73 protein-coding genes and 1 pseudogene (2 of these 74 running past the window's edge) are annotated in these 53,359 nt (G+C 59.1%); 57 read left to right on the top strand and 17 right to left on the bottom strand.

Features of this window, described 5'->3' with window-relative positions; translation table 11 throughout:
* From P9292_RS11085 to P9292_RS11030, 12 genes are all read right to left on the bottom strand, one after another.
* Positions 1 to 475, bottom strand: partial view of a hypothetical protein gene (locus tag P9292_RS11085; protein ID WP_309958866.1) — the 5' portion only. Its footprint begins 68 nt before the window's first position; only the first 475 of its 543 coding nucleotides appear in the window; its start codon is at positions 473 to 475; the stop codon falls past the left edge of the window.
* A gap of 16 nt (positions 476 to 491) precedes the next feature.
* The gene (locus tag P9292_RS11080) at positions 492 to 1,679 is read right to left on the bottom strand and encodes a hypothetical protein (protein ID WP_309958865.1); all 1,188 of its coding nucleotides are present in this window, start codon (positions 1,677 to 1,679) and stop codon (positions 492 to 494) included.
* Complete coding sequence (locus P9292_RS11075; protein ID WP_309958864.1) at positions 1,676 to 2,098, bottom strand: hypothetical protein; 423 nt, start codon at positions 2,096 to 2,098, stop codon at positions 1,676 to 1,678. Before P9292_RS11075 ends, P9292_RS11080 begins: the two co-directional genes overlap by 4 nt.
* Positions 2,091 to 2,903 carry a hypothetical protein gene (locus P9292_RS11070; protein ID WP_309958863.1) on the bottom strand — a complete coding sequence of 271 codons (813 nt, stop codon included), beginning with the start codon at positions 2,901 to 2,903 and terminating at the stop codon, positions 2,091 to 2,093. The genes P9292_RS11075 and P9292_RS11070 overlap by 8 nt, the downstream gene beginning before the upstream one ends.
* A complete protein-coding gene (locus P9292_RS11065) occupies positions 2,896 to 3,084 on the bottom strand; it encodes a hypothetical protein (protein WP_309958862.1) in 189 nt (62 codons plus the stop codon). Before P9292_RS11065 ends, P9292_RS11070 begins: the two co-directional genes overlap by 8 nt.
* Before the next feature lie 427 nt (positions 3,085 to 3,511).
* Positions 3,512 to 3,724 (bottom strand): hypothetical protein, encoded by a 213-nt coding sequence (locus P9292_RS11060; RefSeq protein WP_309958861.1) that lies wholly within the window; start codon positions 3,722 to 3,724, stop codon positions 3,512 to 3,514.
* 274 nt (positions 3,725 to 3,998) lie between these two features.
* Positions 3,999 to 4,223 carry a DUF4224 domain-containing protein gene (locus P9292_RS11055; protein WP_309958860.1) on the bottom strand — a complete coding sequence of 75 codons (225 nt, stop codon included), beginning with the start codon at positions 4,221 to 4,223 and terminating at the stop codon, positions 3,999 to 4,001.
* A 61-nt stretch (positions 4,224 to 4,284) separates the two neighbouring features.
* Positions 4,285 to 4,572, bottom strand: a complete 288-nt coding sequence (locus P9292_RS11050) for a hypothetical protein (RefSeq protein WP_309958859.1) — start codon at positions 4,570 to 4,572, stop codon at positions 4,285 to 4,287.
* Positions 4,569 to 5,333, bottom strand: coding sequence for a hypothetical protein (locus P9292_RS11045; RefSeq protein WP_309958858.1), 765 nt, complete (start codon positions 5,331 to 5,333; stop codon positions 4,569 to 4,571). The genes P9292_RS11050 and P9292_RS11045 overlap by 4 nt, the downstream gene beginning before the upstream one ends.
* 24 nt (positions 5,334 to 5,357) lie before the next feature.
* The gene (locus tag P9292_RS11040) at positions 5,358 to 5,654 is read right to left on the bottom strand and encodes a hypothetical protein (protein ID WP_309958857.1); all 297 of its coding nucleotides are present in this window, start codon (positions 5,652 to 5,654) and stop codon (positions 5,358 to 5,360) included.
* 100 nt (positions 5,655 to 5,754) lie between these two features.
* On the bottom strand, positions 5,755 to 6,600 hold the full coding sequence (locus P9292_RS11035; protein ID WP_309958856.1) for a hypothetical protein: 846 nt from the start codon (positions 6,598 to 6,600) through the stop codon (positions 5,755 to 5,757).
* A gap of 648 nt (positions 6,601 to 7,248) precedes the next feature.
* The gene (locus P9292_RS11030) at positions 7,249 to 7,983 is read right to left on the bottom strand and encodes a S24 family peptidase (RefSeq protein WP_309958855.1); all 735 of its coding nucleotides are present in this window, start codon (positions 7,981 to 7,983) and stop codon (positions 7,249 to 7,251) included.
* Between the two features lie 94 nt (positions 7,984 to 8,077).
* On the opposite strand from P9292_RS11030, the gene P9292_RS11025 reads away from it, so the two are divergent.
* Together P9292_RS11025 and P9292_RS11020 are read left to right on the top strand one after the other, a co-directional pair.
* Positions 8,078 to 8,335: a helix-turn-helix domain-containing protein gene (locus P9292_RS11025; protein ID WP_309958854.1), complete on the top strand. Its 258-nt coding sequence runs from the start codon at positions 8,078 to 8,080 to the stop codon at positions 8,333 to 8,335.
* 54 nt (positions 8,336 to 8,389) lie between these two features.
* Entirely contained in the window at positions 8,390 to 8,701 is a 312-nt protein-coding gene (locus tag P9292_RS11020; RefSeq protein ID WP_309958853.1) for a hypothetical protein, read from the top strand.
* Between the two features lie 292 nt (positions 8,702 to 8,993).
* Here P9292_RS11020 and P9292_RS43155 read toward each other — a convergent pair whose 3' ends face one another.
* Positions 8,994 to 9,224 carry a hypothetical protein gene (locus P9292_RS43155; RefSeq protein WP_409015156.1) on the bottom strand — a complete coding sequence of 77 codons (231 nt, stop codon included), beginning with the start codon at positions 9,222 to 9,224 and terminating at the stop codon, positions 8,994 to 8,996.
* Positions 9,225 to 9,331: 107 nt separating this feature from the next.
* Here P9292_RS43155 and P9292_RS11015 point away from each other — a divergent pair, with 107 nt between their 5' ends.
* Complete coding sequence (locus tag P9292_RS11015; RefSeq protein WP_309958852.1) at positions 9,332 to 9,592, top strand: hypothetical protein; 261 nt, start codon at positions 9,332 to 9,334, stop codon at positions 9,590 to 9,592.
* A 500-nt stretch (positions 9,593 to 10,092) separates the two neighbouring features.
* Positions 10,093 to 10,797: a phage antirepressor KilAC domain-containing protein gene (locus tag P9292_RS11010; RefSeq protein ID WP_309958851.1), complete on the top strand. Its 705-nt coding sequence runs from the start codon at positions 10,093 to 10,095 to the stop codon at positions 10,795 to 10,797.
* 13 nt (positions 10,798 to 10,810) lie between these two features.
* On the opposite strand, the gene P9292_RS11005 is transcribed toward P9292_RS11010, so the two are convergent.
* Both P9292_RS11005 and P9292_RS11000 read right to left on the bottom strand, forming a co-directional pair.
* Positions 10,811 to 11,101, bottom strand: coding sequence for a BrnA antitoxin family protein (locus P9292_RS11005; protein WP_309958850.1), 291 nt, complete (start codon positions 11,099 to 11,101; stop codon positions 10,811 to 10,813).
* A complete protein-coding gene (locus P9292_RS11000) occupies positions 11,061 to 11,333 on the bottom strand; it encodes a BrnT family toxin (RefSeq protein ID WP_309963970.1) in 273 nt (90 codons plus the stop codon). The genes P9292_RS11005 and P9292_RS11000 overlap by 41 nt, the downstream gene beginning before the upstream one ends.
* A 336-nt stretch (positions 11,334 to 11,669) precedes the next feature.
* Here P9292_RS11000 and P9292_RS10995 point away from each other — a divergent pair, with 336 nt between their 5' ends.
* The 51 genes from P9292_RS10995 (at position 11,670) to P9292_RS10745 (ending at position 50,555) form a co-directional block, all read left to right on the top strand.
* On the top strand, positions 11,670 to 11,933 hold the full coding sequence (locus P9292_RS10995) for a hypothetical protein (protein ID WP_309958849.1): 264 nt from the start codon (positions 11,670 to 11,672) through the stop codon (positions 11,931 to 11,933).
* Positions 11,930 to 13,033 carry a hypothetical protein gene (locus tag P9292_RS10990; protein WP_309958848.1) on the top strand — a complete coding sequence of 368 codons (1,104 nt, stop codon included), beginning with the start codon at positions 11,930 to 11,932 and terminating at the stop codon, positions 13,031 to 13,033. The genes P9292_RS10995 and P9292_RS10990 overlap by 4 nt, the downstream gene beginning before the upstream one ends.
* Complete coding sequence (locus tag P9292_RS10985) at positions 13,030 to 13,260, top strand: hypothetical protein (protein ID WP_309854196.1); 231 nt, start codon at positions 13,030 to 13,032, stop codon at positions 13,258 to 13,260. The genes P9292_RS10990 and P9292_RS10985 overlap by 4 nt, the downstream gene beginning before the upstream one ends.
* On the top strand, positions 13,257 to 13,586 hold the full coding sequence (locus P9292_RS10980; RefSeq protein WP_309854193.1) for a hypothetical protein: 330 nt from the start codon (positions 13,257 to 13,259) through the stop codon (positions 13,584 to 13,586). The genes P9292_RS10985 and P9292_RS10980 overlap by 4 nt, the downstream gene beginning before the upstream one ends.
* Before the next feature lie 5 nt (positions 13,587 to 13,591).
* Complete coding sequence (locus P9292_RS10975; protein ID WP_309854190.1) at positions 13,592 to 13,957, top strand: hypothetical protein; 366 nt, start codon at positions 13,592 to 13,594, stop codon at positions 13,955 to 13,957.
* Positions 13,954 to 14,442 (top strand): hypothetical protein, encoded by a 489-nt coding sequence (locus tag P9292_RS10970; protein WP_309958847.1) that lies wholly within the window; start codon positions 13,954 to 13,956, stop codon positions 14,440 to 14,442. Before P9292_RS10975 ends, P9292_RS10970 begins: the two co-directional genes overlap by 4 nt.
* An 8-nt stretch (positions 14,443 to 14,450) precedes the next feature.
* Entirely contained in the window at positions 14,451 to 14,630 is a 180-nt protein-coding gene (locus P9292_RS10965) for a hypothetical protein (protein WP_309958846.1), read from the top strand.
* The gene (locus P9292_RS10960) at positions 14,627 to 15,793 is read left to right on the top strand and encodes a site-specific integrase (protein ID WP_309958845.1); all 1,167 of its coding nucleotides are present in this window, start codon (positions 14,627 to 14,629) and stop codon (positions 15,791 to 15,793) included. Before P9292_RS10965 ends, P9292_RS10960 begins: the two co-directional genes overlap by 4 nt.
* The gene (locus tag P9292_RS10955; RefSeq protein WP_309958844.1) at positions 15,790 to 16,020 is read left to right on the top strand and encodes a hypothetical protein; all 231 of its coding nucleotides are present in this window, start codon (positions 15,790 to 15,792) and stop codon (positions 16,018 to 16,020) included. The genes P9292_RS10960 and P9292_RS10955 overlap by 4 nt, the downstream gene beginning before the upstream one ends.
* Before the next feature lie 19 nt (positions 16,021 to 16,039).
* Positions 16,040 to 16,495 carry a hypothetical protein gene (locus P9292_RS10950; protein ID WP_309853338.1) on the top strand — a complete coding sequence of 152 codons (456 nt, stop codon included), beginning with the start codon at positions 16,040 to 16,042 and terminating at the stop codon, positions 16,493 to 16,495.
* 226 nt (positions 16,496 to 16,721) lie between these two features.
* On the top strand, positions 16,722 to 16,970 hold the full coding sequence (locus P9292_RS10945; RefSeq protein ID WP_309958773.1) for an HNH endonuclease signature motif containing protein: 249 nt from the start codon (positions 16,722 to 16,724) through the stop codon (positions 16,968 to 16,970).
* Positions 16,971 to 17,211: 241 nt separating this feature from the next.
* Positions 17,212 to 17,691: a terminase small subunit gene (locus P9292_RS10940; RefSeq protein WP_309958843.1), complete on the top strand. Its 480-nt coding sequence runs from the start codon at positions 17,212 to 17,214 to the stop codon at positions 17,689 to 17,691.
* Positions 17,688 to 17,990: a hypothetical protein gene (locus P9292_RS10935; protein ID WP_309958842.1), complete on the top strand. Its 303-nt coding sequence runs from the start codon at positions 17,688 to 17,690 to the stop codon at positions 17,988 to 17,990. Before P9292_RS10940 ends, P9292_RS10935 begins: the two co-directional genes overlap by 4 nt.
* 196 nt (positions 17,991 to 18,186) lie before the next feature.
* Entirely contained in the window at positions 18,187 to 19,374 is a 1,188-nt protein-coding gene (locus P9292_RS10930; protein WP_309958841.1) for a phage integrase central domain-containing protein, read from the top strand.
* A gap of 45 nt (positions 19,375 to 19,419) precedes the next feature.
* Entirely contained in the window at positions 19,420 to 19,641 is a 222-nt protein-coding gene (locus P9292_RS10925; protein WP_309851577.1) for an AlpA family transcriptional regulator, read from the top strand.
* 781 nt (positions 19,642 to 20,422) lie between these two features.
* On the top strand, positions 20,423 to 20,668 hold the full coding sequence (locus P9292_RS10920; RefSeq protein WP_309854387.1) for an AlpA family phage regulatory protein: 246 nt from the start codon (positions 20,423 to 20,425) through the stop codon (positions 20,666 to 20,668).
* Between the two features lie 10 nt (positions 20,669 to 20,678).
* Positions 20,679 to 20,930 (top strand): hypothetical protein, encoded by a 252-nt coding sequence (locus P9292_RS10915; protein WP_309854389.1) that lies wholly within the window; start codon positions 20,679 to 20,681, stop codon positions 20,928 to 20,930.
* Positions 20,923 to 21,351 (top strand): hypothetical protein, encoded by a 429-nt coding sequence (locus P9292_RS10910; protein ID WP_309854391.1) that lies wholly within the window; start codon positions 20,923 to 20,925, stop codon positions 21,349 to 21,351. Before P9292_RS10915 ends, P9292_RS10910 begins: the two co-directional genes overlap by 8 nt.
* On the top strand, positions 21,344 to 21,577 hold the full coding sequence (locus P9292_RS10905; protein ID WP_309854393.1) for a hypothetical protein: 234 nt from the start codon (positions 21,344 to 21,346) through the stop codon (positions 21,575 to 21,577). The genes P9292_RS10910 and P9292_RS10905 overlap by 8 nt, the downstream gene beginning before the upstream one ends.
* A complete protein-coding gene (locus tag P9292_RS10900; protein WP_309841010.1) occupies positions 21,574 to 21,804 on the top strand; it encodes a transcriptional coactivator p15/PC4 family protein in 231 nt (76 codons plus the stop codon). Before P9292_RS10905 ends, P9292_RS10900 begins: the two co-directional genes overlap by 4 nt.
* A 131-nt stretch (positions 21,805 to 21,935) precedes the next feature.
* The gene (locus P9292_RS10895) at positions 21,936 to 22,247 is read left to right on the top strand and encodes a hypothetical protein (RefSeq protein WP_309854398.1); all 312 of its coding nucleotides are present in this window, start codon (positions 21,936 to 21,938) and stop codon (positions 22,245 to 22,247) included.
* Positions 22,244 to 24,976, top strand: coding sequence for a DUF927 domain-containing protein (locus P9292_RS10890; protein WP_309958840.1), 2,733 nt, complete (start codon positions 22,244 to 22,246; stop codon positions 24,974 to 24,976). Before P9292_RS10895 ends, P9292_RS10890 begins: the two co-directional genes overlap by 4 nt.
* A 1,165-nt stretch (positions 24,977 to 26,141) precedes the next feature.
* Positions 26,142 to 26,759 (top strand): DUF3164 family protein, encoded by a 618-nt coding sequence (locus tag P9292_RS10885; RefSeq protein WP_309958839.1) that lies wholly within the window; start codon positions 26,142 to 26,144, stop codon positions 26,757 to 26,759.
* On the top strand, positions 26,756 to 27,040 hold the full coding sequence (locus P9292_RS10880) for an HNH endonuclease signature motif containing protein (protein WP_309958838.1): 285 nt from the start codon (positions 26,756 to 26,758) through the stop codon (positions 27,038 to 27,040). Before P9292_RS10885 ends, P9292_RS10880 begins: the two co-directional genes overlap by 4 nt.
* A 95-nt stretch (positions 27,041 to 27,135) precedes the next feature.
* Positions 27,136 to 27,573, top strand: coding sequence for a hypothetical protein (locus tag P9292_RS10875; RefSeq protein ID WP_309958837.1), 438 nt, complete (start codon positions 27,136 to 27,138; stop codon positions 27,571 to 27,573).
* Positions 27,570 to 29,084 (top strand): terminase TerL endonuclease subunit, encoded by a 1,515-nt coding sequence (locus P9292_RS10870; RefSeq protein WP_309854541.1) that lies wholly within the window; start codon positions 27,570 to 27,572, stop codon positions 29,082 to 29,084. The genes P9292_RS10875 and P9292_RS10870 overlap by 4 nt, the downstream gene beginning before the upstream one ends.
* Positions 29,085 to 29,152: 68 nt before the next feature.
* Entirely contained in the window at positions 29,153 to 31,024 is a 1,872-nt protein-coding gene (locus P9292_RS10865; RefSeq protein WP_309958836.1) for a phage major capsid protein, read from the top strand.
* Between the two features lie 75 nt (positions 31,025 to 31,099).
* Positions 31,100 to 32,371: a phage portal protein gene (locus P9292_RS10860; protein ID WP_309958835.1), complete on the top strand. Its 1,272-nt coding sequence runs from the start codon at positions 31,100 to 31,102 to the stop codon at positions 32,369 to 32,371.
* Complete coding sequence (locus P9292_RS10855; RefSeq protein ID WP_309958834.1) at positions 32,352 to 32,675, top strand: head-tail connector protein; 324 nt, start codon at positions 32,352 to 32,354, stop codon at positions 32,673 to 32,675. Before P9292_RS10860 ends, P9292_RS10855 begins: the two co-directional genes overlap by 20 nt.
* Positions 32,675 to 32,995 carry a phage head closure protein gene (locus tag P9292_RS10850; RefSeq protein ID WP_309958833.1) on the top strand — a complete coding sequence of 107 codons (321 nt, stop codon included), beginning with the start codon at positions 32,675 to 32,677 and terminating at the stop codon, positions 32,993 to 32,995. The genes P9292_RS10855 and P9292_RS10850 overlap by 1 nt, the downstream gene beginning before the upstream one ends.
* A gap of 97 nt (positions 32,996 to 33,092) precedes the next feature.
* Positions 33,093 to 33,560: a hypothetical protein gene (locus tag P9292_RS10845; RefSeq protein WP_309851536.1), complete on the top strand. Its 468-nt coding sequence runs from the start codon at positions 33,093 to 33,095 to the stop codon at positions 33,558 to 33,560.
* 429 nt (positions 33,561 to 33,989) lie between these two features.
* Positions 33,990 to 35,450 carry a terminase TerL endonuclease subunit gene (locus tag P9292_RS10840; RefSeq protein ID WP_309963968.1) on the top strand — a complete coding sequence of 487 codons (1,461 nt, stop codon included), beginning with the start codon at positions 33,990 to 33,992 and terminating at the stop codon, positions 35,448 to 35,450.
* Between the two features lie 155 nt (positions 35,451 to 35,605).
* Complete coding sequence (locus tag P9292_RS10835; protein WP_309958832.1) at positions 35,606 to 36,790, top strand: phage portal protein; 1,185 nt, start codon at positions 35,606 to 35,608, stop codon at positions 36,788 to 36,790.
* Entirely contained in the window at positions 36,768 to 37,619 is an 852-nt protein-coding gene (locus P9292_RS10830) for a head maturation protease, ClpP-related (RefSeq protein WP_309958831.1), read from the top strand. The genes P9292_RS10835 and P9292_RS10830 overlap by 23 nt, the downstream gene beginning before the upstream one ends.
* Before the next feature lies 1 nt (position 37,620).
* Complete coding sequence (locus tag P9292_RS10825) at positions 37,621 to 38,916, top strand: phage major capsid protein (RefSeq protein WP_309958830.1); 1,296 nt, start codon at positions 37,621 to 37,623, stop codon at positions 38,914 to 38,916.
* Positions 38,917 to 38,943: 27 nt separating this feature from the next.
* Complete coding sequence (locus P9292_RS10820) at positions 38,944 to 39,264, top strand: head-tail connector protein (protein WP_309958829.1); 321 nt, start codon at positions 38,944 to 38,946, stop codon at positions 39,262 to 39,264.
* A complete protein-coding gene (locus P9292_RS10815; protein WP_309958828.1) occupies positions 39,264 to 39,578 on the top strand; it encodes a phage head closure protein in 315 nt (104 codons plus the stop codon). The genes P9292_RS10820 and P9292_RS10815 overlap by 1 nt, the downstream gene beginning before the upstream one ends.
* Positions 39,568 to 39,921, top strand: coding sequence for a DUF3168 domain-containing protein (locus tag P9292_RS10810; protein ID WP_309958827.1), 354 nt, complete (start codon positions 39,568 to 39,570; stop codon positions 39,919 to 39,921). The genes P9292_RS10815 and P9292_RS10810 overlap by 11 nt, the downstream gene beginning before the upstream one ends.
* Positions 39,922 to 39,986: 65 nt before the next feature.
* Positions 39,987 to 40,517, top strand: coding sequence for a phage tail tube protein (locus tag P9292_RS10805; RefSeq protein ID WP_309958826.1), 531 nt, complete (start codon positions 39,987 to 39,989; stop codon positions 40,515 to 40,517).
* 56 nt (positions 40,518 to 40,573) lie between these two features.
* The gene (locus tag P9292_RS10800) at positions 40,574 to 40,909 is read left to right on the top strand and encodes a hypothetical protein (RefSeq protein WP_309958825.1); all 336 of its coding nucleotides are present in this window, start codon (positions 40,574 to 40,576) and stop codon (positions 40,907 to 40,909) included.
* A gap of 26 nt (positions 40,910 to 40,935) precedes the next feature.
* Complete coding sequence (locus P9292_RS10795) at positions 40,936 to 41,313, top strand: hypothetical protein (protein ID WP_309958824.1); 378 nt, start codon at positions 40,936 to 40,938, stop codon at positions 41,311 to 41,313.
* Positions 41,310 to 41,813, top strand: a complete 504-nt coding sequence (locus P9292_RS10790; protein WP_309958823.1) for an HK97-gp10 family putative phage morphogenesis protein — start codon at positions 41,310 to 41,312, stop codon at positions 41,811 to 41,813. The genes P9292_RS10795 and P9292_RS10790 overlap by 4 nt, the downstream gene beginning before the upstream one ends.
* Complete coding sequence (locus tag P9292_RS10785) at positions 41,803 to 44,562, top strand: phage tail length tape measure family protein (RefSeq protein ID WP_309958822.1); 2,760 nt, start codon at positions 41,803 to 41,805, stop codon at positions 44,560 to 44,562. The genes P9292_RS10790 and P9292_RS10785 overlap by 11 nt, the downstream gene beginning before the upstream one ends.
* Positions 44,559 to 44,918: a phage tail protein gene (locus P9292_RS10780; RefSeq protein WP_309958821.1), complete on the top strand. Its 360-nt coding sequence runs from the start codon at positions 44,559 to 44,561 to the stop codon at positions 44,916 to 44,918. Before P9292_RS10785 ends, P9292_RS10780 begins: the two co-directional genes overlap by 4 nt.
* Positions 44,915 to 45,613, top strand: a complete 699-nt coding sequence (locus P9292_RS10775; protein WP_309958820.1) for a phage minor tail protein L — start codon at positions 44,915 to 44,917, stop codon at positions 45,611 to 45,613. Before P9292_RS10780 ends, P9292_RS10775 begins: the two co-directional genes overlap by 4 nt.
* A gap of 3 nt (positions 45,614 to 45,616) precedes the next feature.
* A complete protein-coding gene (locus tag P9292_RS10770; protein WP_309851386.1) occupies positions 45,617 to 46,381 on the top strand; it encodes a C40 family peptidase in 765 nt (254 codons plus the stop codon).
* Entirely contained in the window at positions 46,369 to 48,267 is a 1,899-nt protein-coding gene (locus P9292_RS10765) for a hypothetical protein (protein ID WP_309958819.1), read from the top strand. The genes P9292_RS10770 and P9292_RS10765 overlap by 13 nt, the downstream gene beginning before the upstream one ends.
* The gene (locus tag P9292_RS10760; protein ID WP_309958818.1) at positions 48,224 to 48,754 is read left to right on the top strand and encodes a hypothetical protein; all 531 of its coding nucleotides are present in this window, start codon (positions 48,224 to 48,226) and stop codon (positions 48,752 to 48,754) included. Before P9292_RS10765 ends, P9292_RS10760 begins: the two co-directional genes overlap by 44 nt.
* 5 nt (positions 48,755 to 48,759) lie before the next feature.
* Positions 48,760 to 49,740: a pentapeptide repeat-containing protein gene (locus tag P9292_RS10755; protein WP_309958817.1), complete on the top strand. Its 981-nt coding sequence runs from the start codon at positions 48,760 to 48,762 to the stop codon at positions 49,738 to 49,740.
* 36 nt (positions 49,741 to 49,776) lie between these two features.
* Entirely contained in the window at positions 49,777 to 49,977 is a 201-nt protein-coding gene (locus P9292_RS10750) for a hypothetical protein (RefSeq protein WP_309849283.1), read from the top strand.
* Positions 49,978 to 50,048: 71 nt separating this feature from the next.
* Entirely contained in the window at positions 50,049 to 50,555 is a 507-nt protein-coding gene (locus P9292_RS10745; protein WP_309958816.1) for a glycoside hydrolase family protein, read from the top strand.
* Between the two features lie 15 nt (positions 50,556 to 50,570).
* On the opposite strand, the gene istB is transcribed toward P9292_RS10745, so the two are convergent.
* Together istB and istA are read right to left on the bottom strand one after the other, a co-directional pair.
* Positions 50,571 to 51,320 (bottom strand): IS21-like element IS408 family helper ATPase IstB, encoded by a 750-nt coding sequence (istB, locus tag P9292_RS10740; protein ID WP_309854625.1) that lies wholly within the window; start codon positions 51,318 to 51,320, stop codon positions 50,571 to 50,573.
* Between the two features lie 16 nt (positions 51,321 to 51,336).
* Positions 51,337 to 52,893, bottom strand: coding sequence for an IS21 family transposase (istA, locus tag P9292_RS10735; RefSeq protein WP_309936416.1), 1,557 nt, complete (start codon positions 52,891 to 52,893; stop codon positions 51,337 to 51,339).
* 265 nt (positions 52,894 to 53,158) lie between these two features.
* Between istA and P9292_RS10730 the strand changes: the two are divergent.
* Together P9292_RS10730 and P9292_RS10725 are read left to right on the top strand one after the other, a co-directional pair.
* A pseudogene (locus P9292_RS10730) lies at positions 53,159 to 53,239 on the top strand (lysozyme); the annotation flags it as partial.
* Positions 53,236 to 53,359: the 5' end (the start) of a lysis system i-spanin subunit Rz gene (locus tag P9292_RS10725; RefSeq protein WP_309958815.1), read on the top strand. It continues 449 nt past the right edge of the window; only the first 124 of its 573 coding nucleotides appear in the window; the start codon lies at positions 53,236 to 53,238; the stop codon falls past the right edge of the window. The pseudogene P9292_RS10730 and the gene P9292_RS10725, both read left to right, overlap by 4 nt.

Below are 53,359 nucleotides of genomic sequence, written 5' to 3'. Positions count from 1 at the left end.
CGGCGGTTTCTGCATGTTCGTGGCCGCGAGCACCATGCCCCAGCAGTTGCTGAGCGCTGTTTGGCAAAGTGCTTTGCTTTGCCGGGGCACACACGCATGAGACCGCTTTCAGGTCTATGCCCAAATGCTTGGCAAATTGCTCGTAGACGAAGCCCGGATCAAGACCCACCAGTTCGGCGTAGAGGGGCATGCCGCCGCTTGTCCAGAACCGGATCGAGGGCTTTTTCATGAACTCACCCGCCGGGATGGGTCTTGCGTTGCCCGAAGCTTGGCTTCGCAGGAACTTTTTCCACTCCGCCTGCGCGTCTGCGGCGGCCTGCCTGAGCACCGCGATAATCAGGCGCGCTTCCGGTATCACACGATCTGGAATGTTTCGTGTGAGCATTTTTGCAAACAGAGCCGGTGTCGCCACGAGCGCTTCGCGCGATTCGGCGAATAGCACCGGGGCATTGATGATTTCGTTTTTAGGTTTCATTGCTCAGTCTCCACCCTTAGGCCGCAACGAGGCTCAGGCCATGGCCGTCCGGCAGCAATGCTTTGCCGAGGAAGTCGACGATGCGTCGATAAAGACGCTCGTAGCCGGGGCGCTGAGCGTCCTTGAGCACGTGATCGATCCATGGCCCCTTGCCAGCCGCTTTCGCGACCAACACGCGGTATTCGGGCAGCGATTCGTCCGCGCGCTTGGGGCGCACTCCGAGGCGCGCGCCTTCGGCACAGACGGCCGCTTCGCCGCCAAGCCACCACGCGGCGGAACCCGACTCCATGCGTGGGCCACCTGTCCCATACCCCTTGGCCAGTACCTCGTCGATAAAGCGCGACAGAAAGCCCGCGTTCACTGCGCGGCTATCACGATCACGCTCACGGGCAGCGACGGCCCGGCGATGCGCCTCACGAAGCTGATCGGCCGTGACGCCGCGGGTGACCCAGGCGAGCACGTGTGTGCGATCCCGGTGTCCGTTGAGCAGGCATGGCTTGCCGCGCGCGGTCTCCAGTGCGGCCAGCTGCGCCGCGAGTTCGCGCTCGGGGCAGTGCTCGTCTTCCGATGCGGCAGCAGCAGCGAAGTTATCCACAGGCAAGCTCACGCGCGCTGCTGCTGTAGTCTCTGAAGTAATCTCTGCTGTAGTCTTTACACCGTTAACGGAATGATCATCAGCATGTCCGCGGGCAACACTTTGATCGTTTCGCGGACGATGATTTGAGCAGTTCGCGAACTGCAGATTGTTCATTTCCCGAAATGCACTTTCTTCATTTCGGGGATTAGGGTTTTCGCAATCGCTCGGCTCCTCGATCTGATTGGCATCACCGTTCTCAATCAGCCGTCCGAGTGCTTCTTCATCAATGCGGAAGTAGATACGGTGCTCCAGCCGTTTCTCGGTTTCAATCAACACGCCCGCCTTCTTCAACGCATGACGCGCAGCCCGCTGCTCCGAGTAGGACAGACCCGTTTCGGCATGTAGCTCGTCAGATCTCTTGTGCACACCGCGCCCGTCTGTCACCCGGCTCTGCCAGTAGCGAAGCTGGCAAAGTAAAAGGGCTGCTTTTACCCCGCCCACAAGCCCGGCCAGACGCGGGTAATACGCGACCGGCCGGCCAATGTCGTTCAGTGCGTCAATGGTCGGCTTGGCGGGCGAGTGATCCGCCCGCGAGCGTTCAGTCACTCGATAAAGTTGTGTTCTCATGAGACCTCCTGTGAGGAGTGCTCACCATCATGAAAACGACGAGAACGCTCAATCTTGAGACGATTCGTCAAGCGCTGCCGCAAATAGAGGTTCGCATCCGCAGCTACCCCCGCAATACATGCGATCAGCTCGATCTCATCGGCAACGTGGAAGAGCAAAACGGGCTCACCCTTGCCTTGCAGCGCTTCGGTACGAAGGTGCTTGTTCTCCAATCGATTATCAGCGCTCACCAACATGCCGACGCCCGCTATAAGCGTCGACAGTGATTCAGCCATATAAGCGACAGTATTCGCGGAGTCCGCGAAATATTGCAGTTCACTGTCCGACGCATGGGCCGGATCAAACCGCTCAAATAAGAACTCGATTAGGCCTGCCGCCGGCGCGTGCGAATGAACCTTCGTTTGATTGGTTTTAGCCATGGCGCACCTCCGCCCGGGCGATGTCCACCAGCAGACGCAACGCGTCACCGGCGATGTCGAGCGCTGCTACATCAGTGGGTGCGAGCGCAGCGTTACGCAAGGCGCCATTGATGATATCGATGTAAAAGATGGGAACGAGCAGGGAGTTTTGCTCGGGACGAGCGGGGGCGATTGCGCCCTGATGTAGGTGCGTCATGGTGTTCTCCGCAAACGGTTTTTTACCGTCCACACCCGGTTCCAAGCAGGGTGGACGACCGAAACGGGAGTTGGAACTACCAGAGCGGCACTGGCGAGCCTTTCGGCTCCTCCCGCCCGGTCGCCCATAGAGGACACACCAAGCGCAAAAAAGCCGTCTTGCTTGCACATGACGGCTTTCGCCGCCGCATTCAGGGTTCCAATCCCGGTCGCTGTTGTTTGCAGCGACATTGGCAGGATAGAACAACCGTGAATAGATTGCAAATTGAGGTGCAATTATCTTGCTCCAAGCACGCTGGGCGACCAGCCAAGGGCCACAGTCGGGGCCGTCGTTGCATAGGAAGAGCAAAACGGGCTCACCCTTGCCTTGCAGCGCTTCGGTGTAAGGGCGCTTGCGCTCCAGTCCGCTATCGCCGCTTACCAACATACTGATGCCCGCCGTAAGAGTCGCCAGCGATTCAGCCATGTCAGCGACCGTGCATCCAAACTCGGCAAGATATCGCAGCTCACTGTCCGACGCATGGGCCGGATCAAACCGCTCAGATAAGAACTCGATCAGGCCTGCCGCCGGCGCGTGCGAATGCACCTTCGTTTGATTAGATTTAGCCATGGCGCACCTCCGCTCGGGCGATGTCCACCAGCAGACGCAACGCGTCACCGGCGATGTCGAGCGCTGCTACATCACTGGGTGCGAGCGCAGCGTTACGCAAAGCGCCATTGATGATATCGATGTAAAAGATGGGAGCGAGCAGGGAGTTTTGCTCGGGACGAGCGGGGATATTGGCACGCATGGTGGCCTCCTCAATCGGGTTCAGAACCCGGCTCCCAACGTCAATTGGGGTGGCCGGGCACAGGGTGGGATTGACGTACCGGCGATTGAGGAACCGGTGAGCCCGAAGGCTCCCCCACCCAGGCCCGACCATTGAAGGCGCAACAAGGCACAACGGGTGCACGGACAAAAAAACCGCCCAAGAGCGGGCGGCTGTCCACCTCAATCCAAACCGGACGTCAATCCAGTGCCGCTGCGAGACAGCGACGTCCGTAGCATAAAACAACGGGGAGCGGATTGCAAATTTGGGACACATTTATCTTGCTCCAAGCACGCTGGGCGACCATCCGGAGGCCATGGTCGGGGCCGTCGGTGCATATCGACCTTCGATGGCTGCACGCGCGACACCTGCTGCCGACGCGTGCGGACGAACCATCTTTTCGGTGGTGTTAGACATGGCGCACCTCCGCACGGGCGATGTCCACTAACTGACGCAGCGCTTCGCCGGTGATGTCTAGCGCGTCCAGATCGGATGCGGCCAAGGTCGCGTCGCGCAAGGCGTGTTGAGCGCGCTGAATGATGTCGATGTAGACGAGGGGGACGACGGGGTAGATTTGCTCGGAACGAGCAGGGGCGATTGCGCCCTGGTGAAAGTGCGTCATGGTGTTTGTCTCAAGAGCGGTTTTACCGCCCATCCGATGCGAATCGGGTGGGCGACCACGAAACGGAAGTTCGCATTACCGGTGAGACGCCGGCGAGCCTTTCGGCTCCATCCGCCCGGGTCGCCCATAGAGGACACACCAAGCGCAAAAAAGCCGTCTTGCTTGCACATGACGGCTGTTGCCGTCTCACACGGGATGCGACTCCCGGTCGCTGTTGTTTGCAGCGACACGGCTAGCATAAAACAACCACGGGCGGATTGCAAACTGGGCACTTTCACCTCACGCCAAGCACGCTGGGCGACCATCCGAGGGCCGTATTCGGGGTCGACGGTGCATATCGGCCTTCGATGGCTGCGCGAGCAACAATCGCGCGACCAGTGGCATTCACAAAAAACGGAACGCCCATCGCGCGCAAGGCCTTAATTTGGGCCGTGCGGGTCTTGCGCCCGGTCAGGCGCGCTACATCGTCGTCGGCCAGGAAGAGGTCGTAGCTGTTCATTGGGGCTGTTCAGCAATGAGGTTGGGCATGTGTTGCGCAAAAGTTCCGCATAGGGAGCCAATCATGCTTCGCGAGCGTAGTAATCGATGCTGTAGTCGAATGTGATGAAAAATCGCTTTACGTCTGTCGAACCCGGTGCTCGCACCAAGACTGTTCGTTCATGCGGACCTCCACCACTGTCGCTGTCTGCCTTGCCCGCATATTCCCGAGCGGCTTCTTCCGCGTCGATTTCGCGAATCGTCTGCCAGTCTTGGTCATCGCAATCTTCGGCGTCGCAAACCTCCCAGAGAGGAGGGCATGTATGCCCAAAAGATGACAAGAACCCATCGCAGATAGGGCAGTAGCTCATGCTTTCTCTCCGGTTGCCTTGATCCGTTTGAACTTGACGACCCAGACCCAAGGGTTTGAATTCCAACCGGCACCGCGCCGGTGATTTTCGCTGTCCCACAGCTTTGCGTATGCGAGCTGTGGCGTCTCTTCCGGCTTCCAAGACCCAGGCCTTCCGAAGATGCCTGCGCCTTCGCCTGGGCCTAGCATGTAGCGTTTGCTTCCGTCCGAGTGCCAAGGCACGATGCCTTCTGCGATTGCATCATCGTCGCTAATCTCTTGCACACGCTCAACACGCACGCCGGTGATTTCGAGCGTGATGCGAGACGCCCAACGCGGCATACAAGTAGATGACTGCCACCGGCAGACGAGCTCGTCGTCCATGTTGATGAATTCAGGCGGCGAGCCGTCATCAGCAGCGTAATGGCAATACTTCGGGTCCTTAAAGTCGTCGGGACATTCGAGATACGCCTCCCAGTTTTCCGAATCGAACAAGGGGCCTTGCCACGTCTCGCGCACCCACAGGCGGTCGCCAGGCCGACCGTAGGGGCACATGAGGGTGTCGGCTGTGCGCGTATGCCAAATTGCCCCTTGTTCGGGGATAGCCTGACCGTCCTTCGTGCAGCCACCATTCCGGCCGCCGATGGTTGTCGGCTCCCACTGTCCGAGCGAGTTGGCATGCGGCAACTTCACGACGCGCCGCGTCTGCGTCTTGCGTCCGTCAAGGATGGCGCGCACCATCGGCGCGCTGAATGCGAGCGGGCGTTCTTTAATCGTTCTCACTAGATCACCAGGCGTCATTATTCGTTAAGGCTGTGCATCGACCACTTCAACATGCCTGCGGAGCTCGTTGAGCGAGCATCGAAGTCTGTCGACAGATATCCGTGGACGCTGTGCGGCGGACGTAGCAGCATCCAAAGCCTCCTTCCAACAGCGAACTGTAATCACCCCCCCCTGAGCGATATGAGCCGGGATTTGGCTTGCCAAATAGTGAATTTCGGCCCGAGCCTCGCACTTCAGGGCCTCGCGCTTCGCTTTCAGGGCTTCAACTTTTGCTGCCTTTTTTGCAGTGCGTTGCTCACTTGTCATCGCCTTGCGCGGCATGATCGCATCCTCGGCTTCCTAATAAGTACAACTACATGCGAAGAGGCCAACGCGACGTAAAACGAATAAAGCGGCGGCCCTACCAAATCGTGATGTGTGATTACACCTTGATGAAGCGGTGATTATCGTCGAGGGTGTATAGCGTGTTCGGCTCCAAATCCTCCTCGCCGATGTAACCGATCTTCATTCGGTATCGCATCTCATAGAAGTCCCAGTACCAGATGCTGATCTGTCCTTTCTCGCCAGCGCTTGCCTTTCCGCTGAATCCCACCATAGCCGTCCCATGATTGCCGGCTCGTGCAGTTCCGCCATCACCCGCAATGGCTGTCCCGCGAACACCTGCGGTGGATTCCCCACGAAAGCCCGTTGTCGCCGTTCCGCCATATCCCACAGTTGCAACTCCTCGATATCCCGCCATGGCTGTGCCGCAGTTTCCTGCTAAAGCGAAGCCCAAGGCGCCAACAAATACAGCACGGTGATCGCCGACCGCGCGATGGGCGCCGATCACAGGAAGCTCACGGGCGCATGGATCGTTATCGAGCAAGTAGTCAGCAGCGCCCTTGCTCGTGCCGACGAAAACCACCTTGCCGCGCGGAAACTTGCAGAAGCCATCCAACTCGATAATGTCGTCCGTATCCACCTCGATGACGAGCCAATTTGCTGTCGGTTCGATGTAGCCGCCGATCGCATGATCTCCATGGCCATGAAGCCATCCGTGCAGACCCGAGCCACAACGATGCGTCGGTTGCCAATCGGGCGCTTCAACCATCGCGCCTGCCCACGGCCATTTGAAGCCATTCCCAGATGACATGTCTTCTCGGCAGGCGCGCAGAACCAGTGATTTGCTCTTGCGGTGCTCCTGCGGCGGAATCGGTCTGAATACAAAACCGACGCGGGCGCTGGGTCGCTTCAAAATTTGTGGCGCAGGGAAGAGTGCTTCGATCATATTTCCTCCGTTAGTACAACTACTGATGAAAATCGAAGATGCGATGCACGGGGCGGATCAACTGCTTATTATTTGCACTATTCTTTTTAGAATTCCATCGAGTTGATTCGCGATGCTCAGCTGCTTTAAGCTCGAGCTCGCTCATCATTCTCTATAGAGCTGCCGAGCACTCCGGTAAGTAAGCCCGTCATTCGTGGCTTTTATTCGTCTATTCGGTGTCTACCAACTGAGGAATTCTCAACGCCGTTTCAGCCGCCGGCGAAGTGCTTGAAGAGCCCGTTTGCCGTAACGCGCCATGCCGCGTGCCGCGCGATGTCTCGACCTTCGACTGCAAGCCAAATTCCATTGCATATCGCATTGCGCATTCTGGTCGTCAAGGTTGTCATCGGGCTCATTCCAACTTGTTGTCGACTCCCTTTTCCTCCAATTAGTCGCAGGTAAGGGAATCAATCTGCCGCCATGGCTGAATTATGCCGAATGCACTATTCGTTGACAAGTGCTTTTAGAATGGTCGATCGGTGAAGATGTGCTTAAGAACTTGCTGGCCGGCGGGTGGCCCCTCGACCGATTCGACGGTCGAGGGGTACCCTGCCAGAAGGTGTGAGGTATGGAAAGAAAAGCTTTGAAGCCGCTACGGGTAGGTTGCCTTCAGTGAGATGTGAACCCAGCCCCAGAGCGATAGACGCACTCGCCCACAATATGGATGCTTCCCATGTCCCGGGGCTCGACAAGTATGTCGGGATACGCGGGGTTGAAGGAATGCAGAACAATCCTCCCGCCCGGCTTCTTAAAAATCTGCTTTACCAACGGCTCGTCCTCGAAGTACACGGCGTATATCTTGCCGTCCCTAAGAGCGGTCTTCGTTGTGTCGATCATAAAGACATCATGATCGAAAAGAAAAGGCTCCATGCTGTCCCCGCGCACGCAGACGAGCTTGCAATCCTTGGGTCTCGTTCGAATAGCCTTAAAAAAAGACTCGTTGAACGGGAGCGCTTTCTTCTCCCTGACTTCCCATTGAATCAAACCATCGCCCGCCGAAAAGTGATAGTCAAACCGGTCGATCCAGACACGTCCTTCCTTTTCCAGATCTTCCTCGCTTACCCACACGGATACATTGCCCTTGTCTTCGGGAATGCGATAACGCTCATGCTGACTGATGTGGTGAGGTGTGGTGGGCTCCTTCGCGCCTTTTCCCGAGTTCAGCCATTCAACCCGCACATTCAGTGCTTCTGCGATATCGATCAAGTGCTTGCTGCCTTGATTCCGTCCTCCCTCAATATTAGCAACAGTGGACTGACTAACGCCAGCGCGCTTGGCAAGCTCTGTTTGTGATAGGCCCAAGTCGTCGCGGCACGATCGAAGGCGGTCAGCAAGTGTTCTCATAGTGCAAGGTTAATATATCAAGCAATTCGATTTGCACCAAATTCGAGGCGTTTAGCACTTGCGCCTTAAGTGCTATTGCAATAAAGTCGCGCCTATGGATATCAAAACGATCATTCAGGACCTGATCTCCGCTGGCATGACGCAGATGGAAATCGAGCGGCAGAGCGGAGTCGATCAGAGCACCATCTCCGGAATTCTGTCAGGAAAAAGGGGCAAACGACCCTCGTATCGAACGTTTGACTCGCTTCAGCGATTGCACTCGCGTGTTGCCGGCTCGGTGTGTTTCCTCACCCACCACTCCGCACGCAGCCGCGAAGGCAATAGCGAGTGCATAAGAGCAAAGAAGGCTTGATCTGACGCCGATCAGATTTCCTTCAGCTCCCTTCATTCCAACAAATGGTTTTGCATGAAAAACGCAACCGTAATCATTGAAGCCTCCCGCAAAGGTAGCTCATCCAAGGGCCGCGTTGTCATCTACGGTCAGCTCATTCCTGGCGTCGAACCTGTCAAAACTTTGTCGACAGTCGACGAACAGCCGATTGTTACGTTCGAGCTGCAACTCCTGCAGAACATCAAGATTGAGAATGCCTCCATCGTGGTGGACGACGCGATTATGCCCGAGGGCGTCGAGCAGGCGCTCAGGGAGTATTTCGTGGCGAAATACGCGCCCTCGCCATCGACGCCAAGAGGCCCAATCGAGACGGGATTGTGCGATTGACGTGACGTTGCTCGGTGGGCAGCTCAATGCGCGGCAGTGCGGCTTTGGATAGCACTCATACTTCGCGCCGTCAGTGACAAGGCGGAACCTGGACTCAACTGACTCAGCAAATTAACCAGAGGTAGCCTGATATGAACGAAACCAAACGTCGACGATAGGCACGGACGAAGACGCCGATCGCGTCCAGCGTGAGCGTTTTTTCAGCCGAGCTATTGGATGCTCTGCATATTGGCAGACATGTTCTTAACGTGAAGATCAAAAGACGCAATGACACGCACCGTATCAAGCTCGATCAGCTCGTCGGCCCTGGTGGTTTTTGAGGAACGTCGTTTTCGAGCCGGTCAGCTGCCTCTGTTAGTTTTCGTGCCAGCTCCCGAGCTTGAACGGGTGTTAGCGCGTAGTAACGACCGGGGTTCGGTTGAGACACGGACTGCGACGCATTCGTGAGGAAGTCCAGGCGCAGCGCGATAACGCTATATGCGTTGATTGGTCCGATACCCGAGCAGAAACAGGGAAAGCGCAATGTCGTCCGATTGATTCACGGAGTCTCCGATTCAAGGTTGTTTCATGGTGTGGAAGGCTGATTTTGCCAGAGGCTTGAGATCACACCCTACAAAGAGGAAACCAAGGATGCACATCGAGCGGCACCAGCAAATGCTTAGAAACGCGACGAGCGAAACGCTTACAGCGGTCATCACAAATATGAAGCAGGAATGTCCCGAGGCCTTCCAGATTGAAACCGGCGAAAACGAAACGCTGTCGCAACGGCGCTTTGCCTATGAACCAGCAACGCCACTGCCCATGGCGGGCTTCAACGTGACACGGAAAGACGCCGCGGAGGCGATACAGGAAAGTATGCGCAAAGCGTCGGAGCGGACAGTCAAACGGTAGGGCGGATGGAGTCTAGTCGCCTAGTACTTCTCGGTGGGTTAGTACAACTATTTATGCTTGACACAGGCCTTGCTGACCTTCACGGCAACAAATAATGCGTTCGTGACTTCCTTAAGGGCGGGATCTGATGGATATGACCGATGGCAAAGAACTCAATTGACGCTTACGGCGCGTCGGCGAACGCACGCCCAAGATGCGAAGCCGTAAGGAAATTTTGAAGGAGTTGGGCGCGTCGTCGGGTGAGCGTGCTGAGGCGTTGCGCTGGGTGTTACAGACTGCAAAGCAGGAGGATGGTGAATGACGATATTGACAAACGAGGCCCAGGCCAATGTGCCGGCGGAGGCCAAGGATCGAGACGAAGCGGAGGCCAAGGATCGAGACGAAGCGGGGGCCTTGGAATCTCGAAAGATCTGTCTCAGTTGCAGAGCAAAGCAGAGCGACGACGGCTCCTTGCCGTGCGGTCATAACGATCTCTGAGGTCTTTCATGAACGCGATTGCGATGAGCGTACCGACAATGAGCAGTCTCGAACTGCTTGATCTCGTGAATGCAGCCCGGATCGATGCCGGCGAAGCCGCAGTGCGCCGCAACGACTTTCACGCGCGCGTGCGTCACGAGCTTGAGGACGAGCACTACGAAACTTTCGTAGTGACCAACGGCAATGGGACACAAACCGACGCCATGCGCCTGAGCCGCGACCAATGCATGTACGTGCTCATGCGCGAGTCGAAGGTCGTCCGCCGCGTTGTGACGGCCAGGCTCAACGACGTGACGGTGCTGACGCATCAAGTCCCGACGACGCTCTCGGGAGCGCTCCGACTTGCAGCCGAGCAAGCGGAACAAATCGAACGCCAAACGGCGCAGATCGAAGCCCAGAAGCCCGCCGTCGAATTCGTCGACCGCTACGGGGATGCAGGCGGCAGCAAAAGTTTCCGCGAAGTTTGCAAACTGCTCGCCGCGAAGGAGAACGAGTTCCGGGCGTTCTTGCATGGCTCGGGCATTGTCTACCGCTTAAATGGCCGTCTGATGCCGTATCAGCACCACCTTAACGCAGGCCGCTTCGAGATCAGAGCGGGGGTAACTCAGGACGAGAACGCTTACGCATTCAATCAGACGCGCTTCACGCCGAAGGGCGTCGAGTGGATTGCCGGCAAGTGGATGGCGCGACAGCTTGCTGAGCGTGACGCGCGGTGTGTGGAGGCTTAATGCAACAGCATATTCAGACGTTAAGTTCTTCAAGCTTGTGCGTCTTTAACCATTCGCGGACGAGCGCGTTAAGCCTTGTCTGCCATCGCGGACCACTCGAGCGAAGCGCTTCGAGAAGGTCATCGTCGAGCCGAACAGTTGTCACCGACTTGTTGCTGCCAGGAGGTCGGCCAGGTCCGCGTCCGCGTTTAATGAGCTCGTCGCCTCGGTATAGGTCGGCTTGCTCAAAAAAATCGTCAGTTAATTCCGGTGCGTCGTCAGGGTCAATCCACTCGGGATGCGTAGTGCGTTTGCTCGCGTTCATTTGCGTTCCTCATGCTGATAATGCGGCGAACTTCTCCGCGAGGCGTCCAGACCATCATGATCATTCGGCCGTCAAGCTTGCCAACCGTGATGTATCGGTGCTCGCCATAGTCTTCGCGAATATCCTCAACCGTCCAGTGCTTTCCCGCGAACACTTCGCCTGCACGGGAGAAATCCAAGCCGCGTACAGATCTGGTCCATTCGCGCTTTTCATCATCGAACTCGATATGCATGGAATTAATTGTATTGACAAAAATTGCTTTGGGCAAGGGTTTTTGTACATACCAAAACTGTCTGGATTGTTGACGGCTCACCATCTGGTTGCCTATACTCCGATCATCGCTGAAACAGCAGCGACCGGGCTTGGAGGCTCGGAATACAGAGCGACGAAAAGTCGCTCAGCGTCGCCGAGCGGCTTTTTTGCTTTGGTGCGTCCTCTATGGGCGGCCACTGTGGGAGAGCCGAAAGGCTCGCCGGTTGCTCTGTACCGGTCCTCCAATCCTGCTTTGGCCGTCCACCCCCGCTTGGAGGCGGTTGTGGCGGTTTTTCAACCCCACAGAGAGGCCGCCATGCGTGCCGATACCCTCGCTCGTCCTGAGCAAATCCATCCCCCTTCCGAGTCATCCAACGTAACGACGAGCGTCGTCTACGTCACGCTCCAGCACGTCAACGAACTTCTCGCCGCGATTGAGAAGAGCGCGGCTCAGTTCGACACAGGACGCGCCTTTCTGCTCGCTCAAATTGGGCAAGAGATCGTTGGGGCGCTAATTAACGACATCGATCTGAATGCGCAGAGCACTGCCGGTTGCAAATGCGATGGGGGGTGCCCGTGAGCGGCTACGCATATCAATGGGCTAAACGCCAGCACGTCGGCGATTCAGCGGCCAAGACACTCTTGAAGACATATGCGCATTGGGCGGCCGAAGACTACACCACGTGGGTCACGAACGACGAGCTCGTGCTCGACACTGAGCTCGACGTCAAGACCATTCGGAAAGCGCGCGAGAAGCTCGTGTCGCTTGGTTTCCTGACTGAGACACCGCGTCGCATGGGCGGCACGAAAAGCATTGTCGTTTATCAGATGCTCGCTCCATCTGGCTCTGTTGTCGTTCAAGCGGTCGATCAGCGCACGGGGGATGCTATCTCGTTGAGTCCGCCGTCTGTAGAGGAGTTTGATGCTAAGCCCCTCCATAAACGGAGCCCCTCCAAATTTGGTACTGCTAAGGGGGACCAAAAACGGAGCCCCTCCAAATGTGGAGCCCCTCCAAATCCGGATGTAAGCCCCTCCACATTTCCCTCGAAGCCCCTCCACATTTCCCTCGAAGGGGTACCAAATGTGGAGGGCAAGAAGGGTTTAGAAGAGAAAGAGAAGAACTTAGATAAGCAACCTGCGCGACGTGCGTCGCGAGTTGCGTTGCATGAGCAGATCCGAAATCTCGAACTGCCGGACGAAATCACGTCGGAGGTCTGGGCGATGTGGTGCGAGCACCGAGAGGCGAAGCACAAGGACGCACCGTGGACGCGAACGGCCGCTGCGCTTTCGGTCAAACGTTTGCTTTCGCTCGCAGCGGGCGGCCAGTTGCCCGAGGTGACAGTCGAGGAGGCTGTGCTTCGTGGCTGGACAGGGCTTTTCCCCGTGAAAGCTGAGACGGGGGCGTCATCGCCGCCTGGCGGCGCGAGGACGATCGTTGCGGACTGGTGGCGCACGTCGAGCGGCATCGAGGCGCGTGGCGAGCAGCTTGGCGTGAAACAGGGCGATGGCGAAACGTTCATGCGCTTCAAGGCCCGCGTGTTCAAGGCCGCCGGCCCAGGCGAATGGATGGAGGACATGCTGCGCACGGTCCGCCGCGAAAGCGAGGAGCACTACGAGGCGCTGTACGCCTACTTCAACGACATCCCGCGAGATCGACACGGCAACACGGAGGCGGCATGAGCAAGCGTAGCTCGAACCGCGCCGCCTCGAATCAGCAAGGCGACCTGCTCGGTACAGAACTCGGTGCGAAGGACTGCCAAACCTGCCGATACGCGGTCAAGACGCCGGGCCTTGAGCCCATGCATCGCCTTGGCTTTGCGAATTGCGCACTGCTGCCCGACTGGCAATACGTGTCCAGCGTATCGACCTGTCGTTTCAACCCTGTTCGTTGGAGTCAAAATTCATGAACGCTCAAAAGCTCGCCCGCGCCGTCCTGTTCGACGTGTTACTCGTCATCTGCCTATACCTGTGGGTCGAGGGCGGTCACGCGCTCGCACGGGATGTCGCCATCGCCTACCTCTGTGTCATCGCCGAAATCATGTGGATTGCGGCCTTACTCGTGTCCGCGAAGGATTACGAGCACGGCTATCCCGTGAATGCCTTCTACGATTTCGTGAGCACGATGGCGATCCTCGGCGTTCTGGTGTGGCAACGCGAATCCATCGTTGCGGCGCTGCTGGGCATCCCGTACTTCCTCACCTTGGCAAAGCGGGAGGTGGCGCAAGCATGGTGAAAACGATGCAGCCAATAGTGCTAACCGTGCGCGTCCCTGTTGTCGGTCTCGTGACAGATCGCGGCATGCGCGGCCGCTACACGATCATGACGCAGAAAGCGCCGATCACAACGATGGTTCATGGCTTGCGCCGCGTGCGGCATCGCAATCCGAGCGGCCGAGGCGACGAGCAATACAAGGTCAACGCGCTGGCATTCATCCCAGTGGGATACCGCGGCTCGATCTCAAGATCAGATTGGGTCGATCACGAATACGCGTGGGTCGATTGCCTGTATGCCGATAACCGGAAATCACTTACCGCGTTTCGCGATAGCGGCGATCACACATGGATGGCGCCGGATGCGCCGATATCGGAAGGAAGCAAGGTATGACACCAGCAAGATTTCAAGCGGCGCTGAGCGGGCAATCTGCGATTGCGAAGAAAGTGCTGGAGATGGTGCCGAAGCAAGACGCATGGTCGCGCAACGAGATCGCGATGCATCTGCGGCGAGTGACGAAGAGCTCGCCTGATGTCGCGGTGCTCGATGGGTGCTTGCTTCGGTTGCAGGACGCTGGTTTGGTCCGCGAGAAGTTCAAGGGGCGCTTTCAGCGCGTGGAAGTAAGAGAAAAGGAGAGCATGGTGACCGTAGCAGCGAAACAAATCGAATCCAGCTCAGCGGGTAGCGTGCCGAGCCATTCGGTGCTCGACGTTCTGTCTGCGCTTTCCGGTCGCGCACGCAAGCTCGCCGGGGATCTGACGGAGCTAGCCTCTGACGTGGAGACCGCGGCGCTGACGATCGAACAGCAGCAAGCACAAGACAGCGCCGATCTGGAGAAGCTGCGCCAGTTTCACGCGCTCTTTAAAAGCCTTGCCTAGGAGCCGCCATGAAGACGCCGCATACATGCTGCGCACGCGGGGCCCGCGTTCGCGTAGTGCTGCGCAATGGAGACGTGATCGTCGACCGCTTTGTGGAACGCACGGGCAAGTTCGTCGTGCTGGCCAAGCACCGCATTCGCGGAGGCGAATTGAGGTCTTTCGGCATCTATAAAGAGGCGGGCCGGTGAGCTATCAATTATTCCGCGTTGGAAAACGCTGGCATTACCGCTTCCAGGTGAACGGCGCACGTGTGCAGCGCAGCACAGGCGAGAGCGTCAAGCACAAGGCCGAAGCGATGGCGGCGCGAGCCTATCACGACGCCAAGCTTTGGGCGAGAGGACGCGAGCCGGTGCCGACGCTGCGCGAGCTGTTTGTGAAATGGATCGCGGCCAACGAGCCGATCGTGAGCGGCGCGCACATTAAATCAATGCGAACCGTCGCCCGTCTGCATCTGTACGAGCTCGCGGATATTTCGGTCGATCAGTTGACGAATGAGGCCATCGAGCAGGCGCGTCTTGCGCATTTGGAGACGCACAGTAGGGCAAGCGCCAATCACTGGCTGAAGTCGATCAAGGTCGTCTGCAACTGGGCGGTTCGGCGAAAGATGTTGCCGATGGTTCCATGGTCGGTGAAGCTGATCAAGCTGCAGAAGAGGCCGCGCACGACGTTGCCCGTATCAACGGCTGCGAAGTGGTTGATCGAAGTGGATGCTGCGGCCGCTCGGCAGCCGGGCGTCTCGATCGCCGTGCGATTGATGCTTGGATTAGGGCTGCGTGAGTTCGAGACCATATCGGCCCGCTGGGAATGGCTCGATTGGGAGCGAGAAACCTACACGCCAGGCAAGACCAAGGGTCGTGAGGCCGATCCCGTGCCTGTCCCGCAATGGCTTATCGACTATTTGCATCCCATGCGCCAGGCACAGGGACTCATCGTCACGCGCAAGAGCGGCGAGGCGTTCAAGGCAGGCTTTACGCGTCGTGCGATGTTTGCCGCGAATGCTGCATGCGAAGTGGTGGGCCTGACGCCGCACCGGTTGCGTGGGACGTTCGCGACGCTGCTAAGCGAACAGGGTGTTCCCATCCAAACGATCAGGCGTGTGATGCGTCACAAGGATCCCCGCACGACGATGGTCTACCTGGAGGCGGACCTCGGTTCAGTGGTCGATGCTCAAGCACGCTTGAGCGAGAAGATGGGATTGGCCGATGCGCGAAAACGCGAAGTGAGTGGCGAAGAAGTGGCGAAGGGCCTCGCTCAAACCCGCGTCGTTACTGAGTTGCCAAATTCCTGTGAGTCATCCGCTCAAGGCGCAAAAAGCGGGACTAAGGTCATCATGAAACCATCGACATCATGAGCGCGTACACCTACATTGAGATGTCTTCTGTCCCGCGCCCGCTCTTGCAGATGGCCGTGCGACAAGTAGAAGGATTGCAAAGTTGGATCTCGTTTCCCGGCTGCCCATTCGCTGGAATCGAAGAAGAAGGTCAGATCCAGTTTCCGTATCCGCGCAACCGGGAACTGCGCAAGCAGTTGCTTGCCTGGCTGGATCACTGGAACATTTCTTACGGCGTTGAGCAATAGCGCGATGAGGAGCGAGGCTATGAGTGAACATAGTTTGAATGAAGATGCGCGAAACGCGGCAGACGACAAGGTTCATCGTTGGGTCGCTTGGTGTCTGACACGCCGCATCTTCGCGCCGTATGTAAAGTCGAATGTGCTCGCGCGTCTGCAGCCCGCCCGTCGAGCAATGGCGCGCGAGCCGGACTCGTTTTTGGATCCCGAGATGCCGTTCTTCAATATGGCGATCCATGCGCTGTGCGAACAAGGCGGTAGCGCGCACGAGGCGGAGTGCTTCCTCGGGGTCTATTGGTATAACGCGAACATTAAGGCATTGGCCTACGAGCAGAAATGTGCGCGTGGCACAATCTATAACCGCGCCCGGCGGTTTGCGGTACGCGCCGAATCGCTTGGTAAATCAATCCGCCGGGCAAGTGAGAGCTTCATGTCCGAAAAGTGTTCAAGAATTATTGAACAAAATAGTTCTACTGCTGATTGAACACTTTCATATAAAATCGGCTCTTAATCGATAGGCTGCATCACTGTCTTTAAGGCCCGCATGGCTCAAACCATGTGGGCTTTTTTGCGTTGGTGCGCGTCTTGCGCGATAGCCTCGTTCGAGGCTAGTTCATCCATCTCTGTGTTGCAACCTGCGAATGGCGAGACTGAGGACCCTTAAGCCCCGACTGGGTAACGTGAAGGCCAATAGGCTCTCGTTGTTGGACGTGAAAGCTGGATCCACGGTGCGCATTCGCGGGCGCAGATGGATGACGACGCGCATGCGCATCGCCGCGCGTGACAACTTTTGCTGCGCGCGGTGCGGCCGATTGTGGAACGAGCATCTCGATCACGTCGATCACCGCGTTCCGCTCGAAGCTGGCGGCAGTAACGACGACGCCAATCTGCAGTTGCTCTGCGTTGACTGTCATGCGCGCAAGACGGCGGCGGAGGCTGCGGGGCGGTTTGGACGTTGAGCAAGTGTTTGGGGGGGGGGGGTGTCGAAAGTCTGGTGGGTTCGAGGCTCGGACACCGACCGTTCTCTCACGCGCAGATTTTTTTCCCTTTTTGAGGAAAATGTTAAAGCCTTTTAACAATGCTTGAGCGACCCGCAAGCGTTGTCTGGTAAGGACTTTGGCCTCAAGAGGCGATGTTAAAGCGGTGTTAAAGATGTTAAAGCGATGTTGAAGCGGGCCTGACAAGAAAAGGAGGTGATTTGTGGCGCTGACCAGCAAGAAGCGACTGTTCGCCGACGCTGTGTTGGCGGGCAAGTCAAACAAGGAAGCGGCGGTTGTCGCCGGTTACAGCGTGAAGACGGCTTCGGCCGCCGGGGCGAGACTTGCCAAGGACAAGGACGTGGTCCTGTATCTCGTGGCGGCCCGCGTCAATGGCGAGTCGAAGGCGCCAAAGGGAGATGCCTCGCGAGGTGCTCATAAGCCCGGGGTCGCATTCGACCTGGCAGCGCTGACAAATTTCCGCGACCCGAAGGCGTTCTTGATGGCGGCGATGAACGATGGAGCAATGGAGGACAGGCTGCGTCTCGACGCGGCCAAGGCTCTGTTGCCATACACGCATCAGCGAAAGGGCGAGGGTGGCAAGAAGGATGCGCTGCAAGAGGCGGCAAAGAGAGCCGCATCTAAATTTGGAGCGCCCCCGCCCGCACCGCGCCTTGCGGCGAGTGGGGGTAAAAAGCTGTGACGTCCGACCAAGAGGAGATCGTTCTCGATTGGGTCACGTCATGTAAGGATTGGGGCGAACGGCTTAAGGAAGGCCGCACGATCATCCCGCCGCCGATCTTCGCCGAGGAGGCCGAGTATGCGCTGTCGATCTTTAAGGCGCTGAAGATCGTTGACGCCCCCGGTTCACCTTCGTTTGGCGAGGCGTCGGCGCAGTGGGTGTTTGATCTGGTGGCGTCGATCTTCGGTGCGTATGACCGGGCGAACAATCGGCGGCTGATTATCGAATGGTTTGTGTGCCTGCCCAAGAAGAAGGAATAGCACCTTTTCGAGGGCGTTCTACCCCGTCTGCGGAGGTACGGGCGCTTATTCCAACTTCATGATTTCATTGCGTTTGTCGCGCTAGTTTTATTCGGCGAGGTCCTGGGAGATACCTTCGCAGCGTGCCCTTTTTGGGGGTGCGCGTGGGGGTAGCGGTAGCGTCGAAGTGCTTTTCATAAAGAAGATACCCCCAAATATGCGGCTAACCAATATCGCAATTCGCAACGCCAGACCGGCTGGAAAAGCCAGAAAACTGTTTGACGGACGCGGCCTGTATCTGCTGCTTACACCGAGCGGCTCGAAATGCTGGCGAATGAAATATCGCTTTGCTGGCCGCGAAAAGCTCATGTCCTTGGGCATGTATCCGGACGTCTCATTGGCTGAGGCGCGTGAACGTCACGCACAGGCGCGCAAGGTGTTGTCGGGTGGTGTGGATCCGGTGCAGGAGCGACGCAAGACAGAAGTCAAACCCTACGTGACGTTCAAGGAGGCGGCCGAAGCGTGGTTCGCACATTGGAAGCCTTCGCGATCGCCGTCGCGGGTCAACCAGGTCGAAAACTATCTAGCTTCGGACATCTATCCGATCATGGGCGGGCGGCCGGTCACGGATATTCGGCCAGCAGTGCTTCGCGAGATGCTCAGGAAAATTCAAGCACGGGGTGCGCCCTCAGTCGCCAAAGTGGTCCTGCAGATTTGCAATCAGGTATTGCGTTACGCGATGGCGCACGACTGGGCAGAGCGGAACCCTGTCGCCGAGCTTCGCACAGGCGATCTACTGTCTCTTCCTACAGCGAAAAATCACGCCCGCGTCTCGGAGGCTGATCTGCCTGCCTTGCTGCATGCAATCGATTCGTACGGCGGCGAGGAGCAGACGCGGCTTGCGTTGAAACTCATGAGCTACTGCTTTGTGAGAACGGGTGAACTGGTGGATGCCCCATGGTCTGAGTTTGATCTCGATCACGCTCGTTGGACGATCCCGGCCGAGCGCATGAAGATGCGCACGCCGCATATCGTGCCGCTTTCGCGTCAGGCGGCCGATGTCGTGCGTCGGCTGAAAGAGATCGGCGTCGGAGGCGAGTTCGTATTCCCGGGTTATCACTCGCACAAGAGGCCGATGAGTCGAGCGACGATGCTCATGGCGCTACAGGCGCTTGGTTATCGCGGCCGCATGACTGTGCATGGATTCCGCGGCGTTGCCTCGACGATCCTGCATGAGCAAGGCTGGTCGCACGAGCATATCGAGCTTCAGCTCGCGCACCAGTCGCGTGGCAAGGTGAGCGGGGCTTACAACCATGCGCAATATCTCACGCAGCGAGCCGAAATGATGCAGGCATGGGCGGACTATCTCGATGCCCAGCGCGCCCGCTACGTGCGCCCTGTCTGACCAACCAACCTATTAACACCACAGCCCGCGCATGCGGGCTTTTTTATGGAGTTCACAGTGGAACAAAGACTTCTTCGATTGCCGCGCGTGCGTGAGAAGACGGGCCTGAGTCGCACAGCTGTTTATAGCAACCCGTCGTTTCCTAAGCCAGTGAAGATCGGCGAGCGGGCGGTGGCATGGCTGGAGAGCGAGGTCGATGACTGGATTGCTCAGAGGATCGTCCGGAGCCGGGGTTGCGCTTTTGACGCTGGTGAGGGTCGGGTTTGATGAGTGGAAATGCAGACAAGATCGATATGCCGCACCGAGCGCCATACTCGTGCCCTTTGCCGAAAAAACGAAGTGAGAAAATCTCACTTCGGTAAGCACGTAGCGCACTGGCTGACAAACGCTGAAACGAAGCAATATCTCACTGCCTTTGCAGAGGCGCTAAAAAGTCGGATTTCCGATGTTTTTCGAGCGCGCCACACCAATGGGAATTGCCAATATCTAAGACCGAAGCGTGGGCTGACAGCAGCGCTAAATCCCACAGATGTGCGGGGTTTAAGTCCTGCAATTAGAAACGGGAAAATTCCGTTTCTAAAGCTCATCCGCCGCGACCTTAGATATCTCGGATGTGAGAGCTTTGAACCGGGGATTTGGGTGCTGAGAGCGCTGCAACGGCAGACAAAAAGAGCTGGCCCGAAGGCCAGCGAATACACCTTTCGAAGGAGACTGCACCGCAATAATAGCTATGCGATGCGGTCAGCGCCATCTGACCGGTCTGAAAAATACTTGCACGAACGTCGGAGAACTCCGTATACTTCTCACGTGGCCGAAACAGAGGTCACCCGGATTGGAGTCCGGAAGCGTTCTCTGGCGGACACACCGCCAACTGGCGGTTTTTTTACGTCCGCTGCCTTGCGCACGCCTTCAATGGTCGGGCCTTGGTGGGGGAGCGTTCGCGCTCGCCGGTTTCCAGAGACGCCGGTACTCCAATCCTGCCTTGTGCCTGGCCACCCCAATTGGAGTTGGGAGGGTCGGGATTTTACTACCGTCTCTGGAGTCCGCAATGCGTGCTAATCCCTCCGCTCGTCCTGAGCAATCACAGCAGTCTGTTGCCCCCACCACGACCTTAATCAAGCTGCCTCGTGTGCTTGAGAAAACCGGTCTGAGCCGTACGGCCGTCTACACCGAGGCATCGTTCCCGAAGTCCATCAAGATTTCCTCTCGTGCTGTTGCATGGATCGAGCAGGAAGTCGACGACTGGATCGCGGCACGAATCGCGGCGAGTCGCTCTGCCAACGAAACCGAGTGAGGGCGCGACGATGACTGCAAATATCCTCGCTCGTTCTGAGCAAACCCAAATCCCCGTTTTCGTCGTTCAAATCGACATCATCAATGGCGCGTTGCGTGAAGCGGCGCTTGCCGCAACTGCGAATGATGCGCTGGACATCACCGGAAATGCGCTGCGTCAGCTGGTGGACATTGCTCGGGCGAGCAGTGGCGAAAAATCCCCGTATTTCGGGTATTTGACCTGTCCCGCAACCGGAGATGATGCAGAGGTGCGTCATGACTAACACCACAGAAGCGATCGTTCGTCGACACACGACGGCCGCAGGCTTGATTGATTTCTTCTTCGAGCGCTTCGATACCGCCCATGCGTCGGACAGTGAATTGGAATATCTCGCGGGCTTCACAGGCACCGTTGCGGACATGGCTGAATCGCTCTCTACGTTGACCGCGGGCATCGGTATGTTGGTGAGCGCGGATTGTCGATCGGAGAACAAGCACCTTCGCGTCGAAGCTTTGCAGGGCAAAGATGAGCCGCTGTTGCTCTTTCATATCGCGGCCGAGATCGAGCTGATGGCTCGCATTGCGGAAGTAGCAGCCGATTCAAATTGCAACCTGCAACGACGGTTCATTGACCGTCTCAAGGTTGAGCGCTCTCGTCGTGGATTTAGCGATGAGTACTCCTCACATGATGTAAGCCATGGCTAAGAACAGTGAAATGCCGGCGAAGGTGCAACAGATCCACGACACCTTGCAGATGCTGCTGATCGCTATCAGCCATCTTCCTATCAGCGACGGCCACCCGATTTATGGAGTCATCTGCTTGTTGATCGATCAGGCTCAGGAGGTGGCAAACAAGCTGTCCGATCCAGCGTATGCGGGTGATGACGCGCGTTTCGAGAAGCACGCAGGCGGTTCGAAGGAGGACGTATGAGTACGGTCGATCAGGACAAGATGGTGATGGAGGTTCAGAAGAACGCGACGCAACGCGTTCGTATCTCGCATCGCTGGTACAAGGGCCGTCAGTACGTTGATGTTCGTCTGGTGGTTGTTGATATGGCGGGTGATTTTGTGCCGACTCGACAGGGCATCATGCTTCGCCCGGAGTTGCTTGCGCAGGTCATTCAAGGGCTGACGCTGGCCGCGCGGGAGGTTGTATGAAAAACAGAAAGAACATGGGTAAGAGAACGGTCATTCTGCGTAGCGCCCAAGAAATTTGGGACGAGCGCTGTCGAAAGCAAGCTTCCACTAGCGGCGCGGAACGGCGCATAAACGAGAACTACGAGCTGGGTATGCCCATCGCTGAGGGCGAGTATGCAAGCCCGACGCAATGTGTGCTGATGTGCGGTTTCCTCGTGTTTCAAGCGAAGAAGGTTGATGACGAAGTGCGCCAGTTCGCACGCCGCGTGCTCGATGTTGTATTTGCCGCAGCCGCCGAGAACGGATTTCGCAACAGCGATCTGCTTGAAACCATGATGTCCAAGCGTGAACCATCGCCGCGCATGCGCGTTCTCGCGGAGCAGGCGACGGCGGCGATCGGCGACAACCTTGCTTTCGCTCGCGTGGTTGCACGGGCAGGTGTCATTGCGGGAGGCAAGCAATGAGCACTGTCTTTGACCATCATCAGCGCATCCTCGAAGCACTGTCATACATCCCGCCGGACTGTGATCGAGACGTATGGTTTCGAGTTGCTGCTGCGTTGAAACACGGAGAAGGGGAAGCAGCGTTCGAGACCTTCGACACCTGGAGTAAGGCGAGCCCGAATTACTCGGCCGCTGACACGCGCGACACGTGGCGCTCGATCCGTCCCGACGCCGGAATCACGATCGCGACGCTGTTCGCGATCGCCAAGAAGTACGGCTACAACACGCGTTCGAAAGTCGGTGCGGTTGTTGATCCGAAGGAGGTCGAGCGTCGTCGTGCCGAGCGCGACGCCCGTGTTGCGCAGGACGCGCAGAAACGCGAGGTGAAACGCAAGCATGCAGCATCGCTTGCGCTTGCCATCGTCGAGAAGGCCGGGTCTGCACGCGATGATCATCCGTATCTGTTGCGCAAGGGTGTAAGTGCTGTTGACACGCTGCGCGAAATGGATGCCGCGAAGCTTCAGAGGCTGATCGGCTACCGTCCACAGTGCGGCGGCTCGCACCTCGAAGGCCGGATTCTGATCGCGCCGGTGACGATCAGCGGCGCGATCACGACAGTCGAGATGATCGATGAGTCGGGGCGCAAGTCCGCCTTGGCGAACGGCGAGAAAGCGGGCGGCTGTTGGTTCGCGTGCGCCCTGCCCGAGAAGTCCGAGCGCATCCTCATTGCTGAAGGTGTCGCCACGGCGCTGTCGGCTCACCTGTGTACGGGTGATGCGGCTGTGGCGGCGCTCTCGGCAGGCAACCTCATGAAGGTTGCTCAGGCAATGCGCGCGGCTCATCCCGACGCCGAAATCACCGTGCTGGCTGATCTCGGCAACGGGCAACAGAAGGCAGTTGATGCGGCGCGCTCGGTAGGTGGCGCCGTCGCTGTTCCCGACTTCGGAGATACGCGTGCAGATAACGAAACCGACTTCAACGACATGCACACGCGCTTTGGCGCGGACGCAGTCGCCGCGCAAATCGAGAAAGCTGCAAAGCCCGATGGTGACGAGCAACGCGATAAGGGCTGTGTGCCACGCGGCTTCTCAATAACGAAGGAAGGTGTGTTCTATACAGACGATGACGGCATGCCGCATTGGATGTGCTCACCGCTTCATGTGCGTGCCTTGGTTCGGGATCGGGCTTCGGAGAATTGGGGGCGACTGCTGGAGTGGACGGACGCCGATGACCATCCTCACGTGTGGGCCATGCCAATGGAGATGTTGCGCTCGGACGGCGCGGACATGCGCGGCGAACTCGCTCGACTCGGACTGGACATCGCGCCAAGCAATCGAGCGCGCAACAAGCTCACGGAGTATGTGACAACCGCCAAACCAAAAGCGCGGGGGCGGTGCGTCACTCGCACGGGCTGGCATAGCGGCGCTTTCGTGTTCCCGGACAAGACCATCGGAAACGCGTCCGAACGTGTCATCTTTCAATCGGAGGCAATTATGCGTGCATATTCACAGGCCGGAACGTTAGACGACTGGAAGCGCGACGTCGCTTCGTATTGCTCGGGCAACTCCCGCATGCTGGTCGCGGTCTCGACGGCATTTGCCGGGATGATGCTCGCGTATTCGGGTCAGGAGTCGGGCGGCCTGAATTTCGTTGGCGACTCGTCGACAGGTAAAACGACGGCGCTTCGAGCCGCGTGCAGTGTCTACGGCGGACCCGAGTACATGCAGAGGTGGCGTGCAACCTCGAACGGGCTTGAGGGTTTGGCCGCCCTACACAACGACACGCTGCTCGTGCTTGATGAACTCGCGCAGGTCGATCCTCGGGAGGCGGGTGAGATCGCCTACATGCTGGCAAACGGCAGCGGCAAGGCACGAGCGGGGCGAACCGGCTCGGCGCGGGCGCGGCAATCGTGGCGGCTGCTGTTTCTGTCGGCAGGCGAGATCGGCCTCTCACAGCACATGCAGGCAGGTGGGAAGAAGGCCAAGGCGGGCCAAGAGGTGCGCTTGGTAGAAATTCCGGCTGACGCGGGTCGTGGCTTCGGCTTGTTCGAGACGCTGCACGAGCAAGTCGGCGGCGCGCAGCTCTCGACGCTGATCAACGAAGGTTGCAAGCGTAGCTACGGCGTTGCCGCCATCGAGATGCTCAATGCTATTGCCAATGAGCCGGAGGTGATCGAGCAGTACCTGCGTCAGGAGACGGCCAAGTTCCTCGCCGAGCATCTGCCAGCAGACGCCAGCGGACAAGCCCACCGTGTTTGCGAACGGCTTGCACTCATTGGTTTGGCGGGCGAATACGCGACGAATCGGGGTATTACTGGATGGCAAGACGGCGAGGCGCAATCAGCCGCAGCTTATTGCTTTAAAGCGTGGTTGAGCAATCGCGGCGGCGCGGGGAATCACGAACATACTGCGATTCGCGCTCACGTAAAAGCGTTCTTCGAAGCGCATGAAGAGTCTCGTTTTACCGACTTAAACGAAATGTCGGAAAGACCGACGATTAATCGAGCGGGATTTAAAAGAACGGTTGACGGTGTTGTTGAGTATCTCGTTTTTCCGGAGGTATTTAAACGCGAAATTTGCAATGATGTGGATGCAAAAACCGCCGCCAAGCTTCTAATCGATTCTGGCTGGATTAGGCCTGCCGCAAACGGGTGGGCGCAGCGCGCTGAGCGACTTCCCGGGAAGGGGCCGACGCGCATGTACGTCTTCACTTCGTCGCTCTGGTCGGGAAACTCTTCACCATCCTGCTGAATATCGCTGTTACGGCTGTTACGCTGTTACAAAAACGCGCAAAGCCCCAGTGGGCGGGGCTTTGCGCGTAACAGCGAAAGCGTAACAGCGAAGCAGTGTAACAGCGCCCCGCTGTAACCTCGATGCACGACGCTCCACCGTTCTATCAACTCCGCTGTTACAGCATGCCGCTGTTACGCTTTCGCTGTTACGCGCAAACCTTTACCGGTAAAGGCTTTCGACGAAGGTGTAACAGCGTAACAGCCGTAACAGCGAAAAAAAACAGATGGGTGAGACTTACTGAGTGGATTCCGTGCGGCCATCGAGACGCCTTACATGTGGCGCTCAAGAAAGAGCAGGAGGAAGTCGTCGCTAACCCATGATTTTGACTCGGTTCAGTCGTTAGGTGGGTAAGCGCAACCATGCGTTTTCATACTATCTTTCATGCACTGACGGTAACCAGATTCCGCTTTCGAATTGCATTTTTCCACGCTGTTCATGAATGTGTGGAAACATCTGCTTTCGGCGTCGTCATCTCTTATTTGCAAAACAAGATAGCCGATTATCACAAGAAAAAGCAATGTAATCAAAATGTGCTTTAACTGCTGCCTCGTTAGAGAACAATTCATATTCAGACGCCAAATTAAAAGACTGCCGGTTCGAACTGCCTATATCCGCTATTAGATATCAAATTCGGCTGTTCGCAAATCGTACTTGTCCTGGAAATCTCGTGTTGAGATAGCAATTGAGGTCGAGACTGACATGCTTAGCTTCGTGCGCTTCCTGGATACCCGTTTAAGACCGATAACTCGTCGGTTAAGAGTTGCATTCATGCTTAGGTCGTCGCTTCACATCCAGAGGAGATGGCGGCCATCACCGTGACAGGTTCCTCCTGAGGGTTTAGGAACTGTATGGGTTCAACTGCCAGCGGCCACCTTCGATGAGAGAGGTACGAAAAGAAGAAGGGGCGAGAGTTTCGCTCACCCCTTTTCGTATTTGTAGTGGCGAGAAAGTGGCGAAGTGCATCGCGCAAACCCTCGTGGTTACGGGATTGCCACATTCTTGTAGGTCATCCGTTCAGGGCCACCCCGCGTCCTCAGCGTCGCATATCATTGCCATGAGTTAGGTTTTTACGACATATAATTTGTCGATTAGTCAACAGTAGATTCACTTATTCGAATCCATCGTGAACTCGCAACCTGTAATGCCCGGCTTCGTCCTTGACGCGCGAGGCCGCTACGTCCCCGAATCAATGATCAAGCCCGTTGATCGTCTGCGTGACCAGACGGTCATGGCCCTGATCGACACTGCGAAAAAACATCAGGAACAACTCCTTGCATTCAAGGAGCTGGCCTTTGCTGATGTCGCCGCGTTCGTCGAAGCCAGCAGCGAGCAATACGGCGTGCGCATGCGGGCCATCAAAGGAAATATTTCGCTAGTGACCTTCGACGGGCGCTATAAGGTCGTGCGACAGATCGCCGAGCACATCCAGTTCGGCGAACAGTTGCAGGCGGCCAAGGAGCTGATCGACGCGTGCATTCACGAGTGGACCGAGGGTAGCAGCGACGAGATCAAGGCGCTGATCAACGAGGCGTTCCAGGTGGACAAGCAGGGCAACGTCAGCACGGCCCGCGTGCTTGGCCTGCGTCGCCTGTCCATCAGTCATCCGACGTGGGACACCGCCATGCGTGCGATCTCCGACAGCATCTGCGTAACAGGGACGAAGCCCTACATCCGTTTCTACGAGCGCGACGCCGCGACCGACGCATGGCGTGCGATCAGTCTTGATCTAGCCAGCCTATGACAGGTACGGCTCGGACCCGAGGCCGTCGATGGCTTCGCATTCGAGGTCGCATCCTTGAGCGTGACCCGATCTGCATGCGCTGCGCATCGGCCGATCAGGTTAGGGAATCAGTGATCGTGGACCACATCATCCCATTGGCCCAAGGCGGCACGGATGACGAATCGAACCTGCGCGGGCTGTGCACCGCCTGCCACGACGCAGTGACACGCGAGCAGTTCGGATATCGGGAGCGTAAAGCGTTCGGCGCGGACGGGTTGCCAGCGGACGGCGAGTGGTCGTAATGGATGGCGGGGGGTAGGTCGATTTCTGGCAGCGCGCGGGGCGGACACCGACCGTTCCCCTTCGCGACCATAAACGTGGACAAAAAAAGTAAAAAATGGCTCAACGGGGAAGGAAATCCGCGGCATCGCTGGCAATCGCGCCAACGGTGCCGATCGCGCTCGAGCAGCGTCTCGCACCGCCCGTTCACCTTAGTGACGCGGAGCGCGCAGCGTGGCTGGAGCTCGTCAACGACCAGCCAGGCGCATTCAGCGCGACTCACGCTCCATTGCTGGAAATGTACTGTCGGCACGTCGTCAATGCCCGCACGCTCGCCGATGAGCTGCTCAACTTTGAGCGCGCATGGCTTGCGCGTGACGATGGTCTGAAACGCTATGACCGGCTACTGGCGATGAGCGAACGTGAGAGCCGCGCAGCCTCGTCGCTCGCCACGCGTCTTCGCATCACGCGGCAGGCCGTGGAGCATCCGACGACCGCCGGGCGGGCGATTGCCAATCAGAAGAAGGCGGGCAAGCCGTGGGAGCTGCCTACGTGAGCACCCGTGGTCGGCTCGCGCGCAGCAAGCGCAACATTGAATGGATCGAGGCGCACTGCCGGGTGCCCGAAGGCCGTCTTGTCGGTCAGCCGGTGAAGCTCACTAAGGAACAACGGCGCTGGCTCAAGCGAATCTACGACACGCCTACGCGCACCTTCATCCTGTCGATGGCGCGCAAGAACGCCAAGACCGCGCTCTCCGCGTTTCTCGTGCTGCTGCACCTCGTCGGCCCCGAGGCGCGAGTCAACAGCCAGCTTTACAGTGCGGCTCAATCTCGCGATCAGGCGGCGGTGCTGTTCGAGCTGGCGGCGAAAGTCGTGCGCATGTCGCCGGAGCTCTCGCAGTATGTGACCATTCGCGACACCGCCAAGGAAATGCTATGCGCTGAGCTGGGCACGTTCTTCAAGGCGCTCTCGGCGGATGCGACGACCAAATTTGGTCTGAGCCCCGCGCTCGTCATCCACGATGAGCTGGGCCAGGTCACGGGGCCGCGCTCGCGGCTATATGAGGCGCTTGAAACCGCAACCGGTGGGCAAGAGAGCCCGCTGTCGATCGTGATTAGCACGCAAGCGCCGACCGATGCAGATCTGCTCAGTCTGCTGATCGACGACGCGCTCACAGGCGCCGATCCGCTCAACAAGGTCGAGCTGTACACCACCCCCACGGACATGGACCCGTTCAGCGATCGCGCCATTCGCCTGGCGAACCCGCACTTCGACGTGTTCATGAATCAGGCAGAGGTGCGCCGCATGGCGCGCGAGGCCAAGCGCTTGCCGAGCCGCGAGGCTACCTACCGCAACTTGATCCTCAATCAGCGCGTGGACGCGCGCAATCCGTTCGTGGCGCACGCCATTTGGATGGAGAACGGCGAGCCGCCTGCCAACATTGAAGGCGAGACGGTCTACGGCGGCCTCGATCTCTCCTGCGTGAACGATCTGACCGCGCTCGTGCTGGTGTCCGAAGCGGGTGATGTTCACCCAACCTTCTGGCTGCCGGAGGCAGGTCTTGCTGAGAAGTCGCGCGCCGATCGCGTGCCGTACGATTTATGGGCCCGAGATGGTTACTTGCAAACGACGCCGGGGCGTGCGATCGAGTATGAGTTCATTGCCCAACACCTGCGCACGGTGTTCGACCGTTGCGACGTACGGGCGCTCGCCTTCGACCGTGCGAACATGCGTCATCTGAAGCCATGGCTGGCACGCGCAGGTTTTACCGAGGAGCAGTTAAGCCGCTTTGTTGATTTTGGGCAGGGCTGGGTATCGATGTCGCCTGCCATTCGCGAACTTGAAGCACGCTTGCTTGCGTGCAAGCTGCGTCATGGGAAGCATCCGGTGCTGACGATGTGCGCGGTCAACGCGGTGACAGAAGCAGATGCTGCGGGCAACCGCAAATTCACGAAGCAGAAGGCCACGGGGCGCATTGACGGGATGGTAGCGCTGGCAATGGCCGTGGGCGCAACGCAACTTAATGCGGAGGAAATGGAGAAAGAACCGCAGATGTTCTTTATCTAGGCATTGTAATTGCATTAAATGCGTGCTATACCGCATCGATGCACAATTACTATCGATCAACCCCGGTTTTGACGCAATTCGTTGCGAAGAACACGCCCACACCGTCGAATAAAGCGTTCTCCCGACTTCAGGTCAAGCGCCTCGACGAGGATTCCCGCACCCTTACCGGTATCGCCAGCACGCCCACTCCTGATCGCGTGGGCGATGTTGTCGTGCCGGATGGCATCCAGTTCAAGACGCCGTTTCCGCTGCTGTGGCAGCACGACCCGCGTCGGCCGATCGGCACCGTGACGAAATTGACTGTGACGAAAGCGGGGGTCGAAGTCGAGGCAAGCATCGCCCCCGCGGGGACTGCGGCCTACATCGACGAGGCCTACAGCTTAATCAAGGCGGGGCTCGTGCCGGGACTGTCGATCGGCTTTCGCCCCATCGACGCGGAGTTCGACCGCTCAACCGGGGGCTTTCTCATCAAAGCGTGCGAGCTCTTCGAAATCAGTGCCGTCACCATCCCGGCGAGCGCCGACGCCGCCATTCAATCCATCAAATCGCATGACAGCGCGCGCGCGGCTATGCCCGTCGTGCGCTTGAGCGCATCTCTTCCCAAGGAAACCGATATGACCATCGCAGAACAGCTCAAGGCGCTGAACAAACAGCGCACCGCTCACCTCGCCCGACGCAAGGCGCTCATGGACGACGCAGCGGCCGACAATGCGCGCACGCTCAATGACGACGAGTCGGCCGAATACGACCAGCTCGGGCTTGAACTGAAGTCGCTGGACGCTCACGAGGTGCGGCTAAAGGAGCAGCAAGCCCTTGAAGCGAAGTCGGCCGTGCCGGTCTCGGGCGGCCCCGCCTCGCACGCCCCTATCTTGCTTAAGCCAAATGTGGCCAAGGGCACGGCTTTTACACGCTACGCCATCGCGCTGATGCGCTCCAAGGGTAACGTCATGCAGGCGGTCGAGATCGCCAAGGAGTGGAAGGACTCGACGCCTGAGGTCGAGTTGGTGCTCAAGGCGGCGGTGCAGGCGGGGACCACCACCGATCCGGCGTGGGCCAAGCCCTTGGTGGAGTATCAGAGCATGGCGAGCGAATTCATCGACTTGCTGCGCCCGGCCACGATCATCGGGCGCATCGAGCACTTCCGGCGCGTGCCGTTTAACATCAAGGTGCCCGGTCAGGTCACGGGCTCCTCGGTCAACTGGGTCGGAGAAGGCAAGCCCACGCCTGTCTCCTCCTTGGCCTTTAACACCACCTCGCTCGGCCACTCGAAGGTCGCGGGTCTGGTGGTCATGACCGAGGATCTGGTGCGCTTCTCAAGCCCTAGCGCCGAGGCGCTGGTTCAGCAAGACCTGATCGCAACGGTGGGCGGCTTTCTTGACGGCCAGTTCATCGATCCGAAGAAGGCCGAAGGGGAGTACGGCGTCTCGCCCGCGTCCATCACGCATGACCTGAACCCGATCAAGGCATCAGGCGTCGATGCGGCGGCCGTGCGCGCGGACGTGAAGGCCGCATTCGACGCCTTCATCGCGGCCAATCTATCGGTCGCCAAGGCGGTCTGGGTCATGTCCGAGAGCACGGCGCTGGCGCTCTCGATGATGCACAACGCGCTGGCGCAACCGGAGTTCCCGGGCCTCACGATGGCGGGCGGCACCTTCTTCGGGCTTCCTGCGCTGCTCTCGCAAACCGCCGGCGACATGATGATTCTCGCCAATGCGTCGGAAATCCTGCTGGCTGACGATGGTGATGTGACGCTCGACGCGAGCCGCGAGGCGTCGGTCGAGATGGAAAGCGGGCCTAAGGGCGGTGCCACGCAGCTCGTCTCGCTCTGGCAGAACGGCTTCGTTGCGATGAAGGCCGCGCGTTTCATCAACTGGAAGCGCCGCCGCACGCAGGCTGTCCAGTACATCACGGGCGTGAAGTACGGCGCGCCCAAGGCTTAAGCGGAATCATTGATGCGCCTGTTTCCGTGGCATAACAAGTCGGCTCCTCGCGCCTCGGTCGTCCCGGCCCGGTCAGTGCACAGCGCGCAAGCTGTCCCGGTCGGCGCAAACAGCTTTATTGGCATGATCCGCGAGGCGTTTGCGGGCGCGTGGCAATCGGGCGAAACGCTCGACTGTCGAGAGAATCTGCTGGCCTTCTCGGCCGTCTACGCGTGCGTGGATCGCATCGCCTCGGACATCGCCAAGCTTGGCGTGCGCTACGTGAGGCGCGAAGGCGCGATCTGGCAGGATTACCGTGCGCCACGTTTCACGACGCCACTGCGCCGCCCGAATCCGTATCAGAACCGCATCCAGTTCATCAAGGCGTGGCAGACCTCGAAGCTGCTCTTTGGCAACACCTACGTGCTGCTGGCGAGAGACGTGACGCGCAATGTGGTCGCCATGTACGTGCTCGATCCGACGCGCGTGCGGCCACTGGTGGCCACTAGCGGCGCGGTGTTTTACCAGCTCGGCACGGATGCACTCAGAGGCTTGCCCGAGCAGATCACGGTTCCTGCCTGCGACATCATCCACGATCGCGGCATTTGCCCATGGGATCCGCTTATCGGCGTCTCGCCGATCGTGGCGGCCGCTGCCGCCGGCACGATGGGCAACCGCATCCAGTTCAACAGCCGCAAGTTCTTCGGCAACCTGTCGCGCCCCGGCGGCATCCTCTCGACCGACGGCAAGATCAGCGATGAGACCGCCAACCGCCTCAAAACGCAGTGGGAGACGAACTACAGCGGCGAGAACGCGGGACGCGTGGCCGTCGTCGGGGACGGCCTGAAATACGCCACCGTCATGATGAGCGCCATTGACGCGCAGCTCATCGAGCAACTCAAATGGGCGGTGGAGGATGTGGCGCGCTGCTATCACGTGCCGCTCTACAAGATCGGTGCGGACCCGACCGGCTCAAAGACAGCGGCCAACATCGGCGCGCTTGAGCAGTCCTACTACACCGACTGTCTGCAAGCGCCGATCGAGGAGCTCGAGCTTTGCCTGGACGAGGGGCTTGACGTGCCAGACGGTCAGGGCTTCGAGGTCGATGTGCGAGATCTGTTGCGCATGGACCCGGTGGCGCGCTACGACGCGCATTCCAAGGCGGTCGGCGGCGGTTGGATGGCGCCGAACGAAGCACGTGCGGCCGAGAACCTGCCGCCGGTCGCGGGTGGCGACACGCCCTACCTCCAGCAGCAGAACTTCGCGCTCTCGGCGCTCGCCGCGCGTGACAAGCAGCCCGCGCCGAGCAACACGGCCGCGCGCAGCGAACCGAACAAGGAGCCGACCGATGGCAACGAGCCTGAGTAAGCCGCTGGTGTCGCTGGGGCGTGCCTGTGCGCATCTGCGCGTCTCGCCCGGTGAGGATGACGCAGCCATCAACGACCTCATCAGCGCGGCAAGCGACATCGTGATCGACTATCTGAAGAAGCCCGCGCCTGAGGAGTGGAAAGTCGAGAGCGATTTGACGCCGAGCACAGTGCCGGGTCCGGTTCGCTCGGCTGTGCTGCTCGTGCTCGGGCATCTCTATGCCGATCGTGAAGGCGGTGGAAGTCCAATCAGCCCGGCCGTCGAGTCGTTGCTCATGCGCTTTCGTGATCCGGCGGTGGCGTGATGCTGCGAGCTGGCTCACTTAACCGGACGGTGCGCATCGAACGGCGTGCAAAGGCGAAGCCGGGCGATATGGACATTCGCTGGGAGGAAGTGGTGACGGTGCCCGCGAACATCCGCATGCTCAACGGCAAAGAGGTGATGGCGGCAAACGCGAACATCTCGATGGGCACGGCGAGCATCCGCATTCGATATCGCACAGATGTGAAGGCGGGCATGCGCGTCGTCCATGGTGACGCGGCGTTCCACGTGACCGCCGTGCTGCCCGATTATGTGAGACGTGAGCACGTCGATCTCACTTGCCAGACGGATGATATTCACTAGCCATCAGACTGATATCGCGCAAGGGTACCCGGGATCGAGGACCCCTTGTCAACGAGAACGGGACTGTCCTCGCCCGTTGTCCCTACGGGGTAGCCAAATGAAAAAACATCGTGACCTGACGCAGCATGACCGCCACGCGGTGGACGATCTCATCAATCGTTGGGTGGAATGGTGCCGAACGCGCCGCATCTTCGTGCCGCCGGTGAAGTCGAACGTGCTCGCTCGGCTTCGGCCGTCACGGCGCACGCGCACCGATGAACCCGACGCGTTCCTTGACGCCGAAATGCCTTACCTGAACATGGCGATTCACGCGCTTTGCGAACGACCCGATTTCGCGGGTGACGCGGAGTGCTTCCTCGGCGTGTACTGGTATCGCGCCAACATCAAAGTGATCGCGCATCAGCTTCAGTGCTCGCGTGGCACGGTTTATAACCGCGCACGAGCCTTCGCGAGGCGCGCTCAGTCCCATAGCGCCACGATCCGCCGGATACATGAGCACTTCACGTCGGCGGACAACAACGAAACTTTCGTAGTGAGCAATTCTGAGGGGTCACACGCTTCTTGAGAAATCAGTGCTCGTTGTCATGCGTATCGACCCAATCGCGTCCCCATAAAATCCCAGCCATTTCCGCTTCCACACACGAGTCGCGCAATACGACTTGGACAAATCGAAAACGCCGTTTCGGTGACTGAGGAGTGACCGGTGCAGCCTCTAAATAAACGCTTGCACTGTAGGGTTTGCCAGTGTCTGAACAAGCCGCTTTCACCGTCCATTGTCGATAGGTTTCTTGCCGCATTATGGTTTGCCTCGTCTCCCGCATGCCGAACAACATTTGTCGAGTCGGCAGCCGAGCTTGGAAGGAATGCAGTCTTCAGTATCGCTCAGGACACGAGCCCTCACCACTGCCTTTATCGAGGGGGTAACTAACGGGGTATCAGCGGTATCCTTGCCAATGAGAACCTTGCCCAATAAGCGACAGCGGGGACATTTCGCATTTCCAAGAAGAACAGTAAGTCGACGCTTGCGGCGGGCATCATGATGACCGCGATGCTGGTCAATCAGCGCCAGTCGGCGGAATTCGCCATTCTCGCGCCCACCATTGAAGTCGCGAACAACAGCTTCGCGCCATCGCGTGACATGGTCAAGCACGAACCCGAGCTCGAGCCGATCTTTCAGGTTCAGGTGCACGTGAAGACAATCACGCACCGCATAACGGGCGCGACGCTCAAGGTTGTGGCGGCTGATGCCAATACGGTATCGGGCAAGAAGTCGGTCGGCACGCTTGTTGACGAGCTATGGCTGTTCGGGAAGATGGCGAACGCAGAGGACATGCTGCGCGAGGCCATCGGCGGTCTCGCGGCTCGCCCTGAAGGCTTCGTTATCTACCTGACCACGCAGTCGAACGAGCCGCCCGCAGGTGTGTTCGCCAAGAAGTTGCAGTATGCGCGCGACGTTCGCGACGGCAAGATTATCGACAAGCAGTTCGTGCCGGTCATTTATGAGCATCCACCGGAAATGGTGCGCTCGAAGGAACACCTAAAGGTCGAAAACTTGGCGATGGTCAATCCGAACTTCGGATTCTCTGTTGATCAGGCGTTTTTAGAGCGCGAGTTCCGCAAGGCGCGCGAAGAGGGCGAAGAGTCATTCCGGGGGTTCCTCGCGAAGCACGCCAACGTAGAGATCGGCCTTGCATTGCGCTCAGATCGCTGGGCGGGCGCGGAATTCTGGGAGGCGGCGGCACTTGCATCGGGTCTTACGCTTGAGGCGCTGATGGCTCGTTCAGAGGTAATCGACGTGGGAATCGATGGCGGTGGTCTGGACGATTTGCTCGGTCTCGCGGTAGTGGGTCGCGAGAAAGACACGCGTAACTGGCTTGCCTGGACGCACGCATGGGCGCATCCGTCTGTGCTCGATCGTCGAAAGGAGATTGCGCCGCGATTGCGCGATTTCGAAGATGATGGCGACTTAACGATGGTGGCGCAGATTGGCGATGACGTGCGCGATGTCGCGGAGATCGTTTCGACGATCTTTCAGGCGGGTCTGCTCGATAAGGTGGGAGCAGACCCGGCGGGCATCGGCAGCGTGCTCGATGCGTTGGCCGAAGTGGGCATACCAGAAGACAAGGTAGTTGGAATCTCGCAAGGCTGGAAGCTCTCAGGCGCGATCAAGACGGCCGAGCGTCGTCTCGCGACTGCGGGCAGCGGTCACAGCGCCGACGATGAAGGCGCGCCCGATGGTGTGCTGATTCACGGTGGTCAGCCGCTGATGGCGTGGTGCGTTGGGAACGCACGCGTGGTCCCGGTTGGCAATGCGGTGAACATCACGAAACAGGCCAGTGGGACGGGCAAAATCGATCCGTTGATGGCGCTATTTAACGCCGTGACGTTGATGGCGCTCAATCCCGCCGCGGCGCGTCGCTCGGTGTATGAAACGCGTGGATTGTTGTTTATCTGAGGAACGCATTGGGATTGCTCAACATCTTTCGGCGCGGCGATGCATCGGCGCGCTTGCCGCACGCACTGGGTCTGGTCGAACATCGTGAGGCGACTGCGCACGTTGAACCTACGCTGTCCCGCGCCCATGCCTCGGTGGGACTGAGCGCGGCAGGCGTGACGTTCGACGGGCTCAACGATCCTCGTCTGCTGGACTATATCCGCGAGGGTCAGTCGGGTGGCGGCATGTGGGGCAGATCGTGCAGCTTGCGCAATATGGCGGTGCTGCGATGCGTGACACTGATTTCCGAGGCGATCGGAACGCTGCCTTTGAATCTGATTGGCAGCGATGATCGCAAACAGGTGCAGCGAGACCACCCGGCGCACCGGCTCTTGAAGTACAAGCCCAACGATTGGCAAACGCCATACGAGTTCAAAAGCCTGCTTCAGCTGCATACGCTGTTGGACGGTCAGGGCTTTGCGCGCGTTATATGGTCGCGTGATCGGCCGGTGCGGCTCGTGCCGATGCCACGAGGCTCGACCAAGCCTCGTCAGACAGATACGTGGGAGATGGAATATGACTGCACGAGCGCCTCGGGCAAGAGCATTACCTTGGGCGCGCGCGACGTATTCCATTTGCGTGACTTGTCGCTTGACGGGGTCAATGGGCTGTCTCGGGTGACGCTTGCGAGCGAGGTCTTGGAGCTGGCCTCGGCCGCGCAGCGCGCCGCATCGCGCACATTCCGCACAGGTGTCATGGCAGGAGGGGCGCTTAAGTTCAAGGAGGGTCTGTCCGAGCAGACCTATGCTCGCATGCGCGAGCAGCTCGATGCGTTCGGTGGCCCGGAAAGCGCGGGCCGATGGCTGATTGCCGAGGAAGGTGCGGAGCCGGTGAAGTTCGCTAACACGGCGTCCGACGCGCAGCAGGTCGAGAACCGTAATCACCAGATCGAAGAGGTAGCGCGCATGTATGGCGTGCCGCGGCCGCTGTTGATGATGGATGACACGAGCTGGGGCAGCGGGATCGAGCAATTGGCCATCTTCTTTGTGCAATACGCGCTGTCGCACTGGTTCACGGCGTGGGAGCAGGCCGCTGCGCGCGTGTTATTGCCTGAGGAGGCACTTGACGAAATGCAGTTCAAATTCAATGAGGGTGCGCTGCTGCGCGGCACGCTCAACGACCAGGCGAATTTTTTTGCCAAGGCGCTTGGCGCGGGCGGCCACGCGCCGTGGATGTCGCAGAACGAAGTGCGCGATCTGTCGAACCTGCCGAAGTCTCGCGATGCGCAGGCCGATCTGTTGCGTAATCCCATGACACAGAAACGTAAAGGAAGGGGCGATGAGTCTACTCAGCCTGCCTGAGATTCGAGCGGATGGACGGCTTGCTGCCGCCCAGTTCGAACTGCGTCCGGATGCGCTGGAGCGCTGGGAGCCTGAGATTCGCGCGGCGACGGGCGACGATGCGGCAACGATTTCGATCTACGATGCGATTGGTGAGAACTGGGAAGGTAGCGGCGCGACGGCCAAGCGAATCAGTAGCGCGCTTCGTAATATCGGGGCGCGCGATGTGACGGTCAATATCAATTCGCCGGGCGGTGACTTCTTCGAGGGCGTAGCGATCTATAACCTGCTGCGCGAGCACAAGGCGAAGGTGGTCGTCAACGTGATGGGGTTGGCCGCGTCCGCGGCGTCAGTGATTGCGATGGCGGGCGACGAAATTCGCATGGGTGATGGTGCGTTTCTCATGATCCACAACGCGTGGGGGGTGGCGGTGGGCAATCGTCACGACATGATCAATGCCGCCGCTGTGCTTGAGCCATTTGATGGGGCGATGGCAAAACTTTACGCGCAGCGCACGGGCATGACCGAATCCGAGGCTGCGGCGTTGATGGACAAGGAGACATGGATTGGTGCGAGCCAGGCGCTCGCCGATGGCTTTGCCACGGGCAGACTCGAGCAGGCGCAGCAATCTAGGAGCACGCAGATGAGCGCGAGCCGAAAGGCGCTTGCGCTCATCGAAGCATCCATGGCGCGCGCGGGATATACGCGTGCGCAACGCCGCGAGGCGATCAAGGCTTTATACGACGGCCGCGACGGCAAGCCGGGCGCTGCCGGTTATCCCGCCACGCCAGGCGCTGGCGATGCCGTTGCAGCTTCGCTGCGCAATCTTCTTAACACTATCGAAGGCTAATATGAATACGTCTAGCTTCATTGCTGCGCTCGCCGCGGCGTTGAGTCCGCGCGCCGTTTTCGTGCCGCGCGGCCTAATGTTTGTGCGCGCTGACAGCGCAATGCCCGAGGTCAAGGCGTTGGTCGAGACGCTGCAAAAGGCATTTCACGACTTCAAGGCCGAGCATACGAAGCAGCTTGAGATCGTGAAAGCGGGTTTGCCCGCAAGCGACATCGCAGCCAAGGTGACGAAGATCGACGCCCACGTCGAGGAGCTACAGAAGGCCATCGACGATGCGAACATCAAGATTGCGGCCACACAGATGAATGCGGGCGGCAAGCAGCTTCGCGACGCGCAATACACGGAAGCGTTTAATGCGCATGTGAAGCGTGGCGACGTGAATGCGGCGCTCAATAAAGGCGCCGATGAGCAGGGTGGCTATTTGACGCCAGTCGAGTGGGACCGCACGATTACGGACAAGCTGGTGCTGATCTCACCGATGCGGCAGATATGTCGTGTGCAATCGGTCTCGAAGGCGGGTTTCTCGAAGCTGTTCAACATGGGGGGCACCGCAAGCGGCTGGGTGGGCGAAACGGAGGAGCGCAAGCAGACCGGCACCGCGCAATTCAAGCCATTGACGTTTGGTTCGGGCGAGATCTATGCCAACCCGGCGGCCACCCAACAAATTCTTGACGACAGCGAGATCGACCTCCAAACCTGGCTCGCTGATGAAGTGCAGACCGAATTTGCCAAGCAAGAGGGTCAAGCGTTCGTCAACGGCGACGGCGCGAACAAACCCTGCGGCATTCTGCGATACGTAAAGGGCGGTGTGGCTGAAAAAAAACACCCATTCGGCGAGATCGGTATCGTAAGCTCGGGCACAGCGGGCGCAATCTCGTCAGACGCAATCATCGATCTTATCTACGATCTGCCATCGGCCTTCACCGGCAACGCGCGCTTTGCAATGAATCGCAACACGCAGCGCGCGGTGCGTAAGCTCAAAGATGGGCAGGGCAATTATTTGTGGCAACCGTCGTTCGTCGTTGGTCAGCCCCCGACCCTGGCAGGTTATCCGGTGACGGAAATGCCCGACATGCCGGACGTTGCGGTCGCTGCGACGCCGATCCTGTTTGGCGATTTCAAGCAGTCGTACCTCATCATCGATCGCATCAGCACTCGCTTATTGCGCGATCCCTACACGACCAAGCCGTATGTGATGTTTTACACGACTAAGCGTGTTGGCGGCGGCTTGCTCAATCCCGAACCGATGCGTGCGCTCAAGATCGACGGTGCAGCCTCGAAGAAGAGCGAGGTCTAATTCATCGTGGCGCTTGTGGATTTGCAGGTGGCGCTCGACTACCTGCGGGTCGATCCAGGCGTGGAAGATGGCGTGATTGAGGTGCTCGTGGAAGGGGCGATTCAGTATGTGGCGGATTACCTGAACCGGCAGGTGTTCGCCACAGAAGCCGAGCTTAAGGAGGCGCTTGCCAAGAACGAGGCGGGCACTCAGCCGATGGTCATCAATCCAGCGGTTCGCATGGCCATACTCAAAGTGGCCGCCGATCTTTATTCGAACCGCGAAAACAGTGCGCAAGGCTCGCTTTCCGAGGTGCCGCTGAGTGTTCGCAAGCTGTTGGCGGCTCATCGTCGCCGGCCGGGGCTGTAGTGAGCATCGGCAGCTTCAATCGGCGCGTGCGCATCGAGCAGCAAGACACGCAAAGTCCGCATGCCGATGGCATCCAATGGGTGCTCGTGGACACCGTATGGGCTGACGTGTTCATGGATAGTGGCCGGACGGTGATCGCCTCCGATGCACTCATCAGCGAGGTCCGGGCGAGTGTGCGCATTCGCTATCGACGGGACATTCGTGCAGGCATGCGCGTGGTGGTGGATGGGCAAGGGATGCGGGTGGAGGCGGTGCGGCCCGATTTGCGTCGGCGCCGACACGTCATCCTCATTTGCGTGAGTGATGAGCGCTGAAGACATTGTTCGCGATGCTTTGGCTAACCTGGCGCACGGCCACGTGTTTGCTGACGTCGCCAAGCAAGGCGTGCCTCCGCCCTGGATCGTGTATCAGGTGGCGGGCGGCGAAATTTCCTTGGACCTGAGCGGCACGCCATTCGACGAATTTCTCACGCGCATGCAGATCGCGGTATGGCATACAACGCCGGAGGGTCGCTCCTCGCTGATGCAACAAGTCATGCGCGCGGTGACTCGCCCTGAGGTAGGGGCTGTGCCGCTAGGCGCGCCGACGAACATATTCGAGCATGGCACGCGGCTATTCGGTAGCCGCGTTGAAGTGAGCGTTTGGAGTGAGTGGTAGCGAGCTGTGCAAACCTCTTGGCTACCTCAAGTCGAGGTTGTATGTTTTATGAAGGAGCAGTTGAGATGACCGAAATGAGAACGTTACAGGCGGACGTAGAAAAACAGGAAAGCACGAGCGCTGTAAAAGCGCAGGACACTCGTCTGTATTACGCGACGAAGGCCAGCAGCGATCCCAAGACAGCAGTTGGCGGCGAGGTGGCGGATGCGGACTGGAAACAGGTCACCAATCTGAGCGACATAACAGGCTTCAATGGTTCGGCGAACATGGCCGATGTCACGCGTCTGGACAGCACGGGCAAGGAGAAGCGCCCAGGCTTGCAGGACTGGGGACAGGTGACGATCTCCCTGTACATCAATTTGAAGGAAGAGTCTCACATGGCGCTGCTCACCGCCAAGCAGAAAGGCACCTTGCTCCAATTCAAGCTCACGCTCTCGGATGGGAGTACGATCGAGTTCAAGGCGTATGTCAAGGACTTCCCGATTTCTGCCAAGATCGATCAATATGTAACGGGCTCGATCAATCTCGAGATTACCGGTGACATTACTGTGAAGCCGAGCACGAGTAGCGACGATAAGGCGAAGCCAACGACGTAATCCAAGCCCGATGCTGTGGACCGGTCCCTAAATTTAAAATGCAGGATGCAAAGGTGATGAACAAGGAACAGTTTCTAGCGGCGTTTGCACCGCTTGTTGTGGAAGAGCCGGTGCAGGCGCTCGATGGCGAAACGGTGCGCTTTCGAGAGCTCTCAGGGGCGGCGCGCGATGCACTCTACGACAGCGCGAAGAATGGCGGGGGCAATAGTGGTTTCGAAGCAGCCCTGATTGCGGCGACGGTCGTGAACGAGAACGACGAGCCGGTGTTCAGCCAGGATGATGTGGCGGTCATGCGCGCCGGTCGTGCGCCGTTGCTCGAGGAACTCGCGCAGATTGCGATGCGCCTGAATGCGCTGGGTCAGCGCGCGCAGGAGCAAGCCTTAAAAAACTAAGGGCCGACCCGCAGAAACTGATGTGGATGCGCATCGCCATGAAGCTGGGCATGTCGGTGCGGCGCGCCAAGCTCGAAGTGTCTAGCGCCGAGTTCGCGGACTGGGTAGCGTTGTTCGAGCACGAGCCGTGGGGCGAGCACATCGAAGATTTGCGGGTAGGCACGCTGATGAGCCTCTTATACAACATGCATCGCGGCAAGGATGCGCCCGCGCTGCGTGCGGCGGATTTCACGCCATGGTCCGGTTGGTGCAACCTGGCTCGTTCAGCATCCGAGCGTGATGGCGAGTGCAATCGAAGTGCCGACGAAATCGCGATCTGTGCCTTCGGCATCGATCTCGAGGAGATCAAGCGCTCTGGGGCGAAACAGGTGATTGTGCGTAAGGGCGAGGTCATTGGGCGATGAGCCGAGACTATCGTATCGAGAATCTCGAATCGTTGACGGGGATGTTGCGCTCGCTTGACGAGGCGGTGAGCGAAAGCACGCTTCGCCAGGCGGCGGTCGCCGGCGCTCGCGTCATTCATGACGAGATCAAACGGCGTGCGCCCGTGGGTGACCGAGAGGGGATGCGTCGAGCTCAGCCGCATGCCCCCGGTTTCCTGCGGGACCATATGCTGATTGCCTATGATAGGGAAGAGTCGGTGCCGGGCAAGTATGCCTCCTACCTCATCACCTGGAGCAAGGATGCCTTTTACGGGCGCTTTGTCGAACTGGGCAAGCGCAACGCGGTAAAGCTCACGGAGCGCACGCTTGCGCGCGCGATTCGAGAGATCGAGTTCGGCAGTTCGCGCACGCCTGCGCAACCCTTTATTCGCCCTGCCTTCGATGCCAAGAAGTCTGAAGCAGCTCGGAAAATAGCTGAAGTGGTCGAGCGGAAGCTAAGGGAGGCCGGCTGTGACAAATGAAGTGGTCACGCGTGTCAGTGTCGATGCGAGTGGTTTCGAAGCGGGCATGGAGCGCACCAAGCGAGCCGCGAACGGGTTCGTGGAGCATCAGCAAGCGAGCGCGAGCAAGTATGAGGCGTCTCAGCAGCAAATGGCGGCAAGCAGCGCCATCACGGCCCGCGCGCTTGAGGAAGCGGCGAGGTCCGGCAGTGCCGCGACGGCACGGCAGGTAAGCGCTGCGGTGAAAGGGTTTGAGAAGGTTGCTGACACGGCGGGCAAGACGCGCTTTGATCTGATGCGCTTGAGAGCGGCAAATCTCGGCATTGCCGAGTCCGCGGAGCCGTTGATTGCGAAGGCGGAAGCTGCCTCGCGTGCCATGCATCATCTCGGAGCGGGGTCGGTGGCCGCCCGGCGCGAATTGTTTGTGTTGGGTCACGAGGCGATGCAAGGCAGCTGGAAAAACTTCATGGGCTCGCTCATGGTGCTGGCCGAGCGCATCGATGTGTTGCCGATGTTGTGTGGGCCGGCGGGCGTAGCGCTCGGCGCGCTGGGCGCAAGCGGCTATGCTGCCTATCACGCGATTCATTCGTTGACCGAGCAGCAGGAAAAGCTTGATCGCGCAATGCTGCTCACGGGCAACTATGCAGCGCTCACGCAGGGCAAGTTGCAGGCGTATTCCGACATTATCTCTCGTCGCGTGGGCGTCTCGGTCAGCGAGGCGCGCGATGCGCTGATGGCGCTGGCCAGTTCGGGGCATGTGGCCGGAGCGGATATGCAGCACGCGGGTGAGAGCGTTGCGGCCTACGCAAAAGTTTCGGGCCAGGCGGTCGAGGAGGTCGCCCGCCAGTTTCTGCAATCGTACGGTCATGCAGCGGACGCTGCGCGCAAGTGGCGCGAGGACCATCACGATCTTGGACAAGCGCAGATCGACCATATTCGCATCCTTGAGTTGTCGGGTGACAAGGCAGGAGCTTGGGCGGCGTTCGTGCAGGCGGCAAGCGCGAGGGCACGCCAGGCAGTGGCGTCCGACAACCGCGAGATGGCGCAAAGCTATGAAACGCTCGGCCAGAAGTGGGACCGTTTCTGGCGAGCCATGACGGGCAAAGGCGACGCTTTGCAAAAGGCGCAGGACGAGCTGGCAGCGGCGCGCTCGGCGCTGCTCGATCCCGAGTTAAATCCCGGCGGGATGAACACGGAGGCGTTCGACAAGAAGATCAAAGCGCTTGAGCAGTTGCAGCAGACATTGCTTAACGCGAGTGAAAAAAACGATCCGCATCAAAAGAGCGTTGAGACGTTCAAGGCGATGATGGATCATCATGCCGAGTACATGAAATCGGCGCGCTCGCGGCAGGAGCAGCTTGCCGACGCGAACAAGGAGACCAACGCGTATTTCGATACGCTGAAAAGAGCGGGCCAGGCAGCGGGCAAGACTCGCGAAGAGCTCAAGGCGCTCGATGCAGAGCGCCAAAAAATGCTTGCGCATAATGAAGACCGTTACCGGCCGCACGACCGAAAACTGCATGCGTCTCAAGTCGATGCCGCGGCACAGTATCTGGAGCGTATCCGAGAGCAGGGCGCTGTGCTCGATGCGCAATCGCATACAACGGACAAACTCACGAACGCGCAGAAGGAACTCGCGCAGTTCAACGAGAGGGTGGCTGCTGCCAAGCAGCATGTTGCGAGCGCTGACGATAGGAGCCTGCTTCATTCGGAGAAGCAAATCCGGTTTGCGCTTGAGCACAACGTGGCGCTGGAGAAGGCAAACACGCTGCGGGAGGCACAGGCGAAGCTCGCGCAGCGCGCAGATCGGACGCACGCGAATTTGATTGAATATCAGCAGGGCCAAAAGGAGCGCTATGCACGCGTGCTCGATGAGCGCGCGGGCGGCGGCCAGGTCGATCCTTTGCGTCGGCAAGCGCGGGCGGATATGACCGAGATTGTGCGCCATTATCAGCATGCGCTCGATGCGCTCAAGCAGACGACACCCGCCGAGTTGCTCGGCAGTGACGCGTATCGCAAAGCAGTTGAGCAAATCAAGGCAAATCTTGATCTTTCCACCGCGATGCACACCGAACACTTTGCGACGCTCAAGCGCCTGCGTGACGATTGGGCGGCGGGCTTAGGCAATGGCGTCGCTGATTTTTATAAAGACACGCTCGACAGGGCTGAGACCGCGAGACAGGCGATGGTCAATGTCATGAGCCGGATGGAAGACGCGGTGGCGAAGTTCGTGACGACGGGCAAGCTCGGTGTGAGAGAGTTTGTCGCCAGCGCGCTCGCCGATCTCTCGAAGCTTGCATTGCACCAGGCAATGGGGGGCGTGATTGCAAGTCTCATGGATCGCTCACCGACCACGGGGGTGATTGCGCAGCTTCTGAAGCTGCTGCCCCATCACGCGCAGGGCGGATCCATTTCCGGGCCAGGCACGGGCACGAGCGACAGCATTCCTGCGATGTTGTCCAACGGCGAGTACGTGGTGAACGCCGCTTCGGCTCGCCAGCATCATGCGCTGCTTGACGCGATCAATTCGAACCACGCTACGCATTTCGCTTCCAGCGGCGTCGTGGGCGCAACGGCTGCAGCGGCCCCACGATCAGCGGGCGCGCAAGTTCATCTGGAGGTCCACCATCACGCAGGTGCGGGCTTGGGCGAACAGGACGCACGTGAGTTGCAGGAGATGGTGCGCGCATTTGTGGATCAGAGAATCGCCCGCAAGATGGGCGGGCAGGGCGGAGTCGGTTATTTGATGTCGCAGGGGTTGCTTGCGTGAGCATATCAGCTACGCATCGCACCTTTACCTGGTCACCTTCTGTTGATGCGGAGGGAACCACGCACTTTCGAGTGCGTGCGGTGCAGTTTGGCGACGGCTATAGCCAGGTCGTGGCGGACGGCGCGCGCAACGTTACCGAGTCGTGGCCGTTACGGTTTGTTGGTGATGGGCAAGAAATCGGCGCAATCCGCGCGTTTCTTGATGCCACGCGCGGTACCGAAGCCTTTTACTGGACACCGCCATTACGCACGCGCGGTCTGTTCCGACTCGACGCTCAGCAGGGCGTGCAAACGCGCGCGCTCGGCGGCGATCTTTACGCATTGAGTGTGACATTCAAGGAGGTCTTTGACGCATGAGTGAAGTGATCAATGCGGCACGTGCGGATGTGCAGCGACTGGAGCCGGGTGCGCTGATCAATTTATTCGAGCTCGATCTGACAAGCCGAGGCGGTGAAGTTCTGCGGTTTCACGCGCATCAGAACGGCGGCGTGATCAAATGGCAAGGACAGGAGTACCACGCATTTCCCGTGCAGATTATGGGCTTCGGACGAACGGGGGACGCCGCACAACCCACGCCTACGCTGAGCGTCGCCAATCTCGACGGCGCGATTTCCAGACTATGTGAGCGATTTGCCGATCTTGTGGGCGCGCCGGTGCGACGGCGCAGAACGCTTGCGCAGTATCTTGACGATAGCGCGCAAGCCGACCCGCATGCCGAGATGCCCGTCGAGGTGTGGCTAATTGAGCAAAAGACGCTTGAAACGGCGGCGGTGGTCGAATTCTCTTTGAGTTCACCCTTGGATCTGTCGGGGCGCAAACTGCCTGCACGCCAGATTATCAGTGCGGTGTGTCAATGGGAGTACCGCGGTGCTGAATGCGGTTATCGCGGAACGGATTACTTCACGCGCAACAACATTAAGACGGACAATCCGGAAGAGGATAGGTGCGGTGGGCGATTGTCGTGCTGCCGAAAGCGCTTCAAGGACGTGCCGCTGCCTTTTGGTGGCTTTCCGGCGGCAGGCGCGGATGGCACGCTCACGCGCGGCGGATAAGTGATGCTTGCCGATCGGACGCGTGCGGCGATTCAGAAGCACGCGCTCGCGTGTTATCCGAACGAATCGTGCGGGCTAATCGTGAACGGCGCTTACCTGCCGTGCGCCAACGCTTCTCATCACCCATCCGAGCACTTTTCCATTTCAGCGGCCGACTATGCTTGCGCAGAAGATGTGGGGTCCGTGCAGGCCATCGTTCATTCGCATCCTGATGCGAGTGCTCTGCCAAGCCTTGATGACCTGTTTGCATGTGGGACGTCAGGCGCTCCGGTGTGGCTCATCCAAAGCGTTGAACGCGGCGAGGGCGGCGCCGCTCAGGCAGGCCGCCTTCACCAATTTACGGCGCAAGCAATCGCTCAAGCGACTGCCACCGCGCCGCTCCTCGGTGCGCGCTTCGTACACGGCACACATGATTGTTATGGCGTCGTGCGACGTTATTACCGCGCAGCACTCGGGCTGGATCTGCCGGACTTCGAACGCTCCGGGAAGTGGTGGATCGATCCCGCCCGCTCGCTGTACCTGGACAACTACGAAGCGGCGGGCTTCGCGAACATAGAGCTCAGTGCAAGCTTGCATACGGGCGACGTCTTACTTATGGCAATTGCGAGCCGATACGGCGTGCCCAACCACGCCGCGGTCTATCTTGGGAACGACGAGATACTGCATCACCTGTGGGGTCAGCTCTCGCGACGCGAGCCGCTGCCCCGTTACCGCAAACACGTGACGCATGTGCTGCGTCATCGGGAGACGCTCAATTGGAAGATGTAGTGCGCCCAATCAGGCTCTATGGGAGTCTGGGGGGCAAGTTCGGTCGCAACCACGCCTATGTCGTGCGTTCTCCTCGCGAAGCGATCGGTGCCCTTGGTGCCATGATTCCGGGCTTCTGGCGCGAGCTCTACAAGAGCGGGGAACAAGGCGTGCGCTATGCAGTATTCGTCGGACAGCGCAACGTGACAGAGACGCAGCTTGGCTGGCCCTCGGGCGGCGAGCCGATTCGCATCGCACCGGTGCTTGCAGGAAGTAAGGCGGGCGGAATCTTCCAGACGATTGCGGGCGTGGCGCTTGCCGCGGCAGGCGCTGCGTCGATGTGGCTGATTCCAGGCAACAAGTTCGGCATCGACATGATGCTCATGGGAGGATCGTTGGCGCTTGGCGGAATCGCGCAAATGCTCTCGCCACAAACGCCTACACCGCCTACGGCAAACCAGCATGGGATGCCAGGTATCCAAAATGTGGTCGCTCAGGGCGGGCCCGTACCGTTGCTCTATGGCCGTATGCGCGTGGGTTCGACCGTGATCAGCGCCAGCATGCTAGCCGTCGAAGCGCATGCGAGCGCCGAGCAAGAGGAGGCTGAGAAAAACTCTCTATCACAAGCGAGCGGCAGTTTGGCTGAACAATTCAAGACGCCCATTAAGAGCCGCCTGTGTTGCACCACGGTCGATCTGATCTCCGAGGGGGAAATTTCCGGTTTAGCAGAAGCAGATCAAGTTAAGCTTCGCTCGGTTTATTTGGACGGCGTGCCGGTCGAAAACAATGATGGAAGCCGTAATTTCCAGGTTGAGCAGTTTGAGACCCGTAAGCGAGGGATTCAGCAAGACGCCATTGACTGGGTGACGGCGGCCTCAAGTGAGGTGCAAGTCGGTCACGAGCTGCAGCGTCGTCTGGTTGACAAAGAGGAGAGCGGCGGGAAGATCAAGGTGACGCATTTCACGCCTTGTTCGATCGAGGTCTCCGAGCCGGACGTGAGTGAGGTGGATGTTACTGTCCAAGTGAGCAATCTGTGGTGGGATTCGAACAAGGGGCACACCAACGCGACGGTCGAGCTGCAGTTCGAACCATCCTATAGAACACTGTCGAAGGACGAGCTTCCGCCGAAGACCGAGTCCTGGGAAATCACCGGGTTGAAGGACAAGCCTCCGCCGAAGACCGAGTCCTGGAAAATCACCGGCGTCTGTCAGGTTTATTGCAAGACCTTTACCTTTCCCGTGCATTTGGCTGCGGGGGCGCGATTCGTCTTGAAAATCTCCCGGACAGACGTCATTGACCAGGGTGAGAATGCAGGTAAAAAGCATGGCACAGCGCACGTGCTTAGCTACACCAAGCGCCGCACCGGAAAGTTCAGATACCCCGGCAGCGCGCTGGTGGCGATGCAAATCAGCTCGGAGAAATTTGACCGGGTACCTGTTCGCTCGTACGACGTGAAGGGCTTACTGGTCGAGGTGCCGGATAACTACGATCCGCTCGAGCGTACGTACGAGGGCACGTGGACCGGGAAGTTTAAGCGAGCGTGGACCAACAATCCGGCATGGATTTTTAGGGATGTTCTGCTCAATCGGCGGTACGGCGCCGGGGCCTGGGTGAACGAGTCGTACGTAGACCGGTACGCGTTGTATGCCATCGCAAAATATTGCGATGAGCGCGTGCCCAATAGCGATGGCGACCCGGAACCGCGCTTCACGTGCAACTGCTATGTCACATCACGCACGCACGCCTTCGCTTTGCTGCAACAGCTTGCGAGCATATTTAGAGGGATTGCTTATTGGTGCGCGGGCAGTGTGCTGACGTCGGCGGACATGCCGTGCGACCCGACATACATCTACAACCCGAGCAATGTCGTGGGGCGCGGTGGCCAGCGCCAAGCAGTATTTGATTGAATGGCATGAGCCGGGTCACGAGATGAAGAAAGAGCGGCTTGCAAACACGAAGTGCGAGTGGGTCGTGCACGACTTAAAGCCCGGCAACTACAAAGTGCGCGTTCAGGCCGAGGTGTGGGACGGTCTCTTATCGGAGGTGGCTGAGGTGAGCCGGACGCTCAATGGATTGGTCTCAATCAAGGACCTGCGCCTGGGCCGTGATCGTAGAGCGTTGATGATCGACTGCGAGCTCGAAGGCGCAACGAACACACTGCAATGGCGTGCTGAGATTCGCCTAGGTGAGACGGACAAGTTCACTGACGCCAGGGGCAACCTATACGGCGAAATTGGCTCCGCACGGATGCGGGTAGCCGAGCGCCGTTCAGGATATTGCTGGGTCCGGGCGATCTATGCGATCCCCTCGCCATCTGGCGACTTCAATAGCCCTCATTCAAGCGCCTGGTTTCCGAGTGAAGCCGGGCCTGGCATGCGATACGAAAAGGATTGACACGGATGCAAGCGAACGAGACCAGGTGGGGACTTCTACCTTGGAACAAAGGTTTCGACTATAAGAATCGCCGAACGGGCGAACTGGTCCTCACGCAAACCGACGATAAATTCCGAGATTCGCTGCGCGAGGCTGTTTCCAAAAAGCGTGATCTCAGCCATATCGACCTGGGTAGAACAACAATATTTAGTGGCGCTCCGCTATCAGATTCGCAGTTGCGCGCAGCGCGCCTGGCCGACGCAAATCTGGTGGGGGCGAATCTGGAACGAGCTACGATTGAACAAGCCGATATGCGCAGTGCCGATCTAGAGGAGGCAGTGCTCGTTGGCGCGCAATTGAGCGGTGCCGTTCTGTGCGGCGCTAATTTGGTCAATGCCAAGATGGCTGGGGCTGTATTGCGTGGCGCGGATTTGATGGGCGCTAACTTGTACGGAGCTGACTTGAAAGGGGCTGATTTGCGCGATTGCAACCTGAGCGGCGCGATGCTTGAGGGCGCGAACCTCGACGGCGCAATTCGCAGCGACACGTCATGGAAGCGTGGCACTGAGATCAAAAACCGTCATACGGGCGCGGTGATTCTAACCACGCAGAGCGACAATCTTGCTGACGACCTCAGTCAAACCGCGAACAGGAATCTGAGTCACGCCGACCTGGGCAGTGAGCATCGAGGTAGCGCGCCGCTCGCAGATGTAAAGCTCGCGAACGCTTCGCTTTGCGATGTCGACTTCACTGGAGCAAAGCTCACATGTGCAGACCTGCGTGGCGCTGATTTGCGGGGCGCGGTTCTTGTAAATGTGTCGCTGAAAGGTGCGAATCTGAGCGGAGCATGTCTGCGCAGCGCGGATCTGTCCGATGCTGACTTGCGCGGAGCCGACCTAAGCGGCGCGGACCTGGATGGAGCGCGTCTTGAAAAGGCGAAGCTTCGCGGTGCGGACCTGGCGGGTACGAATCTGCGCGGTGCGCACATGGAAGGCGTTGTGCGATAGCGATCAACGTTCACAAATCTCTTAGCGGGAAATCCAATGAAAGACGAGTGGGGCGCCAGCGCGGCGAAGGCTGTGCCCGTGGCGGGCGGAAACTTTTGGTTGTGGCTGAGCAGTCACGACATCAACTGGTGGGTCGCGGTGGCGACGCTTGCCTATATTGGCGCGAGTTTTGTGTTCGCCTGGAGAAAAGACCGGCGCGATCAACGCGCGCGCGAACGCGAGTCGGCTCACGCCTGATTCGCATAAATATGAACAAAGCCCCGTTTGCCATCGGCAGGCGGGGCTTTGTTATTTCTGGAGACCATTGCATGGCTAACCTTGGAAAAGCAGCGCTTGCGGGCATAGTCGGCACCTTAGCTGCAACCACGCTGTATTGCATCGTGCCTCGCTTTGAAGGGGTGGTGCATCGCGGTTACCTCGATCCTGTGGGCGCTGCGACGAAATGCAGCGGCGACACGCACGACGTCGTTGTCGGCCAGTCGTACAGTCCCGACGAGTGCTGGGAGTCGTTGAACCGCCAACTTATGACCCATGCCGATGATGTGCTTCGATGCACCCCAGGCCTCAAGGACCATTCAAACCAGCTCGCCGCCGCGGTGAGCTTTGCTTACAGCATAGGCGGCACAGCCTATTGCAAGAGCACAACCGCAAAACGATTCAATGAGCATGACTGGAGGGGCGCTTGCCGGGCGATGAACGAATCGGACGACGGGCGTGCGCAGTGGGTGAGCTTGCGGATTTCGGCGATGGTGATCAGCCGTTTCGGTGAACGTGATCAGTCTGGAAGGTGGTGTTGCGCGGTCAATGGATTATAGCGACAGTGATCACGATCAGGCGTCAGCGGACTCGGATTTCGTTTTCTTTCTCATCGAATCGCCCTTGACCGGAACCTTGTGAGCCTGATGCACGAGCCGGTCGAGAATCGCATCGGCGAGCGTGGGGTCCTGCAGCCACGCATGCCAGTGCTCGAGTGGCAACTGGCTGGTGATCACAGCCGAACGTGTACCGACACGATCATCAAGAACTTCGAGCAGATCGTTGCGCGCGGCCTGGTCGAGATCCTGCAGGCCCCAATCGTCGAGGATCAGCACATCGATCTTCGCGAGTTGCGCGAGCCGACGTGTGAAGCTGCCGTCGCCGTGCGCGATCTTCAGTTCTTCGAACAGCCGCGCGACGCGCACATAGAACACCGAGAAGCCCTGACGGCACGCTTGCTGGCCGAACGCGCATGCGAGCCAAGTCTTGCCCGCGCCCGTGGGGCCGGTCAGGATCAGGTTCTGCGCATTGCGCACCCAGTCGCAGCCGGCGAGCGTGGCGACGATGCGCTGGTCCAGCCCGCGACTTTGCCGGTATTCAATGTCCTCGACGCAGGCCTGTGGGTTCTTGAGCTTCGCCGCGCGCAGCAAACGTTCGAGTCGCCGCGTATCACGCCAGGCGAGCTCCCGATCTACGAGCATGCCCACGCGCTCCTCGAACGACAGGCTGGTGCTGGCCGTGAGCGTCGACTGCTCCTCGAACGCGCGGGCCATGCCGTCCAGTTTGAGCGCCTTTAGTTGGGTAAGGGTGTGCTGTATCAACATCGTGAACTCCTTTGGGTCAGTGATAGTAGTCGGGACCGCGCACGTTCTCGTGCTCGGGCGAGCGCCATTCGGTGAGCGTGATCGGGAGCGAGGGCTGCAGGTCAAGCCCCGCTTCCAGGATCGACAGCACGGAGCGGCGCGTGGGCGAGCCGATCTTCAATGCGCGCTGGCAAGCGGCTTCGAGGCGGTGTTTGCCGTACTTGCGCGCGAGCGAGAGCAGACCGAGACAGGCGCGATAGCCCATCTCGGGATGGGGTTTGTTGGTCAGCAGATGCCGCACAACAGCCTCGGCGCCGGGGCCGACGGATGCGCCCCAGTTGAGCAAGCGGCCCGGAGTCCATTCCATGTGCGCGCGATGCGCGGCCGGCAGGTGTTCGGCGATGGTCGTGTGTTGGCCTTTGAGGCGCGAGCGTGCGTGCGCAGCGACGCGCTTGCCGCCATGCAGGATCTCGACGCCGTGGCGTGTGACGCGTGCCCAGACTTCCTGCCGTGCGAGGCTGTGCGGGACGCTGTAATAGTGGCCGCCGACATCGACGTGGTAATCGATGTTCACCCGGCACTTCTGGAAGGTGGCGATCTCGTAGCGGCGCACGGGCAACGGGCGCAGTATGGGCTGGTCCAGCCGTTCGAACCATTCACGACGGTTGCCTTCGAGCCGCTTGAACGGGCGCTGGTTCAGGTCGGCGATCAGTTCTGCAATGGCCTTGTTGAGTTCGGCCAGACTGTAGAAGCGATAGTGGCGCAGCCGGGCCAGCACCCAGCGCTCGACGATCTGCACGCCGACTTCGACCTTGGCCTTGTCCTGCGGTTTGCGCGGACGCGCCGGCAGCATCGCCGTGCCGTAGTGGTTCACGAAGTCCTGCGTGGTCGTGCCGAGTCCGGGCTCATAACGGTCGGGCCGCGCGATCAGCGCCTTCGGGTTGTCGGGCACGAGCAGCTCGGGCACGCCGCCGATGAACTCCAGCGCATCGCACAGGCTGCCGATCCAGTCCGCCATCGTCTCGGTGCGCGTCGCGCACGCGAACGTGTAGTTCGATGCGCCGAGCACGGCAACGAACACGTGCGCCTCGAACTCGACGCCGCCGGCGCGCGCGAGGATTGGCACGGTGGGGCCCGCGAAGTCGGCGAACAGCTTCTCGCCGGCGCGGTGCTGCTGGCGCATTGAGCGTTTGATCGACTTCGCCCAGTCCTTGTACTTCTGGCAGAACTGCGTGTAGCGGTAGGTCCGCTGGCCGGGGTTCGCTTCAGCATATTCTTCCCACAGCAGTTGCAGCGTCACGCCCTTGCGGCGCAGCTCGCGATGCAATGCCGTGTAGTCCGGCTCGATGCGTCGCGACGCCGTCGCCGTGACATCGGTTCCCTCAGGCCTCAGGCGCGCGTTCAGTTCATCGTCGGACAGCGCTTCGGCTGCGGCCCAGTCGAGTCCCGCTTGGCTGGCCTGGGCTGCGAACTTCGACACGGCCCCGACGCTGATGCCGATGGCCCGGCTGATCTGCCGATGCGTCAGGCCACACGCCCACTTCAGTCGCAGGACTTCCTTCAATTTGCGCATGTTCATCCGAGGTGTCGGCATCAGCGCTTCTCCCGCAAAAAAGGGAGCAGGCTAACGCCGCCGGTGAATACATGCGCAACGCCACCGCCAGACTTAAAACCGGATTACGTTCCGGTTACGTGATCACCCGTTTCGGTCCCGTGATCGCTCATTCCGGCATCGTGATCACGCGTTTCGGAAAGCTCTGATCAGCGATCACGATCAACCGGAACGGGTGATCACGATCATTCGGAATCCGTGATCACCATCCGCCGAAATGCGTGATCACGTTCGCCGGAATACGCAGGTGAGCTCGCGAGGGCGGGTGCTTCCCGGCCTCGTGAAGCGTCGCGCCGAAGAGCGTTCGCTTTGCGAGCGAAACTTGTGAAGTACGCACCGTACCTCATCGTATGCGTGGCTGGCATTGCAATCGGCGGTGCTGCGCTTCACATCTTCGATAGCAGCCAACTTGCCAAGGAGCAGGCTGCTCACGCGCGCGACAACGAGG

The organism is Caballeronia sp. LZ001 (genome assembly GCF_031450875.1).
GTDB lineage: Bacteria > Pseudomonadota > Gammaproteobacteria > Burkholderiales > Burkholderiaceae > Caballeronia.
Note: the sequence above shows the minus strand (reverse complement) of the source record. Positions and strands in the feature narration are given on the sequence as shown.

Bases quoted from the DNA above. Each gene is read 5' to 3' on its own strand.
- P9292_RS10755 (WP_309958817.1), top strand. From the start codon at position 48,760: ATGCAAGCGAACGAGACCAGGTGGGGACTTCTACCTTGGAACAAAGGT.
- P9292_RS11000 (WP_309963970.1), bottom strand. From the start codon at position 11,333: ATGCATATCGAGTTCGATGATGAAAAGCGCGAATGGACCAGATCTGTA.
- P9292_RS10995 (WP_309958849.1), top strand. From the start codon at position 11,670: ATGCGTGCCGATACCCTCGCTCGTCCTGAGCAAATCCATCCCCCTTCC.
- P9292_RS11015 (WP_309958852.1), top strand. From the start codon at position 9,332: ATGCACATCGAGCGGCACCAGCAAATGCTTAGAAACGCGACGAGCGAA.
- P9292_RS10985 (WP_309854196.1), top strand. From the start codon at position 13,030: ATGAGCAAGCGTAGCTCGAACCGCGCCGCCTCGAATCAGCAAGGCGAC.
- P9292_RS10930 (WP_309958841.1), top strand. From the start codon at position 18,187: ATGCGGCTAACCAATATCGCAATTCGCAACGCCAGACCGGCTGGAAAA.
- P9292_RS10800 (WP_309958825.1), top strand. From the start codon at position 40,574: ATGAACAAGGAACAGTTTCTAGCGGCGTTTGCACCGCTTGTTGTGGAA.
- P9292_RS10980 (WP_309854193.1), top strand. From the start codon at position 13,257: ATGAACGCTCAAAAGCTCGCCCGCGCCGTCCTGTTCGACGTGTTACTC.
- P9292_RS10905 (WP_309854393.1), top strand. From the start codon at position 21,344: ATGGCTAAGAACAGTGAAATGCCGGCGAAGGTGCAACAGATCCACGAC.
- P9292_RS10890 (WP_309958840.1), top strand. From the start codon at position 22,244: ATGAGCACTGTCTTTGACCATCATCAGCGCATCCTCGAAGCACTGTCA.
- P9292_RS10950 (WP_309853338.1), top strand. From the start codon at position 16,040: ATGAGTGAACATAGTTTGAATGAAGATGCGCGAAACGCGGCAGACGAC.
- P9292_RS11075 (WP_309958864.1), bottom strand. From the start codon at position 2,098: ATGGCTAAAACCAATCAAACGAAGGTTCATTCGCACGCGCCGGCGGCA.
- P9292_RS10760 (WP_309958818.1), top strand. From the start codon at position 48,224: ATGTCGTGGGGCGCGGTGGCCAGCGCCAAGCAGTATTTGATTGAATGG.
- P9292_RS11025 (WP_309958854.1), top strand. From the start codon at position 8,078: ATGGATATCAAAACGATCATTCAGGACCTGATCTCCGCTGGCATGACG.
- P9292_RS11035 (WP_309958856.1), bottom strand. From the start codon at position 6,600: ATGATCGAAGCACTCTTCCCTGCGCCACAAATTTTGAAGCGACCCAGC.
- P9292_RS10920 (WP_309854387.1), top strand. From the start codon at position 20,423: ATGCGTGCTAATCCCTCCGCTCGTCCTGAGCAATCACAGCAGTCTGTT.
- P9292_RS10955 (WP_309958844.1), top strand. From the start codon at position 15,790: ATGAGCGCGTACACCTACATTGAGATGTCTTCTGTCCCGCGCCCGCTC.
- P9292_RS11060 (WP_309958861.1), bottom strand. From the start codon at position 3,724: ATGACGCACTTTCACCAGGGCGCAATCGCCCCTGCTCGTTCCGAGCAA.
- P9292_RS10790 (WP_309958823.1), top strand. From the start codon at position 41,310: ATGAGCCGAGACTATCGTATCGAGAATCTCGAATCGTTGACGGGGATG.
- P9292_RS11010 (WP_309958851.1), top strand. From the start codon at position 10,093: ATGAGCGTACCGACAATGAGCAGTCTCGAACTGCTTGATCTCGTGAAT.
- P9292_RS10875 (WP_309958837.1), top strand. From the start codon at position 27,136: ATGGCTCAACGGGGAAGGAAATCCGCGGCATCGCTGGCAATCGCGCCA.
- P9292_RS10975 (WP_309854190.1), top strand. From the start codon at position 13,592: ATGCAGCCAATAGTGCTAACCGTGCGCGTCCCTGTTGTCGGTCTCGTG.
- P9292_RS10845 (WP_309851536.1), top strand. From the start codon at position 33,093: ATGAAAAAACATCGTGACCTGACGCAGCATGACCGCCACGCGGTGGAC.
- P9292_RS10970 (WP_309958847.1), top strand. From the start codon at position 13,954: ATGACACCAGCAAGATTTCAAGCGGCGCTGAGCGGGCAATCTGCGATT.
- P9292_RS11055 (WP_309958860.1), bottom strand. From the start codon at position 4,223: ATGAACAGCTACGACCTCTTCCTGGCCGACGACGATGTAGCGCGCCTG.
- P9292_RS10750 (WP_309849283.1), top strand. From the start codon at position 49,777: ATGAAAGACGAGTGGGGCGCCAGCGCGGCGAAGGCTGTGCCCGTGGCG.
- P9292_RS10775 (WP_309958820.1), top strand. From the start codon at position 44,915: ATGAGTGAAGTGATCAATGCGGCACGTGCGGATGTGCAGCGACTGGAG.
- P9292_RS11070 (WP_309958863.1), bottom strand. From the start codon at position 2,903: ATGGCTAAATCTAATCAAACGAAGGTGCATTCGCACGCGCCGGCGGCA.
- P9292_RS10965 (WP_309958846.1), top strand. From the start codon at position 14,451: ATGAAGACGCCGCATACATGCTGCGCACGCGGGGCCCGCGTTCGCGTA.
- P9292_RS10850 (WP_309958833.1), top strand. From the start codon at position 32,675: ATGCTGCGAGCTGGCTCACTTAACCGGACGGTGCGCATCGAACGGCGT.
- P9292_RS10925 (WP_309851577.1), top strand. From the start codon at position 19,420: ATGGAGTTCACAGTGGAACAAAGACTTCTTCGATTGCCGCGCGTGCGT.
- P9292_RS11050 (WP_309958859.1), bottom strand. From the start codon at position 4,572: ATGAGCTACTGCCCTATCTGCGATGGGTTCTTGTCATCTTTTGGGCAT.
- P9292_RS10915 (WP_309854389.1), top strand. From the start codon at position 20,679: ATGACTGCAAATATCCTCGCTCGTTCTGAGCAAACCCAAATCCCCGTT.
- P9292_RS10770 (WP_309851386.1), top strand. From the start codon at position 45,617: ATGCTTGCCGATCGGACGCGTGCGGCGATTCAGAAGCACGCGCTCGCG.
- P9292_RS10895 (WP_309854398.1), top strand. From the start codon at position 21,936: ATGCCCATCGCTGAGGGCGAGTATGCAAGCCCGACGCAATGTGTGCTG.
- istA (WP_309936416.1), bottom strand. From the start codon at position 52,893: ATGCCGACACCTCGGATGAACATGCGCAAATTGAAGGAAGTCCTGCGA.
- P9292_RS11005 (WP_309958850.1), bottom strand. From the start codon at position 11,101: ATGAACGCGAGCAAACGCACTACGCATCCCGAGTGGATTGACCCTGAC.
- P9292_RS10795 (WP_309958824.1), top strand. From the start codon at position 40,936: ATGCGCATCGCCATGAAGCTGGGCATGTCGGTGCGGCGCGCCAAGCTC.
- P9292_RS11030 (WP_309958855.1), bottom strand. From the start codon at position 7,983: ATGAGAACACTTGCTGACCGCCTTCGATCGTGCCGCGACGACTTGGGC.
- istB (WP_309854625.1), bottom strand. From the start codon at position 51,320: ATGTTGATACAGCACACCCTTACCCAACTAAAGGCGCTCAAACTGGAC.
- P9292_RS11080 (WP_309958865.1), bottom strand. From the start codon at position 1,679: ATGAGAACACAACTTTATCGAGTGACTGAACGCTCGCGGGCGGATCAC.
- P9292_RS10825 (WP_309958830.1), top strand. From the start codon at position 37,621: ATGAATACGTCTAGCTTCATTGCTGCGCTCGCCGCGGCGTTGAGTCCG.
- P9292_RS10855 (WP_309958834.1), top strand. From the start codon at position 32,352: ATGGCAACGAGCCTGAGTAAGCCGCTGGTGTCGCTGGGGCGTGCCTGT.
- P9292_RS10910 (WP_309854391.1), top strand. From the start codon at position 20,923: ATGACTAACACCACAGAAGCGATCGTTCGTCGACACACGACGGCCGCA.
- P9292_RS10880 (WP_309958838.1), top strand. From the start codon at position 26,756: ATGACAGGTACGGCTCGGACCCGAGGCCGTCGATGGCTTCGCATTCGA.
- P9292_RS11040 (WP_309958857.1), bottom strand. From the start codon at position 5,654: ATGCCGCGCAAGGCGATGACAAGTGAGCAACGCACTGCAAAAAAGGCA.
- P9292_RS10805 (WP_309958826.1), top strand. From the start codon at position 39,987: ATGACCGAAATGAGAACGTTACAGGCGGACGTAGAAAAACAGGAAAGC.
- P9292_RS10810 (WP_309958827.1), top strand. From the start codon at position 39,568: ATGAGCGCTGAAGACATTGTTCGCGATGCTTTGGCTAACCTGGCGCAC.
- P9292_RS10745 (WP_309958816.1), top strand. From the start codon at position 50,049: ATGGCTAACCTTGGAAAAGCAGCGCTTGCGGGCATAGTCGGCACCTTA.
- P9292_RS11065 (WP_309958862.1), bottom strand. From the start codon at position 3,084: ATGCGTGCCAATATCCCCGCTCGTCCCGAGCAAAACTCCCTGCTCGCT.
- P9292_RS10900 (WP_309841010.1), top strand. From the start codon at position 21,574: ATGAGTACGGTCGATCAGGACAAGATGGTGATGGAGGTTCAGAAGAAC.
- P9292_RS11020 (WP_309958853.1), top strand. From the start codon at position 8,390: ATGAAAAACGCAACCGTAATCATTGAAGCCTCCCGCAAAGGTAGCTCA.
- P9292_RS10830 (WP_309958831.1), top strand. From the start codon at position 36,768: ATGAGTCTACTCAGCCTGCCTGAGATTCGAGCGGATGGACGGCTTGCT.